Annotated in this window: 53 protein-coding genes, 1 pseudogene and 1 riboswitch (1 of these 55 only partly in view); of the genes and pseudogenes, 31 read left to right on the forward strand and 23 right to left on the reverse strand. The window is 64.4% G+C overall.

The annotated features are described in order from the left end of the window. Positions 1–33 precede the first annotated feature (33 nt). Genes RBB42_RS17850 through RBB42_RS17870 form a run of 5 tightly spaced genes read left to right on the forward strand, consistent with a single transcriptional unit; the run spans position 34 to position 7,143 of the window. Positions 34–2,478, forward strand: a complete 2,445-nt coding sequence (locus tag RBB42_RS17850; RefSeq protein ID WP_306043396.1) for a PEP/pyruvate-binding domain-containing protein — start codon at positions 34–36, stop codon at positions 2,476–2,478. Then, complete coding sequence (locus tag RBB42_RS17855; protein WP_305970816.1) at positions 2,471–3,562, forward strand: BtaA family protein; 1,092 nt, start codon at positions 2,471–2,473, stop codon at positions 3,560–3,562. Before RBB42_RS17850 ends, RBB42_RS17855 begins: the two co-directional genes overlap by 8 nt. After that, positions 3,559–4,887 (forward strand): hypothetical protein, encoded by a 1,329-nt coding sequence (locus RBB42_RS17860; protein WP_305970817.1) that lies wholly within the window; start codon positions 3,559–3,561, stop codon positions 4,885–4,887. The genes RBB42_RS17855 and RBB42_RS17860 overlap by 4 nt, the downstream gene beginning before the upstream one ends. Further along, entirely contained in the window at positions 4,884–5,732 is an 849-nt protein-coding gene (locus tag RBB42_RS17865; RefSeq protein WP_305970818.1) for a hypothetical protein, read from the forward strand. The genes RBB42_RS17860 and RBB42_RS17865 overlap by 4 nt, the downstream gene beginning before the upstream one ends. Further along, positions 5,725–7,143, forward strand: coding sequence for an AMP-binding protein (locus RBB42_RS17870; protein ID WP_306043738.1), 1,419 nt, complete (start codon positions 5,725–5,727; stop codon positions 7,141–7,143). The genes RBB42_RS17865 and RBB42_RS17870 overlap by 8 nt, the downstream gene beginning before the upstream one ends. Here the strand turns inward: RBB42_RS17870 and RBB42_RS17875 are convergent. Genes RBB42_RS17875 through RBB42_RS17885 form a run of 3 tightly spaced genes read right to left on the reverse strand, consistent with a single transcriptional unit; the run spans position 7,140 to position 9,437 of the window. Next, positions 7,140–8,006, reverse strand: a complete 867-nt coding sequence (locus RBB42_RS17875) for a polysaccharide deacetylase family protein (protein WP_305970820.1) — start codon at positions 8,004–8,006, stop codon at positions 7,140–7,142. The genes RBB42_RS17870 and RBB42_RS17875 overlap by 4 nt on opposite strands. A 46-nt stretch (positions 8,007–8,052) precedes the next feature. Beyond that, positions 8,053–8,694 (reverse strand): phosphoribosyltransferase family protein, encoded by a 642-nt coding sequence (locus tag RBB42_RS17880; protein WP_305970821.1) that lies wholly within the window; start codon positions 8,692–8,694, stop codon positions 8,053–8,055. After that, the gene (locus RBB42_RS17885; protein ID WP_305970822.1) at positions 8,691–9,437 is read right to left on the reverse strand and encodes a BtpA/SgcQ family protein; all 747 of its coding nucleotides are present in this window, start codon (positions 9,435–9,437) and stop codon (positions 8,691–8,693) included. Before RBB42_RS17885 ends, RBB42_RS17880 begins: the two co-directional genes overlap by 4 nt. A gap of 97 nt (positions 9,438–9,534) precedes the next feature. On the opposite strand from RBB42_RS17885, the gene RBB42_RS17890 reads away from it, so the two are divergent. The 7 genes and pseudogenes from RBB42_RS17890 to RBB42_RS17915 all read left to right on the forward strand — a co-directional run bounded on the left by RBB42_RS17890 (position 9,535) and on the right by RBB42_RS17915 (position 15,626). Continuing rightward, positions 9,535–10,413 (forward strand): LysR family transcriptional regulator, encoded by an 879-nt coding sequence (locus RBB42_RS17890; protein ID WP_306043395.1) that lies wholly within the window; start codon positions 9,535–9,537, stop codon positions 10,411–10,413. Positions 10,414–10,549: 136 nt separating this feature from the next. Beyond that, a complete protein-coding gene (locus RBB42_RS17895) occupies positions 10,550–11,677 on the forward strand; it encodes a polyamine ABC transporter substrate-binding protein (protein ID WP_305970823.1) in 1,128 nt (375 codons plus the stop codon). A 58-nt stretch (positions 11,678–11,735) separates the two neighbouring features. Further along, positions 11,736–12,578 carry an ABC transporter permease gene (locus RBB42_RS17900; protein ID WP_305970824.1) on the forward strand — a complete coding sequence of 281 codons (843 nt, stop codon included), beginning with the start codon at positions 11,736–11,738 and terminating at the stop codon, positions 12,576–12,578. After that, entirely contained in the window at positions 12,578–13,357 is a 780-nt protein-coding gene (locus RBB42_RS17905) for an ABC transporter permease (protein WP_306043394.1), read from the forward strand. Before RBB42_RS17900 ends, RBB42_RS17905 begins: the two co-directional genes overlap by 1 nt. After that, positions 13,354–13,836, forward strand: a pseudogene (locus RBB42_RS28140) (ABC transporter ATP-binding protein); the annotation flags it as partial. The gene RBB42_RS17905 and the pseudogene RBB42_RS28140, both read left to right, overlap by 4 nt. A gap of 294 nt (positions 13,837–14,130) precedes the next feature. Next, positions 14,131–14,355 (forward strand): TOBE domain-containing protein, encoded by a 225-nt coding sequence (locus RBB42_RS28145; protein ID WP_371932203.1) that lies wholly within the window; start codon positions 14,131–14,133, stop codon positions 14,353–14,355. Between the two features lie 29 nt (positions 14,356–14,384). Further along, the gene (locus tag RBB42_RS17915) at positions 14,385–15,626 is read left to right on the forward strand and encodes a cytosine deaminase (RefSeq protein ID WP_305970827.1); all 1,242 of its coding nucleotides are present in this window, start codon (positions 14,385–14,387) and stop codon (positions 15,624–15,626) included. 169 nt (positions 15,627–15,795) lie between these two features. On the opposite strand, the gene RBB42_RS17920 is transcribed toward RBB42_RS17915, so the two are convergent. Next, on the reverse strand, positions 15,796–17,415 hold the full coding sequence (locus RBB42_RS17920) for a GMC family oxidoreductase (RefSeq protein ID WP_305970828.1): 1,620 nt from the start codon (positions 17,413–17,415) through the stop codon (positions 15,796–15,798). Between the two features lie 133 nt (positions 17,416–17,548). Here RBB42_RS17920 and RBB42_RS17925 point away from each other — a divergent pair, with 133 nt between their 5' ends. Continuing rightward, a complete protein-coding gene (locus RBB42_RS17925) occupies positions 17,549–18,460 on the forward strand; it encodes a LysR family transcriptional regulator (protein ID WP_305970829.1) in 912 nt (303 codons plus the stop codon). On the opposite strand, the gene RBB42_RS17930 is transcribed toward RBB42_RS17925, so the two are convergent. The 3 genes from RBB42_RS17930 to RBB42_RS17940 all read right to left on the reverse strand — a co-directional run bounded on the left by RBB42_RS17930 (position 18,445) and on the right by RBB42_RS17940 (position 19,965). Further along, positions 18,445–18,651, reverse strand: a complete 207-nt coding sequence (locus RBB42_RS17930; protein WP_305970830.1) for a hypothetical protein — start codon at positions 18,649–18,651, stop codon at positions 18,445–18,447. The genes RBB42_RS17925 and RBB42_RS17930 overlap by 16 nt on opposite strands. 74 nt (positions 18,652–18,725) lie before the next feature. Further along, positions 18,726–18,878, reverse strand: coding sequence for a hypothetical protein (locus RBB42_RS17935; RefSeq protein WP_305970831.1), 153 nt, complete (start codon positions 18,876–18,878; stop codon positions 18,726–18,728). Positions 18,879–18,885: 7 nt separating this feature from the next. Next, positions 18,886–19,965, reverse strand: coding sequence for an isopenicillin N synthase family dioxygenase (locus RBB42_RS17940; RefSeq protein ID WP_305970832.1), 1,080 nt, complete (start codon positions 19,963–19,965; stop codon positions 18,886–18,888). A gap of 249 nt (positions 19,966–20,214) precedes the next feature. Here RBB42_RS17940 and RBB42_RS17945 point away from each other — a divergent pair, with 249 nt between their 5' ends. Genes RBB42_RS17945 through RBB42_RS17970 form a run of 6 tightly spaced genes read left to right on the forward strand, consistent with a single transcriptional unit; the run spans position 20,215 to position 25,505 of the window. Next, the gene (locus tag RBB42_RS17945) at positions 20,215–21,288 is read left to right on the forward strand and encodes an ABC transporter substrate-binding protein (RefSeq protein WP_305970833.1); all 1,074 of its coding nucleotides are present in this window, start codon (positions 20,215–20,217) and stop codon (positions 21,286–21,288) included. A 6-nt stretch (positions 21,289–21,294) separates the two neighbouring features. Further along, entirely contained in the window at positions 21,295–22,359 is a 1,065-nt protein-coding gene (locus RBB42_RS17950; protein WP_305970834.1) for an ABC transporter ATP-binding protein, read from the forward strand. Next, on the forward strand, positions 22,356–23,333 hold the full coding sequence (locus RBB42_RS17955) for an ABC transporter permease (RefSeq protein ID WP_305970835.1): 978 nt from the start codon (positions 22,356–22,358) through the stop codon (positions 23,331–23,333). Before RBB42_RS17950 ends, RBB42_RS17955 begins: the two co-directional genes overlap by 4 nt. Then, positions 23,333–24,130 carry an ABC transporter permease gene (locus RBB42_RS17960; protein ID WP_305970836.1) on the forward strand — a complete coding sequence of 266 codons (798 nt, stop codon included), beginning with the start codon at positions 23,333–23,335 and terminating at the stop codon, positions 24,128–24,130. The genes RBB42_RS17955 and RBB42_RS17960 overlap by 1 nt, the downstream gene beginning before the upstream one ends. Before the next feature lie 11 nt (positions 24,131–24,141). Beyond that, the gene (locus tag RBB42_RS17965; RefSeq protein ID WP_305970837.1) at positions 24,142–24,756 is read left to right on the forward strand and encodes a cysteine hydrolase family protein; all 615 of its coding nucleotides are present in this window, start codon (positions 24,142–24,144) and stop codon (positions 24,754–24,756) included. Then, positions 24,753–25,505 carry a hypothetical protein gene (locus tag RBB42_RS17970; protein WP_306043740.1) on the forward strand — a complete coding sequence of 251 codons (753 nt, stop codon included), beginning with the start codon at positions 24,753–24,755 and terminating at the stop codon, positions 25,503–25,505. Before RBB42_RS17965 ends, RBB42_RS17970 begins: the two co-directional genes overlap by 4 nt. 9 nt (positions 25,506–25,514) lie before the next feature. Here the strand turns inward: RBB42_RS17970 and RBB42_RS17975 are convergent, their stop codons facing one another. Further along, positions 25,515–26,297, reverse strand: coding sequence for an MBL fold metallo-hydrolase (locus RBB42_RS17975; RefSeq protein WP_305970839.1), 783 nt, complete (start codon positions 26,295–26,297; stop codon positions 25,515–25,517). 159 nt (positions 26,298–26,456) lie between these two features. Continuing rightward, positions 26,457–26,569, forward strand: a riboswitch (guanidine-I (ykkC/yxkD leader). A 93-nt stretch (positions 26,570–26,662) separates the two neighbouring features. On the opposite strand from RBB42_RS17975, the gene RBB42_RS17980 reads away from it, so the two are divergent. The 6 genes from RBB42_RS17980 (at position 26,663) to RBB42_RS18005 (ending at position 31,796) form a co-directional block, all read left to right on the forward strand. Continuing rightward, a complete protein-coding gene (locus tag RBB42_RS17980; RefSeq protein WP_305970840.1) occupies positions 26,663–27,718 on the forward strand; it encodes a putative urea ABC transporter substrate-binding protein in 1,056 nt (351 codons plus the stop codon). A gap of 96 nt (positions 27,719–27,814) precedes the next feature. Then, positions 27,815–28,627: an ABC transporter permease gene (locus RBB42_RS17985; protein WP_305970841.1), complete on the forward strand. Its 813-nt coding sequence runs from the start codon at positions 27,815–27,817 to the stop codon at positions 28,625–28,627. Further along, a complete protein-coding gene (locus RBB42_RS17990) occupies positions 28,624–29,394 on the forward strand; it encodes an ATP-binding cassette domain-containing protein (protein WP_305970842.1) in 771 nt (256 codons plus the stop codon). Before RBB42_RS17985 ends, RBB42_RS17990 begins: the two co-directional genes overlap by 4 nt. 439 nt (positions 29,395–29,833) lie before the next feature. Beyond that, positions 29,834–29,974, forward strand: a complete 141-nt coding sequence (locus tag RBB42_RS17995; RefSeq protein WP_305970843.1) for a hypothetical protein — start codon at positions 29,834–29,836, stop codon at positions 29,972–29,974. Between the two features lie 109 nt (positions 29,975–30,083). Then, on the forward strand, positions 30,084–31,328 hold the full coding sequence (locus tag RBB42_RS18000; RefSeq protein WP_305970844.1) for an agmatinase family protein: 1,245 nt from the start codon (positions 30,084–30,086) through the stop codon (positions 31,326–31,328). A gap of 18 nt (positions 31,329–31,346) precedes the next feature. After that, positions 31,347–31,796: a hypothetical protein gene (locus RBB42_RS18005; RefSeq protein ID WP_305970845.1), complete on the forward strand. Its 450-nt coding sequence runs from the start codon at positions 31,347–31,349 to the stop codon at positions 31,794–31,796. A gap of 90 nt (positions 31,797–31,886) precedes the next feature. On the opposite strand, the gene RBB42_RS18010 is transcribed toward RBB42_RS18005, so the two are convergent. The 4 genes from RBB42_RS18010 to RBB42_RS18025 form a co-directional block, all read right to left on the reverse strand. Beyond that, a complete protein-coding gene (locus RBB42_RS18010; RefSeq protein ID WP_305970846.1) occupies positions 31,887–32,072 on the reverse strand; it encodes a hypothetical protein in 186 nt (61 codons plus the stop codon). Next, complete coding sequence (locus tag RBB42_RS18015) at positions 32,069–32,842, reverse strand: DUF4214 domain-containing protein (protein WP_305970880.1); 774 nt, start codon at positions 32,840–32,842, stop codon at positions 32,069–32,071. The genes RBB42_RS18010 and RBB42_RS18015 overlap by 4 nt, the downstream gene beginning before the upstream one ends. Next, on the reverse strand, positions 32,839–33,015 hold the full coding sequence (locus tag RBB42_RS18020) for a hypothetical protein (protein ID WP_305970882.1): 177 nt from the start codon (positions 33,013–33,015) through the stop codon (positions 32,839–32,841). Before RBB42_RS18020 ends, RBB42_RS18015 begins: the two co-directional genes overlap by 4 nt. Positions 33,016–33,091: 76 nt before the next feature. Continuing rightward, positions 33,092–33,418, reverse strand: a complete 327-nt coding sequence (locus tag RBB42_RS18025; protein WP_305970847.1) for a hypothetical protein — start codon at positions 33,416–33,418, stop codon at positions 33,092–33,094. Positions 33,419–34,658: 1,240 nt separating this feature from the next. Between RBB42_RS18025 and RBB42_RS18030 the strand changes: the two genes are divergently transcribed. After that, positions 34,659–37,340 carry a Hint domain-containing protein gene (locus tag RBB42_RS18030; RefSeq protein ID WP_305970848.1) on the forward strand — a complete coding sequence of 894 codons (2,682 nt, stop codon included), beginning with the start codon at positions 34,659–34,661 and terminating at the stop codon, positions 37,338–37,340. 190 nt (positions 37,341–37,530) lie between these two features. Here the strand turns inward: RBB42_RS18030 and RBB42_RS18035 are convergent, their stop codons facing one another. Together RBB42_RS18035 and RBB42_RS18040 are read right to left on the reverse strand one after the other, a co-directional pair. Then, the gene (locus RBB42_RS18035; RefSeq protein WP_305970849.1) at positions 37,531–38,148 is read right to left on the reverse strand and encodes a nucleotidyltransferase family protein; all 618 of its coding nucleotides are present in this window, start codon (positions 38,146–38,148) and stop codon (positions 37,531–37,533) included. Positions 38,149–38,269: 121 nt separating this feature from the next. Further along, positions 38,270–40,675, reverse strand: a complete 2,406-nt coding sequence (locus tag RBB42_RS18040; RefSeq protein ID WP_305970850.1) for a GcvT family protein — start codon at positions 40,673–40,675, stop codon at positions 38,270–38,272. A 166-nt stretch (positions 40,676–40,841) separates the two neighbouring features. Here RBB42_RS18040 and RBB42_RS18045 point away from each other — a divergent pair, with 166 nt between their 5' ends. After that, positions 40,842–43,262, forward strand: coding sequence for a GcvT family protein (locus RBB42_RS18045; RefSeq protein WP_306043741.1), 2,421 nt, complete (start codon positions 40,842–40,844; stop codon positions 43,260–43,262). 2 nt (positions 43,263–43,264) lie between these two features. On the opposite strand, the gene RBB42_RS18050 is transcribed toward RBB42_RS18045, so the two are convergent. From RBB42_RS18050 to RBB42_RS18075, 6 genes are all read right to left on the reverse strand, one after another. Beyond that, positions 43,265–44,650 (reverse strand): hypothetical protein, encoded by a 1,386-nt coding sequence (locus RBB42_RS18050; RefSeq protein WP_305970852.1) that lies wholly within the window; start codon positions 44,648–44,650, stop codon positions 43,265–43,267. A 13-nt stretch (positions 44,651–44,663) separates the two neighbouring features. Then, positions 44,664–45,320 (reverse strand): hypothetical protein, encoded by a 657-nt coding sequence (locus tag RBB42_RS18055; RefSeq protein WP_305970853.1) that lies wholly within the window; start codon positions 45,318–45,320, stop codon positions 44,664–44,666. A gap of 118 nt (positions 45,321–45,438) precedes the next feature. Then, on the reverse strand, positions 45,439–46,761 hold the full coding sequence (locus RBB42_RS18060; protein ID WP_305970854.1) for an HlyC/CorC family transporter: 1,323 nt from the start codon (positions 46,759–46,761) through the stop codon (positions 45,439–45,441). Positions 46,762–46,882: 121 nt separating this feature from the next. Continuing rightward, entirely contained in the window at positions 46,883–47,812 is a 930-nt protein-coding gene (locus RBB42_RS18065) for a site-specific tyrosine recombinase XerD (protein ID WP_305970855.1), read from the reverse strand. After that, positions 47,809–49,281 (reverse strand): hypothetical protein, encoded by a 1,473-nt coding sequence (locus tag RBB42_RS18070; protein WP_305970856.1) that lies wholly within the window; start codon positions 49,279–49,281, stop codon positions 47,809–47,811. Before RBB42_RS18070 ends, RBB42_RS18065 begins: the two co-directional genes overlap by 4 nt. Beyond that, positions 49,271–49,420 carry a hypothetical protein gene (locus tag RBB42_RS18075; RefSeq protein ID WP_162846261.1) on the reverse strand — a complete coding sequence of 50 codons (150 nt, stop codon included), beginning with the start codon at positions 49,418–49,420 and terminating at the stop codon, positions 49,271–49,273. Before RBB42_RS18075 ends, RBB42_RS18070 begins: the two co-directional genes overlap by 11 nt. 96 nt (positions 49,421–49,516) lie before the next feature. On the opposite strand from RBB42_RS18075, the gene RBB42_RS18080 reads away from it, so the two are divergent. Both RBB42_RS18080 and aroB read left to right on the forward strand, forming a co-directional pair. Further along, positions 49,517–50,089, forward strand: coding sequence for a shikimate kinase (locus RBB42_RS18080; RefSeq protein WP_305970857.1), 573 nt, complete (start codon positions 49,517–49,519; stop codon positions 50,087–50,089). After that, positions 50,086–51,198, forward strand: a complete 1,113-nt coding sequence (gene aroB, locus RBB42_RS18085; RefSeq protein ID WP_305970858.1) for a 3-dehydroquinate synthase — start codon at positions 50,086–50,088, stop codon at positions 51,196–51,198. Before RBB42_RS18080 ends, aroB begins: the two co-directional genes overlap by 4 nt. 540 nt (positions 51,199–51,738) lie before the next feature. Here the strand turns inward: aroB and RBB42_RS18090 are convergent. Both RBB42_RS18090 and ssb read right to left on the reverse strand, forming a co-directional pair. After that, positions 51,739–52,800 carry a site-2 protease family protein gene (locus tag RBB42_RS18090; protein ID WP_306043742.1) on the reverse strand — a complete coding sequence of 354 codons (1,062 nt, stop codon included), beginning with the start codon at positions 52,798–52,800 and terminating at the stop codon, positions 51,739–51,741. Positions 52,801–52,960: 160 nt separating this feature from the next. Beyond that, a complete protein-coding gene (gene ssb, locus RBB42_RS18095) occupies positions 52,961–53,491 on the reverse strand; it encodes a single-stranded DNA-binding protein (protein WP_305970860.1) in 531 nt (176 codons plus the stop codon). Between the two features lie 150 nt (positions 53,492–53,641). On the opposite strand from ssb, the gene RBB42_RS18100 reads away from it, so the two are divergent. Both RBB42_RS18100 and RBB42_RS18105 read left to right on the forward strand, forming a co-directional pair. Next, on the forward strand, positions 53,642–54,253 hold the full coding sequence (locus tag RBB42_RS18100) for a lytic transglycosylase domain-containing protein (RefSeq protein ID WP_305970861.1): 612 nt from the start codon (positions 53,642–53,644) through the stop codon (positions 54,251–54,253). A gap of 200 nt (positions 54,254–54,453) precedes the next feature. Then, positions 54,454–55,320 (forward strand): hypothetical protein, encoded by an 867-nt coding sequence (locus RBB42_RS18105; protein ID WP_305970862.1) that lies wholly within the window; start codon positions 54,454–54,456, stop codon positions 55,318–55,320. Positions 55,321–55,395: 75 nt separating this feature from the next. Here the strand turns inward: RBB42_RS18105 and RBB42_RS18110 are convergent, their stop codons facing one another. Further along, positions 55,396–55,917 carry the final stretch of a dipeptide ABC transporter ATP-binding protein gene (locus RBB42_RS18110; protein ID WP_306043744.1) on the reverse strand. 1,566 nt of this gene lie beyond the right edge of the window, so only the last 522 of its 2,088 coding nucleotides appear in the window; its start codon lies off the right edge, out of view — the gene reads right to left on this strand; its stop codon occupies positions 55,396–55,398.

Consider the following 55,917-nt stretch of genomic DNA (forward strand, 5'->3'; position numbering starts at 1 on the left):
TGCGGGGCTGCCGCTGGCGCTGGGGGGCGGGACATGAAGGGGGTGATCCCGGCGGACAGGGCGCTGGACCCGCAAGAGGTGGGCGGCAAGGCCGCCGCCTTGTCCCGTCTGAAAGCGGCGGGTTTTGACGTCCCCGGGTTCCTTGTCCTGGCCGACGATGCCTTCACCGATCATGGCACAGACTTGGCTGAGACCGTCACCGGCGCGTTGCCAGACGCGTTGGCCGCGCTTGGGCCGGGGCCTTTTGCGGTGCGGTCCTCGGCGCGAGCCGAGGACGGGGCCGAGGCCAGCCATGCCGGACAGTTCGACACCGTTCTGAATGTTCCCGCCTGCGGGATCGCGGCGGCGGCGGCGCAGGTGCGCGCCTCGGGCGAGGCAGAGCATGTCGCGCGCTACCAGGCCGACCGTGGCGTGGACGATAGCGGCCTTCCGGCGGTCCTGGTGCAGTGCATGATCGCGGCGCGGACAGCCGGGGTTGCCTTTTCCGCCGACCCGGTCAGCGGGCGGCGGGATCTTTGCGTTGTGTCCGCGGTAGAAGGACTGGCCGACGCGCTGGTCGGCGGAGAGGTGAACGGCGAAAGCTGGACGGTCTCACCCGATGGCGTCATCGATGCGCCGGAGCCGCCCGAGGTCCTGACGCCGCAAGAGGCCACCGAGGTCGCCGAGCTTGCCCGCCGGGCCGAGGCGGCGTTTGGTGCCCCGCAGGACATCGAATGGGCCTACGATGGCGCGCGGCTGCACCTGCTGCAATCCCGTCCGATCACCACCGATCTGCGCCTCGCGCCCAGGCCGGACGCGGCGCTGGTGGTTCTGGACAATTCCAACATCGTCGAGAGCTATCCCGGCCTCGTCAGCCCGCTGACCTACAGTTTTGCCGCCTATTGCTACAACCGCGTCTACCGCGCCTTTGTCCGCCTGCTGGGCCTGTCCGAGGCGCAGATCGCCGAAAATGCCGCCGTCTTCGACAACCTGCTGACCCGCATCGACGGGCGGGTCTACTACAACTTGGGAAACTGGTATCGCGCGCTGGCGCTCTTGCCCGCATTCTCGCTCAACCGGGGTTACATGGAAACCATGATGGGCGTCGAGGAATCGCTGCCCGCAGAACTCACGGACAGGCTGGCCCCGGACCCGGCGCGCGGTTGGCAAAAGGTGTCGGCGTTCTTGGCGCTGGGGCGCGTTGCGGGTGGTCTGGCATTCGAAGCCATGCGGCTGGGCCGGACCCGGCGGCATTTCCTGGCGCGGCTGCAATCCGCGCTGGACGAGGGGGCCGACACCGATGGCGCCAACCTGACCCAGCTCGCCGCGCTCTACCGCCGGATCGAAGGCCGGTTGCTGGATCGCTGGGACGCGCCTCTGGTCAACGATTTTCTCTGCATGATGGGGTTCGGCGCCTCGCGTGCGCTGTTGAAACGATGGGCCGGGGAGGCGGGCGAGAGTTTCCACAACGACGTCATGATCGGACAGGGCGGGATTGTCTCGGCTGAACCCGCCCGGCGCATCGCCGCGATGGGCCGCATGGCGCGCGAAACGCCGGGCGCCCAAGAGGCGCTGGGGCAGGGGCGGCCTGCGCTGAGGGATTTTCCCGACCTCGATGCCGCCGTTGCTGCCTACCTTGACGAATTCGGGGATCGCTGCACCGAGGAGTTGAAGCTCGAAAGCCTGCCGCTGTCGGAAGCCCCCGCGCCGCTGCTGGCCGCAATTGCCAGTGCCGCCCGCCGGTCCGATGAACCGCAGGCCCGCCGCAGCGCCCCTGACTGGCACAGGCTTTTCCCGGGCCAGCCGCTGCGCCGTGCCGTGGCGCGCGCCCTGACAGGCTGGGCTGCCGCCCGCGTGCGCGACCGCGAGAACCTGCGGTTTGAACGGACGCGCATCTTTGCCCTGGCGCGGCGCTGTTTCCTGGCGATGGGGCGCGAGTTCCACGCCCGAGGTCTGCTGGACGCACCGCGCGACGTGCTGTTCCTGACCGTGCCCGAGGTCATGGGCACCATCGAGGGCAATGCGCCGGGCGACGACCTGCGTGCCCTCGCCGCCATGCGCAAGGGTGAGGCAGAGGCCAGCGAAAACCGGCCCGCACCCCCCGAACGGATCGAACTGCGCGGACCCGTGGGCGCCTATCGTCCTGCACCGGCGGCGTTCCCGGAAACCGAGGGTGGCGATGGCCGCACCGGGACGGGCTGTTCCAAGGGCAAGATCACCGGGCGGGCCCGTGTCGTGCGCGATCCGCGCCGCGAAATGCTGGAACCGGGAGAGATCCTCGTGGCGTCGAACACGGACCCGGGATGGATCGCGCTGTTCGCTGGCGCGGCGGCGATCGTCGTGGAACGTGGTTCGCTCTTGTCGCATTCGGCCATCGTCTCGCGCGAGATGGGCATTCCCTGCGTCGTGGGCATCCGTGACGCAACCCGATGGTTGCGGACCGGTGACCTGATCGAGGTGGATGGCGGCACCGGAGAGGTCAGGAAACGCGATGGATGACAGGGGGATCGACCAGCGCGCCTCGTTCGAGGGCATCCGCTATGCCCAGGCCTGGGAGGACGCCGATGTCCTGACACAGGCGATGGGCGAGGTGTCGGGGGGCGATCTGGTGGCGGTCTGTTCCTCGGGTGACAATGCGCTGGCGCTGCTTCTGAACGATCCGGCGCGGGTCTTTGCCGTCGATATTTCGCCGGCCCAGATCGAATGCCTGAACCTGCGCCTGGGCGCCTACAAGGCCCTGACCCACGCAGAGTTCCTGGAACTGATGGGCGCACGCCACAGCACCCGGCGGGCCATGTTGCTGGCCCGGGCCTTGTCCGATGCGCCGGGCCATACGCGCACCTTCTGGACCGCGCTGACACCGCAGGTCGAGGCGCATGGCGCGGGCGGTTTGGGCAAGTTCGAGGGCTATTTCCGCATGTTTTCGCGCTACCTGCTGCCTTTGGTGCACAGTCGCGCGACCATCGACGCGATTTTCCAGCCCCGTGACCGTGCCGCGCGCGAGGTCTTTTTCGACAGGCGGTTCAACACCTGGCGCTGGCGGCTGTTGGTGCGCGTGTTCTTTTCGCGCGCGGCCATGGGGATGCTGGGCCGCGATCCGGCCTTTTTCGAACATGTCCGGGGCAGCGTGGCCGACCATGTCTTTTCCCGCCTGCGTCACGCAGGCGTGGACACGGACCCGGCGCAGAATCCCTATCTGCACTGGATCATGAAACGCTGCCACGGCACCGCGCTGCCCTTGCCCTGGCGGGCAGAAGCCTATGAGGTCATCCGGTCACGACTGGACCGGATCCAGCCGGTGCAGGGCACGGCAGAAGAGTTGAACCTTGACGGCGTTGCGGGGTTCTACCTGTCCGACATCTTTGAATACATGTCGCCCGAGCTGGCCGCGCAAGTCTATGGCACCTTTCTGGACATGGCGCGGCCCGGGGCGCGCCTGGTTTACTGGAACATGATGGCACCGCGCCGCGTGCCGCCCGCGCTTGCCAATCGCGTCACGCCGCTGAGCGGTCTTGAATCCCGGCTGAAGGCGCAGGACATGGCCTTTTTCTATTCCGATTTCGTGGTCGAAGAGGTCGGATGAGTATCCTTTGGCAATTGGCACTGGCGCTGGGGCTGATCATGGGTCTTCTGGGCATCATGTCGGTCCTGTCGCGCGTGGCGCGCCGGGGCGACTGGCACCCGGAGCTGGCGCGCAAGATCGTGCATGTCCTTGCCTCGGGGCTGGCCATTCCATTGCCCTGGCTGTTCGTGGACGATTGGCCGGTCTGGCTGGTTCTGGGGCTGGCCCTGGTGGCGATGGTGGCCATGCGCACCCCGCTGCTGGCGGGGCCGGGCCGGGCGCTGCACTCGGTCGCGCGCAAGTCCTGGGGCGACGTGCTGCTGGTGGTCTCGGTGGGTCTGTTGTTCCTGCTACAAGGCGCGCACCCGGTGCTTTATGTCCTGCCGCTCTCCGTGGTTGCGCTTGGCGATGCCGCCGCCGCGCTGGCGGGCAGCGCCTATGGCCGCACCTTCTACCTGACGCCCGACGGCCGCAAGAGCGTCGAGGGCAGCACCATGTTCCTGCTGGTCACGCTGATCCTTGCCATGATCTGCCTGCTGCTTCTGACCGACATGGGGCGCGGTGAACTGATCCTTGCCGCTTTCTGCATCGCGGTCTTCGCCACGGTGATCGAGGCGGACAGTTGGGCCGGACTGGACAACCTGTTCCTGCCGATGGGCGTCTACCTGTTTCTTGTCAATTTCTACGGCTGGCCGGACACGGGCGGGATGCCGCGGCTGGTGGCGGCGGCCTTGGCCATGCCGCTGGCCTACGGGATCAGCCTTGCCTCCGGAGCCTCGGGGCAGATCGCCCGGATCCACGCGGTGGCATTGTTCATGATCCTTTGCGCCGTGCACGTCTGGAACGCGGTCCTGCCGGGGCTGGTGTTGTTGGGGCACGCGCTGCTTTCTGCCCGGCAAAAAGAGGACGCGACCGATCGGGGCGCGCTGAACGTGGTGACAGGGCTTGCGGCGGTCAGCTTTGCCTTTCTTGCCATCGACGTGCCCTGCGGCGCCAGTGGGATCAGCTTTTACGGCATCGGTTGCGCCGCGATTGCCGCCGGGCTGGTGTCACAGGGCCTTCCGGAAATGACGCGTCCAATTCGTCTGGGCGCGGCATTGGCGGCCTGCGTCACGCTCTGGCTGCTCTGGGTCCTGCTTGGGGACCTGAACGCCGCCAGCATGGCCTGGCACGCGGGGCAGGAGGTGCAGGCGGCGGCACTGATCCTGCTGGCGGGTCTCTTGCCGCAGGTCTGGCCCGGGCTGTTCCAACGTGGCGCGGAATTCCGGATCACCGTGCTTGGGGCGCTGCCTGCGCTGTGTCTTTATGGCGGCAACTGCCTGCTGAACGGGGGAGCGGGGGCATGACGAAACAACTGTGCGAGGGCGCCGGTGCGCGCGCCAACCTGTATCCTGAAGGGCCGGAGTGGGAGGGCGCGCCAACCGCCACCATCGGCGAGTTCAGGTGCGACAGTGCCGAGGCTGGCGCCGCGCTGCTGCGGTCGATCTGCGACGAGGTCAGGGCCAAGGGCAAAAACCGCGTCCTGGGACCGATGAGCGGGGACACCTGGCACAGCTACCGCCTTGTGACCGAAAGCGATGGCACCCCACCTTTCCTGATGGAACCGCAGAGCGGTCCGCATGACCTCGCCGCCTTCGAGGCCGCCGGTTTCAGCCCGGTCTCGCGCTATGTCTCGGCCCGCGTGGCGCCGGAGGCGGGCATCGGCCCGGACCCCGTTCCCATTCCCGGCATCAAGATTGCGAATTGGGACGGCAGCGCGGCCGAGGCACATTTCGCCGAGGTTCATGGGCTGTCGACCCGCGCCTTTGCCGGCAACGCCTTTTATCAACCGATCGGACTGGAGGCCTTCCTGGCGCTCTATACGCCCTTTGTGCCGCTGCTGAAGCCCGAGCTGATCTTTACCGCCCGTGACGAGGATACCGGGGCGCTAGTAGGCTATCTGTTCGGGATTCCGAACTATGGACATGGGGCCAATCCCGACACGGTGATCCTGAAGACCTATGCCAGCCTGCGACCCGGGCTGGGCCATCACCTTGCGCATGCCTTTCACGTCCGGGCGCGCGAACTGGGCTATGCGCAGGTGATCCATGCGCTGATACACGAGGACAACGCCTCGGCCGATCGCAGCCGCCGTCACGGCGGAGAGGTCTTTCGCCGCTACGCGCTGATGGGCCGTATTCTGGATGACTGACCTCGCGCGGCGCTTTTCCCGGGTCGCGGCGGAACAGGGCGACCGCACCGCGCTGATCACTCCGACAGAGCGCGTCAGCTTTGCCAAACTGGAGCGCCGCGCCAGCGGTTTCGCCGCCACCTGCGCCGCGCGCGGTCTTGGCAAGGGCGACCGGGTGCTGATCGCCATGCCCGTCGGCGTCGATTTATATGTCGCTTTGGCCGGGTGCTGGCGGCTAGGGGCGGTGGCCGTCTTTCCGGAACCGGCGATGGGCCTTCGGGGGCTGCGCCATGCCGTGGCGGTGACAGGGCCGAAAGTCCTTCTGGCCAGCGGTCTCTATCGGCTGATCGGCCTGCTGCCTGCGCTTTGGGGTTGTCCGCGGCTGGCGCCCGCGCGCTCGGACCGGGGGCAGATGCCGGCGGTGGACCTCACCCCGGAAGACCCAGCCCTGATATCCTTTACCTCCGGGTCTACCGGCGCGCCCAAGGCGATCCCGCGCAGTCACGGCTTCCTGACTGCGCAGTTTCAGGCGGTGCGTCAGGTGCTGGCCACCGATCACGCGGAAACCGATCTTGTCGCCTTTCCCGTCTTTGCGCTGGTCAACCTGGCCGAGGGGCGCCCAACTGTGCTGCCCGACTGGAAACTGACCCGTCCCGAAAAGGTCACCCCCAAGGCACTGTCGGGCTGGATCCGGCAGACGGGAGCCACCCGGGCCCTGCTGCCGCCCGCGCTGTGCGAGACATTGGCGGGGGCGGAGTTCCCCCAGGCGCTGCACAGCGTCTTTACCGGCGGCGGTCCGGTCAAACCTGCGCTTGTGGACCGTTTGCAGAACTCTGCTCCGGGGCTGCGGGTGGTTTCTGTCTACGGCTCGACAGAGGCAGAGCCGATTGCCGAACTGGACTGGACCGATGTCGGCGCAGAGGATCGCGCCGCGATGGCCGAGGGCGCCGGGCTGCTGACCGGGGCGCCGGTCCCGGGGACGCAGGTGCGCATCGTGGCGGATGAGATCCAGGTGGCCGGCGCGCATGTCAACGGGCACTACCTAGATCCGTCGCAGGAAACCGGCACCAAGATCCGCGAGGGCGCGACGGTCTGGCACCGGACCGGCGATGCCGGGCGGCTGGACGGGCAGGGGCGGCTCTGGCTTCTGGGGCGGAGCGATGCGGTTGCACAGGGGCGCGACGGGCCGCTCTATCCCTTTGCGGTCGAACTGGCCGCCGAAAGCTGGCCGGGCGTTTCCCGCGCCGCCCTGCTTTCCGGCGATGGCGGGCCGCTGCTGGTCTACGAGGGTACGGCGGACCCCGTGGATTGCGCCGCCAAGGCCCGCGCGCTGGGTCTGGCCGATGCGCGTCGGGTTGCGGCCATCCCGCTGGACCGGCGGCACCGGTCCAAGGTCGACTACACGGAACTGCGCAGGCTGGTGAGCCGCTAGTCACCAGCCGGGCCGGGCACCTCGTCAACCCGGAGGTCGGACCGGTGAAGGGCGGCGTGACGCGCGATCTCTTCAAGCGGGGCGAACCAGGCCTCGCTCTGTGTCAGCACCTCTTCCAGCCAGCGTTCCAGGACCTGCCAGCGGGCCAGCCGTCCGGTCAGGAACGGGTGCAGAACCGGCATCCAGAACCCGCCAACCTCGCGCGCGGCCTCGTATTCCTCGACAAAGGCGCGGATGCCGTCCGTGGGCGCACGCACCGGCATCAGGTATCCGATCTCCTCGAAATGGGCAAAGGGCGGCCAGTCATCGTTGCCCCAGTGCGGCGGCAATTCGATCAACTCACCCGCAGGCGCGCGCAGCAGGTAGGGCATCTCGTCCGCCATGAGCGAACTGTCGTAGAGAAACCCCTCGGCGATCAGCCGGGCGATCACACCGGGCGTCGCGTTGTAGACCGGGGCGCGATAGCCGCGCGGTTTCATCCCCGTCAGACGCTGGTGGACCTCCATCGCGCGCCCGAACAATTCGGCCTCGCGCGCGTCGGAATGCCCCATCGGGTCTTCGTGCCGCCAGGAGTGATGCCCGATCTCGTGGCCGTCCTTCAGGATCATTTCGACCGTAGCGGGGTATGTTTCCATCACCCATGCCGGGATGAAGAAGGTCTGCCGCAGACCCAGTCGCCGGTAGGTGTCCAGGATGCGGGGCACGGCAACGGTCGGCCCGTAGCGACCCATGCTGACCGGCGCCAGCCGCAGGTGCCCGTCGTCGGGGCGGGCGTTGCGGATCAGGCTGTCTGCGTCGATGTCAAAGGTGATCGCTGCGGCAAGGCGCTTGCCATCGGGCCAGGGCAGGGGGTGCAACAACATGTCGGGTCCTTTTTGCGTGCAGCCTGCGTGCGGCCCGGGCGGCGGATCAAGGGGCAGGGCTGCGCCCGGCGGTGGGAAAGGTGCGTGGCGGGGCGTAGCGGGCGAAACTGCCCAGCGATTGCGCATTGCAGTCCGCCTGCCAAGAGGTGCCGGGCAGCACCGCGCTGGTCACGCTGTAGATCTCGCGGAAGCCGGCGGTCCTGTCGTTTTCTTCGACGGCAATGGCGACAAGGCCGGCGATCACGCCCTGTTGCCGTTCGACCAGGCGGATCGCGCCGTCCATCGTGCCTCCGGTTTCGATCCACTGATCGACCAGCAGGACCCGCGTACCGCGTGCGAAGGCGGGGGTGCGCATCTCCATGTTCTGGGTGCGGCCCGAATAGTTGACGTAGCTGACGCTGTCGGTTTCGACGCAGAGCTTGCCCGCCTTTCGGATCGGAAGAAAGCCGCGCCCCAGCCGCGCCGCCAGCGCCGCGCCCAGCACAAAGCCCATCGCGTCCAGCCCTGCCACCACGTCGATCTGCCCCGGATCCAGGTCGGCGCAGAGATCGTCCAGAAGATCCCCGAAGGCCGTGGAGTTGATGTAGATCGAGGTCGGGTCAAGCCAGGCAAACTGTGGCCCCTTGGTGTTGGGGGACATCAGCGAGAGATACCATCGGTCGTCGCGGGGGCCTTCGGAATGGGTCATGAGCTTGCTCCGTGGATGCGGGTTACAGAGAGCAGCGCCGCGAGGCGCGCCGGGTCGATGTTGTAGAAATCGCCCGGCAGGTTGATGCCGGTGGCGACAAGGAAGCAGTTCACCGCAGCGCGGTAGCGAGGGGCGTTGTCCGGCGTGATGCCGGAGGCCAGCGCCAAGGGGGCAGTTCCCAGCGCGCTGCGGAAGGTCTGGATCTTGGACAGGTCGGCCTCTTGCCCGGTGGCGATGCCGGAGGTGGTCACCACGTCCATGTAGCGGGCGGCGATCCGGGCGGCGGTGGCATGCATCTCCGGTGGCACCGGGCGCTGTTTCTTGAAGGCGACGCCGCCGAAATACAGCCCTTGCCAGCCACTGTTGGCGCGGATGCGGGCGATGCGCGCGGCCTCTGCCTGATCCTGCGCGGTTTCGTCGATCCGCGCATCGTCTGCCCAGTAGGCCTGAAACTCGACACCCTCGCGCGCGAGTTCCGCCAGCACTGGAAATGCCAGGTCGCCGGGTTGGTCCAGGAAGTTGACGCCCAGCCAGGCCCGGGGGCGCGCGGCCCTGATCTGCCTGAGGATTGGCAGGAAGGGCGCCATCGGGAAATCATGGTTGATCAGAAAGACCCCGGGACAGCCCGCGTTCAGTGCAATGTCGATGTTCGCCAGCGCCTGGTCACGGTCTAGGACGTGGATGACGGGGGTCACGATGGGGCCCGGTCCGGTTAGCAACTGTCCAAAATCTGGGCAGGTCATGCCATCATCTCCCGTATTTCAGACAGAAGCTATGAAACCGCCCGGCATATGAAAAATTTATAGTCCTAATGTCTGCATAAGGTTGGCCTATGTGCGCATGGCCACCAACATCCCGACCGACCTTCTTCGCAGTTTCGTCACCGTCGTCGACCTTGGCGGCTTTACCCGGGCTGCGCAGGCGCTGGGGCGAACTCAACCCGCCATCAGCCTGCAGATCCGGCGGCTGGAGGAGCTTTTGCAGACCAAGTTGATCCGTACCGCCGGACGGCAGTTTGCGCTGACGGATGCGGGCGTGGCGCTGGGACCCTATGCGCGCCAGATGCTGCGGCTGAACGACGATATCGTGGCGCATTTCGGCGATCGGGCGCTGTCGGGGCGCATCCGTGTCGGCGTGCCGACGGACTTCGCTCATAGCTTTCTGTTGGAGGCGATTGCGGATTTTGCGGTGACACATTCCGAGGTCAACATCGAGATCGAAAGCCTGTTGTCCAGCGGACTGCGCACGGCACTTGCCGCCGATACGTTGGATATCACCGTGGCCGTGGTGCCCGAGGGCGATGTGCGCTACCTCGTCGAAAGCGCGCTGGTCGAACCCTTTTGGGCGGTCAAGGACAGTTTCCACCTGGACCCCAGGGCGCCCTTGCCGATCCTCTGTCACCCGGAGCCTTGTGAATATGCCAGCCGGATGCGCAACGCATTGCGTCTTGCCGGGCGCAGCTGGCGGACCGTGCTGCTGTCCCGGGACGTGGCCGGTTTGCAGACGGCGGTGCGCGCCGGGCTGGGGGCCACGGCACTGACCCCCGCGACATTGCTGCCGGGGATGCGGGTCGGCCGCCCGGACGAGGGTTTTCCCCAGTTGGCGCCCCTGCGCATCGGTCTGTTCTACAAGCATGCGACGCTGAGCGGGGCCGGCCACGGGCTGGCGCAGCACCTGCTGGAACATATCCAGGGATCGCGGTCAGCGGCCAAAACATAAGCCATCCTAATGCGACCATACCAACTGGAAATTTCCCAGTTGGTCCAATCTGCTCATAGGCTGTGCACCAGATCGCTTTGGCCGCAACTCCGCGGATCGGGCGGCGGACAACAGACCAGACCGACACGGAGGTTCCATGACCAGATCGACCTTTACCCTTTCGCGGCGGCGCCTCCTTGCCGGGGCAGCGGGTGCCGCGCTGACGACGCCGATGATCAACCGCGCCTGGGCCGCGGACCCGGTGCAGATCAACATGCTGGCCTGGTACGGCCATGCCGAGCCGGACATCGTGGCCGAGTTCGAGGCCGCCAACAACGTCAAGTTCGTGCCGAAATACTATGCAGGAGGCGACAACATGCTGGGCCTGATCGCCCAGTCTCCTCCGGGTACATATGACCTGATCCTGTCGGATGCCGAGTTCGTGCAACAGTTGAACATGGCCGGCTACATCGAGGAAATGGACCCCAGCCTATACCCTTTCGACGACTTCTGGCCAGAATACCAGAAGTTCCCCGGCCACTGGACCGACGACCAGCTTTGGTCGGTGATGGTGCGGTTCGGCCTGCTGGGAGTGTCCTACAACTCGGACGTGATGACCCGCGAAGAGGCGATGAGCTACAACGCCTTCTGGAATCCCAAGATCACCGGCAAGCTGGGCCATTTCGACTGGCACTTGCCGTCGCTCGGCCAGATCTCGCTGTTGAACGGCAACCGCGACCCGTCGCCCTTCGACATTTCCGAGGACGCCTGGGAGGCGGTCATGGAAAAGACGCTGAGCCTGAAACCGCAGGTCGGCGGCTACTTCGATTACGGCGGCACCTTTGCCAGCCTCAAGAACGGCGAGATGCTGGCGATGGCGGGCATCGGCGACTGGATCACCGGTGTTCTGCAAAAGGACGGTGCTCCAGTGGCGAGCGTGATCCCCGAAGAGGGCGGCATCCAGTGGACCGAGAGCTATTCCATCGGCAAGGGCACGACCAAGCATGAGATCATCAACAAGTTCATCAACTACATGCTGAGCCCCGAGGGACAGGTGAAGTCGATCAAGATGGCCGCTTACCCGGGTCTTTCGCCGCTGAAATCCGGCTGGAAGGCCATCCAGGAGGCAGATCCGGCCGAGGCCAAACGCTCGGGCCTGATCGAAGGGGACGACCAGTCGCCGATCAAGCTGCTGTCCGAGGGCCGGCTCTTCTTCCGCGACATCCCGCGGCAGCAGGACCTCGAGGACTGGAACGATTTCTGGTCCGAGTACAAGACCGCCTGAGCGCAGGCAACGCGCCCCGGCCCTGTGCCGGGGCCTCTTTCCCTCCGGTTCCCCGATCATGTCCAAACGCTTTGAAGCCTATCCCTATGTCTGGCGCCTGCCGCTGCTGATCTGGCAGGGGCTGTTCTTTGTCGGGCCGCTGATCCTGATGGTTGCCATGTCCTTCTGGCTGGTGCGCAACTACCGGATGGAGCCGGACTTCGTTCTCAAGAACTGGGACCGAATGCTGGGGCGCGACTATTTCTGGAACGCCTATTGGGTCACGCTCTGGCGCGCGACGCTGGCCGGTGTGCTGGCCAGCCTGATCGCCTTCCCGGCCTCCTATGCGCTGGCCTTTCGCGTGTCGGAAACCACCCGCCGCTGGGCGATCTTCTTCCTCATCGTGCCTTTCTTTACCTCCTACCTTGTGCGGGTCTACGCTTGGCAGGTGCTGCTGGCCGAAAGCGGGCCGATCAACGCCGTTCTGGGCTTTGGCGGGCTGGGGCCCTTCACCATGCTGAACTCCGGCTTTGGCGCGATGGTGGGCTACATGACCCTTGTCCTGCCGCTGGTCGTCATCCTGCAGACCTTCAGCCTCGCCGCCATCGACCGCAACCTGATCGAAGCCGCCTGGAACCTGGGCGCCTCGCCGCGAGAAACCTTGTTCCAGGTGATCCTGCCCGCGGCGCGGATTGGCCTGATCCTGGGCGCCACCTTTGCCTTCATCCTGTCCTTTGGCGATTTCGTCAGTCCGTTTTACCTTGGGGGGTCAAAGCCACCGACACTCTCGATCCTGATCATCGACACCACCAAGTCCGGCCAGCAGTGGCCACGCGCCGCCGTCGTTGCCATCATGATGATCGCGACGCTGTTCGTTGCGGCCTTTGCTGCCGTCGGCGCGGCCTACGGTCGGAGGAAATGATGCGGCCCTCGGACATCGCCTTTCGCCTTTACCTCGTGGCACTTTTTACCTTCGTCTTCCTGCCGATCCTGACCAGCATGGTCTTTTCGCTTAACTCCGATCGCTTTCCCACTGTTCCGTTGGGCGAGGTCACGACCCATTGGTACGAAACCGCCTTTTCCCGGCCCGAGGTCTGGACCGCCTTCGGCAACTCGCTGATCGTGGCCGTCTGCGCCGCCGCGCTGTCCACCACGCTGGGCTTTGTCACCGCCTACACGGATTTCCGCTACGGGTTCCGGTTCAAACCCGCCTACCTGGCACTGGCCCTGCTGCCGCCGACCATCCCGCTGGTCATCATGGGACTGGCGATGCTGGCCTGGCTGGGACGGTTGGGGATCTCCGGCACGTTGCCCGGCATCATCGTGGCCCATACGGTCATGGGCGCGCCCTTTGCGATGGCGATTTGCCGGCTCAGGCTCAGCCAGATGGACCCCGCGCTGGAGGCGGCCGCCTGGAACCTTGGGGCCTCGCAGTGGCGGGCCATGCGGGCCGTGGTCATTCCCTTCTGCTTGCCGGCGCTGATCTCGGCCTATTGTCTGACCGCCGCCGTCAGCTTTGACGAATTCATCGTGGCCTGGTTCGTCTCGGGCCTGAACAAGACGGTGCCGGTGATGATCCTCGAAATCCTTCAGGGCAACGTCGATCCCCAGATCAACGCCATCGGCACGGTCGTCTTCCTGACCTCGATGGCGCTGGTGATCATCGCCCAGCTCCTGATCCTGCGAAAGACCAATGCATGACTGACTCGGATCCGCTTGTCCGCTTCTCGGGCGTCCGCAAGACCTATGGCACCTTCGAGGCGGTCAAGCACCTCGACCTCGACATCGGGCGGGGTGAATTCGTCGCCATCATGGGGCCCTCGGGCTGCGGCAAGACGACGACGCTGCGGATGCTGGCCGGGCTGGAAGAGCCGACAGCGGGTGAGATCACCATCGACGGCCGGGTCATGAACGAGGTCTCTGCCCATGATCGCGATACCCCGCTGGTCTGGCAGTCTCTCGCGCTGTTTCCCTTTCTGAACGTCAAGGAAAACGTCGAATTCGGGCTAAGGATGCGCGGCGTGCCCAAGGCCGACAGGCACGGGCGGGCGATGCTCTGGCTCGAACGTCTCGGGCTCAAGGGGTTCGAGACGCGCCGCATCGACCAGCTTTCCGGCGGCCAGCGCCAGCGCGTGGCCCTGGCGCGGTCGCTGGTGACGGAACCCCGGATGCTGCTGCTGGATGAGCCGCTCTCGGCGCTCGACGCGCATTTGGTGATCCGCATGCAGGGCGTTCTGACCCGGTTGCAAAAGGAACTGGGCATCACCTTCGTATATGTGACGCATTCCCAGTCCGAGGCATTCGCAATGGCGGATCGCGTGGTCATCATGGGGCACGGAGAGATTGCCCAGATCGGAAGACCGCAAGAGATCTTCCGCGCACCAAGAAACCGCTTTGTCGCGGAATTCGTCGGTCGCAACAACATTCTCCCCGGCGACAAGCCGGGTCATGAACTGGTCGTGGCCGCAGACCGGATGCAGGTCAGCGCCAGCGATCCGGGAGAGGGCGCGCTGGCGGCGGAATTCCTGTCGGAAGAATTCGCAGGCACCGGGATCATCTGCTATTTCGAAGGTCCGGAGGGCGTGGAACTCAAGGCGCAGGTCACCGAGGACCAGCTTGACGACCTTTCCCCGGAACCGGGCCAGCGGTTCTGGTTGAACTGGGCGCCCGGCGCGGCGCATGTGATGGCCGGGATATGAACCCGGTACATGAACAGGGGACAGGGCACATGAACATCGACATCCTGGTGAAGGGCGGGCTGCTCGCCGATGGGACCCAGGCCGATATCGCCATTTCGGACGGCCTCATCACGGCGGTGGAGCCGGGCATCACCGCAGAGGCGGGCGAGGTCATCGACGCCGGCGGCAAGCTGGTCTCGCAACCTTTCATCGACTGTCACTTTCACATGGACGCGACGCTCAGCTACGGGCGACCGCGGGTCAATGCCTCGGGTACCCTGCTCGAAGGCATCGCGCTCTGGGGAGAGTTGAAACAGCAGCAAAGGCGCGAGGATATCATCGCACGCGCGCTAAACTATTGCCGCCAAGCGGTGGGCAAGGGCGTTTTGGCGATCCGCAGCCATGTCGACGTGACCGATCCGAATTTCCGCACGGTCGAGGCGCTGCTGGAAGTGCGCGAGGCGGTCCGGGAGGTGCTTGACCTCCAGCTTGTCGCCTTCCCGCAGGACGGCTGGTACAGGGCGCAGGGCGCCGAACAGCAGGTGATCCGCGCGCTGGATGCAGGTGTCGACGTGGTCGGCGGCATCCCGCATTTCGAACGAACGATGGCGGATGGCGCGGCAGCGGTCCGGGCGGCCTGTGAACTGGCGGCGGAGCGGGGCCTGCGCGTGGACCTGCACTGCGACGAAAGCGACGATCCCCTCAGCCGTCACATCGAGACCCTGGCCGCCGAGACGATCCGCTGCGGTCTGCAGGGCCGCGTGGCGGGCTCTCACCTGACCTCGATGCATTCGATGGACAATTACTACGTCGCGAAACTCCTGCCACTGATCGCCGAGGCGCAGGTGGCGGCCATCCCCAATCCCCTGATCAACATCACCCTGCAGGGACGAATGGATACCTACCCGAAACGGCGAGGATTGACCCGTGTGCCGGAACTGCGCGCTGCGGGTGTCACGGTGGCCTTTGGCCAGGACTGCGTGCGCGACCCCTGGTATCCGCTGGGCTCGGGCGACATGCTGGACGTAGCCCACATGGGGCTTCACATAGCCCTGATGACGGCACCCGAACAGATGCGCACCGCTTTCCAAATGGTGACGGAAGACCCGGCGACGATCATGGGTCTGGACCTCGGCCTCACGCCCGGAAAACGCGCCAGCCTCGTGGTTCTGGACGCGCCTGACCCGATCGAGGCATTGCGCCTGCGCCCCGCGCGCCTCGCTGTCATCTCGAACGGCCGCGTCGTGGCCCGCACGGAACCGGCCCAAACCGCGCTTTCGGTGGGATTCTAACCTCTCCTTTTCCCCTGGAGAAACCTGCCGCCGCCATTTGTGCGCAACCTTATGCGGACTTGGCACAGGCCCTTTATCTTTGGGCCGAAAATACCTCTGGGCGGGCGGGGGGCAAAGCCCCCCGGCGGGCGCCGCGCGCCAGCGCGGCGAAACACCTATTGAAAGAGGCTCAGGCCATCAGATGTTTCCGCGCCGCCGCCCGGATCATGTCGGCCGCCTTCTCGGCAATCATGATCGTGGGGGAGTTGGTGTTGCCTGAGGTAATGCGGGGCATGACTGAGGCATCGACCACCCGTAGCCCGCCGATGCCGTTCACCTTGAGGTCGGGTCCCACCACTGCTGCAGGGTCGGTGCCCATGCGCGCCGTGCCCACGGGGTGAAAGATGGTCGAGGCGATCTGCCCGGCGCCTGCGGCCAGGTCTGCATCGCTCTGATAGCCGGGCCCCGGCTTGAATTCCTCGGGACGGTATTTTGCCAGCGCATCCTGTTCCATGATCCGCCGCGTCAGCCGGATCGCCCGCGCCGCCACGATCCGGTCGCCCTCGGTCGAGAGGTAATTCGGCTGGATCTCGGGATGCGCCATCGGATCCGGTGAGGTGATGCGTACATGGCCCCGGCTTTCGGGCCGAAGGTGGCATACGCTGGCAGTGATCGCGTCGAACTCATGCGGAGGCTGTCCAAAAGCCTCCAGAGTCACCGGTTGGACGTGGTATTCCAGGTCGGGGGTCGCCACCTCGTCCGAGGAATAGGCAAAGGCCCCAAGCTGGCTGGGCGCCATCGACATTGGCCCAGTGCGTCGCGCCAGGTATTCCAACCCGATTTTCGCCTTTCCCCAGAGCGACGAGGTCATGCTGTTCAATGTCTTTGCGCCAGAGACCTTGTAGGCACAGCGGATCTGCAAGTGGTCCTGCAGGTTGGTGCCGACTGCGGGCTGATCCAGGACGGTCTCGATCCCCTGTTCCTGCAACAGGGCACCGGCCCCGATCCCCGAGAGCTGCAGGATCTGCACCGACCCGATCGACCCCGCCGACAGGATGACCTCGCGCCGTGCGTGTACCTGCATCGGGGCGCTCTGGCGCCGGAACCGCAGGCCGGTCGCCCGACGCCCGTCAAAGAGCAGCCGCTCTGCCTGGGCATGGGTCATGACATCCAAGTTGGCCCGTTGCCGTGCCGGTTTCAGGAACCCCTTGGCCGTGCTCCACCGCCATCCCTTGCGCTGGTTGACCTTGAAGTAGCCGACGCCGAAATTGTCGCCCCGGTTGAAATCATCACTCTCGGGCAAGCCCGCCTGGACCGCCGCCGCCTTCCAGGCGTCGAGGATCTCCCAGCGCAGGCGCGCCTCTTCGACCCGCCATTCGCCGCCGGTACCGTGCATCTCGTCGGCGCCGCCGTAATAGTCCTCTGACTTGAGAAAGTAGGGCAGAACGTCGTCCCAGCCCCAGCCGGTCAGCCCCATCTGCCGCCAGCCGTCGTAATCCGCCGCCTGTCCGCGCAGGTAGAGCATCCCGTTGATCGAGGAACAGCCGCCCAGCACCTTGCCGCGCGGATAGAGCAACGCGCGCCCGTGCAGGCCTTCGCAGGCGGCGGTCTTGTAGCCCCAGTCGGTGCGCGGATTGCCGATGCAGTACAGGTAGCCGACCGGGATGTGGATCCAGTGGTAATTGTCGCTGCCGCCCGCTTCCAGCAGCAGAACGCGGGTGTCTGGGTCCTCGGAAAGGCGGTTTGCCAGCACGCAGCCTGCGCTGCCCGCGCCGACGATGACATAGTCATAGGTTCCAAGTTCCTGCAAAGTCGCCTCCCTCCGGTCCGGGGGCAGTATGGGTTGTGGCGGTGCGGTGGCGCAATCTGCAAAAACGAACGGTCAATGCCTGTTTCCGTTCAATGTCTCGCTCGGTATCTTGCTCCGAAAGGAGGGCCCCGGCATGAGCGCATCCCTCGACTGGGCCGATGTTCGCTATTTCCTGGAAACCGCCCGGGCCGGACGCTTCAACGGCGCCGCACGCCGGCTGGGTGTCAGTCATACCACGGTCGCCCGCCGGGTCGCGCGGCTGGAAGAGGCCCTGCGCAACCGCCTGCTGGAGCCGGCTGCGGGCGGTCTGGTTCCGACAGAGGCGGGCGCTGCCCTGATCCCGCTGGCGGAACGGATGGAGTCACAAGCGGCGCAGATCCTCGACCGCCTGCAGCGGCCCGGCACGTTGACTGGGCGGGTTCGGATCGGGGCGCCCGACGGGTTCGGCAACGCGGTGCTGTCGCGGATGCTGCCCGGTCTCTTGCGGCTGGAACCGGAACTGGAAATCGAGCTGGTCCCGGTGCCCGCCGCGCACAAGCAGTGGAACCGCGAGGTCGACATTGCCATCAGCCTTGATCGTCCGCAAACCGGGCGGCTTGTGATACAGAAACTGACCGACTACGAGCTGCGGCTCTATGCGTCGCGTGCTTTCCTGAAGGCGCATGGCTGCCCGCAAGACCGCCATGCCCTCGGACGATTGCCGCTGGTCGGGTACATCGACGAGCTGCTCTATACCGAGGCGCTGGATTTCAATCGTCTGGTGCATCCGGGCGCGCGGACGGTTTACAAGGCCGCCACCGTCCAGGCCCAACTTGAAGCAGTGCAAAGCGGGGTCGGGCTGGGCGTGCTGCCTTGTTTCATGGCGCGCGATACGGCGTTGGTCCCGGTCCTGCCGGACCAGATCCGATTTACCCGCGCGTACTGGTTGCTTCATGCCGAAGACGATCGCGAAATCTCGCGCATTCGCAGGGTGATCGATTTCCTGCGCGAAGAGACACACGCGCTGGCAGATGTGTTCCGGTACGACACTCAGTCCGGGGGGTGATGCCAGATGATTGCAACCGGATGCGGCAAGAGACCGGCAAAGCAGGCGTCCAGTTCCATGCGCAATTGACCCATCAACGCGGCCCGGTCGGGGCGATCGATGATCCAGACGAAGCCGTGGGCCGCGCCCCGGCGGCCCATCTCGGAGAAGGGGCAGGCACATCCGGTGTAAACGTGGCAAGCATCGCGCACGATCCATGCAAAGGAGAGCCCCTCGGAAAAATCCCGGTCATGCGAGGCGCGGTCGTGCAGGTTCTCCTGTAGGGTCAGTCGCCGAACACGCCTTTCAACACATGCGCCGATCCGGTGACGGCGGCGAAATCCTCCTCGGCCTCCGCCGAGGTCAGCGGTGTCAGGACAAAGTTCGGAAACGGTGCGCTGCGGGGCAGGAGGCCTCCGTCGAAATCCGGGTGTCTCATCCCGGGCTCATGTGCCGGGCTCTTTCGCCTCTCGCATGAAAGGGTTTTCGTCCGGAACCTCGAAATCCAGTACCAGCTCGCCCTTTTCGCGTGCGTCCGCCATGTAACGAAACGCGTTCACGGACATGCGCATCAGATGATCGCCGGCTTTCATCGGCGGATATTTCTCCATGACCTCGGGGGTGCGGAACTTTTCCAGCGGTTCGACCACCGCATGGTAGTCCAGACCAAAGAACAGCGGGAAGGAATACCTTTCTTCGCCAAGGTTGGCGACGCGGTGCTGGGTGGACTTGAACTGTCCGCCGGACCATGTCTCGAAGATGTCGCCGATGTTGACCACGAAACACTCCGGGATCGGCGGCGCTTCGATCCAGACATCCTCGGCGTTCATCACCTGCAGGCCCGGGGCGCCGGTCATCAGGATGGTGAAACACTCGAAATCCGAATGGGCCGCGATGCCGACCAGGTCCTTGGTTGCGGGCATCTCGTTCGGCACATAGCGCAGGAGACGCAACTGCGAGGTGGGATAGGTGATGTGCCGGGTCAGTTCCTCGGTCTCGACCCCCAGTTCCATCGCCAGCGCGTCCAGCAGGCGCAGGCCAAGGCCGAAGGCCTGATCGTAATAGGTTGAAATCGTGTGTTTCCAACCGGGAATGTCAGGCCAGACGTTCGGGCCGGTCATGCGCCAACCGGCAAGATGATCGGGGTGATCCGCGGGCGCCTCGTAGGACATGTCCCAGGCTTCGTTGAAGTTGATCGACTTGGGGAAGTCGGCGCCGTTTTCCTCGAAGGGGACGTAGCCGCGGTGGTGGGTGGTAAAGCCCGACCAGTACTTCATCTTGAAATTTCGCGGCTTCTCGTGAAATTCCTTCGATGCGGCAAAGACCGCGTCGATCAGGTCCTGCGAGATCCCGTGCCCGGTGATGTAGAAAAAGCCCGAGGTGCGTGCCGCATTCCCCAGTTCGGCGGCGACCTTTGCCTTGTCCGCCGCGTCCCCCGTGAACAACCCCGAAAGATCGACGACCGGCAGCGCCGCATCCTCAACGGTCAGGGCCTTCTGGTCGTCCGATATCGTGCTGCGCGCCATGCGTCGTCTCCCGAGTCGTTTGCCTGTTCTCAGGCTGGCTCGAAAGGACGAAGCAGGGTCCCTGCGGCGATTAAGAATGCCGCCGGGTTGGCGCCCTTTGCCTTCAATTTGATCAATTGCCGGGGCCGCTGGTCCTTTCGCGGTCGCTTTCTTTGACCGTTCACCGGTCTGCGCGCGCTCATGGGATCATGATGGGGCCGCCAGCGTCGACGCGGCGAAATGCGCGGCCGGGGAATGAGGAAGTTCACCATGACCAAGCTCAACAGACGTACCTTGCTCAAGACCGGGGTTGCCGGTTTCGCCGCCTCCAGCGTGCTGGGCACGCCGCTGATCGCGCAGACTCGCAGCCTGAAGATCGGCAGCTATGGCGGCTACTTCGAGGACAGCTTCAAGGAATTCGTCTATCCCGCCTTTACCGATGCCACCGGCATCGCGGTGGAAAGCGTGACCCAGCCCAACTCGACCGACTGGCTGGTGACGATGCAGCAGGCAACCGCCGCCGGCAGCGTGCCCGCCGACCTTTCGCTTTATGCCCGCGACACGCTGATCAAGGCCAGCCGCATCGGCGGGCTTCTGAAACCGCTGAACCTGTCGGCCATGCCGGCGGCGGGCAACCTCGATCCCTATTTCGTCTTCGAGTCCCCCGAGGGCGCGCTGGGGGTCGGGGCAATGTCCTGGTTCACGGCAATGGTCATCAATCCGGGCGAGGTCGAGGCGCCTGCCAGCTGGGCCGAGTTCTGGGACAGCTCGATCTACGAGGCATCGCTGGGCCTGTCGCGCAACTACAATTCGCAGTTCCTGGACATCGTCGCGGCGACCTTCTTCGACGGCGAAGCGACCTTCAAGACCGATGAGGGCATTCTCGCGCTGATCGAGAAGGCGGCCGAGATCAAGCCGAATGTCGCGCTGTGGTGGTCGGCGGAAAGCCAGATGGAACAGTCGATGAAGAACGGCGACGTGATCGGCGGGCAGTATTACCTGGATGTGGCCAACCTGATGGCCGCCGACGGTTTCCCGATCAAGCCGGTCTTTCCCAAGGAAGGCAACCCGCAGGACTATGGGTCGTGGTGCCTGTCGTCGCTGTCGGACAAGGCGGACGAGGCGGCGGAGTTCATCAATTTCTCGTCCGATCCGGCGACACAGGCCTTGATGAGCCGCAAGATCGGCACTGCGCCCCTGCTGGACCAGTCCAAGACCGACCTGACCGACGAGGAGTTCGCCTTTGTCTCTGGCACGCCGTCGATCCGGCCCGCCTACGAGGCCTACCTGGACAAGGAGACCTTCATCAAGGAGAGCTGGGACAAGATGCTGGCAGGGGCATAGGCGCCCATGTCCGGCCTTGTTCTAAAGGGCATTTCGAAGAGCTTCGGCGGCACCCGTGCCGTCGAGCAGGTCAATCTCATCTTCGCCGAAGGGCAGCTGACGGCGCTGTTGGGGCCGTCCGGCTGCGGCAAGACCACGCTTTTGCGGATGATCGCGGGGCTCGAGGCGCCGTCATCTGGCGCCTTGCTCTTGGGGGCGCGGAATATCACCGATCTGCCGGCGCACAGGCGCAAGTTCGGCATGGTTTTCCAGAACTTTGCCCTGTTTCCGCACCTCAGTGTGCGCGAGAACGTCGCCTACTCGCTCAGCATTTCCGGGGTGGGCAGGTCGGAGGCGGCTGAGCGGGCGAACCGTTTGCTGGATCTCGTGCAGCTCTCGGCCTTTGGCGACCGGCGCATCGGGGCGCTTTCGGGTGGCCAGCGGCAACGCGTGGCCATCGCGCGGGCGCTGGCGCAGGAACCGGAGGTCTTTCTTCTGGACGAGCCGATGTCTGCGCTCGACGCCAAGCTGCGCGAGGAAATGCAGGTTGAACTGCGACTGCTGCAACAGCGCCTTGGCATCACCACCGTCGTCGTCACCCATGACCAGCGCGAAGCGATGACGATGGCCGACAGCATCGTCGTCATGTCGAATGGACGTGTCGAACAGGTCGGCAGCCCGCAGGACATCTATCACCGGCCCGAAAACGCCTTTGTCGCGGATTTCATCGGCAAGGCGAACTTCTTCGATGGCGTGACCGAGGCCGGGGGGATCCGTATCGGGGCCACGCATCTCTCCGCCAAACCGAATTTCGTCAATGGTTCTCCGGTGCGGGTGGCGATCCGACCGGAACGCGCCTGCCTGGACGATGATCCGGGCGAGAACCGGATGCCTGCGAAGGTGACATTCGTGCGCGATCTCGGTCCGGTGCGAGAATACCATCTTGAGACGGCGCTCGGCCCCATGGTGGTCGAATACGCCCTGGGCGAAGGCGGCAAGACCCTTGTCATCGGGGACCAGACCGAGGTGCGCCTGCCGCCCGAGGCGCTGCATGTCTTCCCCGATCCGCAGGCCGCGGTGGCCGCCGAATGACAGCGGTAGAGCGGATCGCGGCCGATACGGCAGACCGCCCTGCGCGCGAGCGTCTGACGCCGCGCCGCATCCTGCCCTGGCTTCTAAGCGCGGTGATCGGGGTGCTTTGCGTCGTGCCCTTCCTGCTGGTCATCGCGATTAGTTTCGGCCGCAAGATCGAGGGGGCCGCCTGGGTCTGGGACTTCACGCTCGAGAACTACGAGCGGTTTTTCGTCGGCGCGCTCTGGCCGGACGAGGTGACGTTTCTCTACCTCCAACAACTTGGGTTCAGCTTTTGGTACGCGGTGGTCGCCTCTCTGCTGGCGGTGATGACGGCACTGCCCTTTACGCTGCTTCTGACAGGGCTGTCGCGCAGGGCACAGGCGGCCTGGCTGGCCTTCATCCTGTCGTCGCTCTCGCTCTCCGAGGTCTTCATCGTCATGGGCTGGGACATCCTGCTGTCCAACAACTCGGGCCTGCCGGCGCTGTTCAAGTCCACTGGGCTGACCCAGTGGTTGAAGGACGTTGGCTGGTTCCAGACCTTGCGCGACTGGGGCCTGGCCAGCCCGCGCAACGTCAAATTCAAGACCTCGCAGTTCGCGACCATTCTGACCATGAGCTACCTCGTCTGGCCCTACGCGGTCATCCTTCTCTTCCCGGCGCTGTCGCGCCTCGACCGGTCGCAGAGTGAAGCGGCGCGAACGATGGGGGCAGGGGGATGGACCGTCGCGCGCACGGTGATCCTGCCGGCGATCCGGCTGCCGCTCTTCGGCTCGACCTTGCTGCTGTTTGTCTTCCTGCTGGGCACCTATGTTGCCGTGACGGTGTTCGCCGCGCCGGCACAGCACACGACGGCTGTGGCAATCTATACCAACATCCGCGGTGCCAATCTCAACGCGCCCTTCGGGGCGACGCAGGCGGTGATCCTGTTGATCTCGGCCGGGGTCTGCCTGGGCCTTGGCCACCGGTTGAACCGATGGGCGGAGGCGCGGTGATGCGGATTCTTGGGCCTCTCTACATGGCATTCTGCGCGGTCCTGCTGGCGCTGCCGATCGCCGTGGTCTGCGGCGCCGCGTTGAACGGTGGCCGCAGCATGTTCTTTCCTCCGCGCGACCCCACGCTGGCGCGGTTCGGCGAGTTCTTTGTCTCCGAGCCAGTCTGGACGCAGGCCCTTTTGAACTCTGTCGTCGTCGCGGTCGGGGCGGCCACCTTGGCGGTGCTGCTGGCCTGGCCGGTGGCTTACCTGCTGTGGTCGACAGGTTCGAAACTGTCGCGCACGCTGGCGGCGCTTGGGTCCATGCCCTTTGCAGTGCCGCCCATCGTCTTTGGCGTGGGGCTGGGGTTCTTCTGGGGCTTCCTGGGCGGGCTGGGCACGATCTGGGCCGGTGTCGTCAGCCACGCGGTCCTGCTGATGGCGCTGCCGCTCGTCACGATCTCGATCGGGTTGCAAAGCATCGACCGGTCGCACCTCGACGCCGCCGCAACGATGGGGGCCACGGAATCCGTGACCTTCCGAACCGTGATCCTGCCGCAGACGATCCCCTATACGATCTCCGGTTTCTTCTTCGTGCTCGTGCTTTCGTTCAACGAGTTCATCGTCATGTTCTTCGTCTCGGCCTCGGGGTTTGCCACCGTGACGTTGCAGATCTTCAACTCGCTGAGGAACGGCTACACGCCGACCATGGCCGTCGCGGCGATCACCTTCATCGGTGTGTCCGTCCTTGTCTTTTCCGCTGTCGCCCGATGGGGCGACCTTCCGCGCCTGATGGGCGCGGATCAATCCCGCAACTGAAGGAGAGCGTCATGGCCCGTCAGCCCACCATCGTCGGAAACCCGGTTCTTCTGGTGATCGACATCCAGAAGAGCGCCTTCATGGAGGTCAAGGCCGGCATCCCCGTGATGCCCGGATACCGAGAGAACATGCAGCGCGCCCGCAGCGTCGTGGATGCCGCCCATGATGCGGGCATCCCCGTGGTCTTCGTTCAGGAAATCCATCGCCGCGACATGGTGGATTACGGTCGTGAACTGGACGGATCAGAGGACATCCATTGCATGGAGGGGGAACCGGGTACGCCGGTCGCCTTCGAGGAAATGGGACGTCTGCCGGGCGACTACTACGTCCCCAAGCGGCGCTATTCCTGTTTCTACGGGACCGAGATGGAGATCCTGCTGAAGGGCCTTAAGGCGCAGACGCTGATCCTGGTCGGCGGCATGACGGATGTCTGTGTCCACTACAGTTTCGTCGACGGGCACCAGGGCGATTACCATTGCCGCGTGGTGGCGGATTGCGTGGGCGGCACCTCGCCCGAGGCGCACCGGGCCGCTTTGAACGCGATGGAGTACCTGCAGGAAGGCGCGGTCATGAGCGCCGAGGACATCATCACGGCGATGAGTGAGCAGAGGATGGCCGCGGAATGATCACGACACAGACACTCCAGGGCCATTGGCACCGGGCATGGCTCAAGTCTCAGGCCTTTTGCGACACGGAAACGACCGTGCACTGGATGCAGTGCGGCCCGCTTTACGTCGATGTCCGCATTCCGCCGAACCGGCCCGATACGCGCGGCGCCACGGCGCTGGCGGACCTTCCGGATGCGGCTCTGCTGTCGCTGCTGCGGGCCGAAGGCTTTGCGGGCGTTGTCGAACTGAACGCGGATGTCTGCACCTGGCAGCGGCTGATCAACTGGCATGGCCGCCCCGAGCAGGAGGACAGCGGTCATCTCGAATTCCGCAGCTCGGATCAACTGATGGAGACCGGCGTTCTGGGCGACTATGCCGAACTCTGGAACCGCCGCAGCGGCCACCCTGCCAGCGCGGTGCACCTGAAGGCGGGCAGGGCCGACGCCTATCTTGTCACCATCGGAACGCGGTTCGTCTTTGGAATCGGCCTGCAAGAGGCGGAAAACTCGCGCAACACGATCGCCGCGCTGGAGGCGGGTCAGCGGACCTGGGCCATGCAACAGCAATTCGGACATGTCTTTGCCTTTGGCTGCTGGGACGGGGCGCACGGGATCGCGGAACTGTCCACGAATCCCCTGATCGAGGGGCAACGCTTGCTAAGCTGCACCGGAGACGGCGAATTGATCTGGCACGCGGTGGATTTCCTTGGCCAGTCTCGGGACGTGCCGCTGACGCGCCCGGTGGAGATGCTCAACCACGTTGCCTGAGTGGGCGTGTCAGGCGCCCCAAAGTCCGAGGTAATGATCGACGATCCGATGGCAGCGGTCGCGCCCGAAGGCCGGATCGTGGCCGCCCATGACCCGGTTGACCGGCAGCGCCCGGATGCGGCGCAGAGTGTCGGCATAGGCGGCGATGTCCATGCCCGGCCCCTCGTAGATCAGTGGCCCGTCGTAGATCGCGTCGGCCCCGAAAAGCGTTCCGCTGTTGCCGTGCCAAAGGCCGATCTGGCCGGGTGAATGCCCGGGCAGATGCAGCACCTCGGCTTTCCAGTCGCCAAGATCCACCACTGCGCCGTCTTCTACCGTCCCGGTCGCGGGCGCCGGTTTTAGAGTATAGGCTTCCAGGTCGAACCCCGCGTGCGGGAGCGCATCCACCAGGTGTGGCCAGAGCGGCGGATAGCCCGCGTCGGCAAAGAGCTTGCGGATCCGGTCCGGGATCCCGGAGGTGTCGAGGCTGTAGGCTTCCGGCGCTGCCAGTTCGTCGGCCTCCAGCGGGTGCACCAGCCGCGTTTCGAATTCATGCGCGGCACCGATGTGATCGACATGTGTGTGGGTGGTGAACAGGATCAGCGGCCTTGCAGGATCGGGCCTCAGCGCGTCGACCGCAGGCCGCAGCGGCGCCACGCCCATGCCGCTGTCGACAACCAAATCGGCCTCTGACCCCAGAACCAGAAAGATGTTGGCGGAAAAGATCGGATGCACATGCGGTTCGCTCAGAACCCAGGTGCGTTCGTCGATCTGATGTGTGCCGTACCACGGCGAGGCAACGGGATAGCGCATGTCCGCAGCCTGGCCCGGCGGAACGAGTTGCGCAACAAGCCTGCCCGTTTTTCAGACATAGCGCCGTGAGGCCGCCCGTATTTTCAGCGAATGCGTTTTGATCCGCCCTGAATTGAAGCACCTCAGGTGACAGAATTTCCATGCGCAAGATGCTGATCGGTGCAGGGCGTCTAGGGTTCCGCCTCACTCTCTCCCTTGAGGGTCTGGTCCGAGAGACGCCACCGGTCGGGCAAATTCCCGGCGGGACACGGCGGGGCAAAATCCCGGGAGAAGACTGCGCGTTGGGGGCTACCGTTCTCTCGAGTTCCGCCTCGGTCCCCCGATTTGCGAACCTATTGGCGGAACGCTGCACGAGGGGACTACCCATGTTTGCAAGACGCCATTTCATGGCCGCCACCGCGGCGCTGGCCATGCTGACCGGCGCACCCGCGCTGGCGCAGGAGAAGACCGATTTCCGTGTGGCCTGGTCGATCTACGTCGGCTGGATGCCCTGGGGCTACCTAGACGACTCCGGGATCATGGACAAATGGGCCGAGAAATACGGCATCACCGTCGAGATCGTGCAGATCAACGACTATGTGGAATCCATCAACCAGTACACCGCCGGTGCCTTTGACGGTGTTTCGGCGACCAACATGGACACGCTGTCGATCCCGGCCGGCGGCGGGGTGGATACCACCGCGCTGATCGTCGGCGATTTCTCGAACGGCAACGATGCGGTGATCGTCAAGGAAGGCGGCCTGGCCGAGCTTGCGGGAAAGCCGGTCAACCTGGTGGAATTGTCGGTCTCGCATTACCTGCTGGCCCGCGCACTGGACAGCGTCGACCTGGCAGAGCGTGATCTGGACGGGGTGATCAACACCTCGGACGCGGACATGATCGCCGCCTTTACCACGGCGGACGTGCAGGCGGTGGTCACATGGAACCCGCTGGTCTCGACCATCCTTGAGGAGCCGAACGCGACCAAGGTCTTTGATAGTTCCGACATCCCCGGCGAGATCATCGACCTGATGGTGGTCAACACCGACACACTGGCGGCCAACCCCGATTTCGGCAAGGCGCTGGTTGGCGCCTGGTACGAGGTGATGGGGCTGATGGCATCGGGTGACGAAGAGGTGCTGACCGCGATGGCAGAGGCTTCGGGCACCGATTTTGCGGGCTACAAGGCGCAACTGGATTCGACCGAGATGTTCTATGACCCGGCCGCCGCCGTGGCCTTTGCCAAGGGCGCAGAACTGCCGACCACCATGGTCAACGTGGCCGAGTTCCTCTTTGACAAGGGGATTCTTGGCGAAGGCGCGCCCAGCCCGGATTTCGTCGGTGTGGAATATCCCGATGGCACGACCACCGGTGACCCGAACAACGTCAAGTTCCGGTTCGACACCACCTACATGCAGATGGCGGCGGACGGGGCCCTGTAAGCCAACCGCGGCCCGGCCGATCGCGCCGGGCCGCGCACCCCTGACCACCTTGTCCCGGGCCCCCGTCCCGGGGCCGCTGCCGCCTAGAGGAGTCCCATGCGCTGGATCAATCGAAGACCGGGCCCGGTTCTGGCCACGGTGCTGGCCGCCTTGCCGTTTCTCGCCGTGCTGGGCATCTACATGATCGGATCGGAAATGCGGCTCGCGGTGAACCCGTCGGACAAGCTCTTGCCCGCGCCCACCACGATCCTGTCGACGGCCGAACGGCTGCTGACCGAACCGGACCGCCGGTCCGGTGAGATCCTGTTCTGGCTGGACACCTGGGCCAGCCTCCGGCGGCTGTTCATCGGCGTGATCATCGCGTCCTCTTTGGCGCTGATCATGGGCATCCTGATCGGGATGCTGCCCTACATGCGGGCGCCTTTCGCGCCCTTCGTGGCGGTGTTCTCGATGGTGCCGCCGCTGGCGGTCCTGCCGATCCTTTTCATCATGCTGGGGCTGGGCGAGGTGTCCAAGGTCGCTCTGATCGTCATCGGCATCGCGCCTTTCCTGATCCGAGACATGAGCCAGCGGGTGATCGACCTGCCACGCGAACAGTTCATCAAGGCGCAGACGTTGGGGGCGTCCTCGATGGCGATCGGGTTGCACGTGATCCTGCCGCAGGTCCTGCCGCGCCTGATCGGAGCGGTGCGCCTGTCGCTTGGTCCGGCCTGGCTGTTCCTGATCGCCGCCGAGGCCATCGCCGCCGACCAGGGATTGGGCTACCGCATCTTCCTTGTCCGGCGCTACCTCGCGATGGACGTGATCCTGACCTACGTCGTCTGGATCACGCTTCTGGCCTACCTGCTGGATTTCGCGCTGCGCCAGCTCTCGAAACGGGCCTTCCCCTGGGATGGAGAGTCGCTATGAGCTATGTCGAAGTCAAAGGCGTGGCCAAGGCCTATGGCAAGCGCACCATCATCGAGAACATCAACGTCTCGGTCGCCAAGGGACAGTTCATTTCCATCGTCGGTGCCTCTGGCTGTGGCAAGTCCACTTTCCTCCGGCTGCTCTTGGCGCAGGAAATGCCGACGCATGGCGAGATCCACATCGACGGCGCGCCGATGGCGCAGGAGCCGGGGCGCGATCACGGCATCGTCTTTCAGCGCTATTCGGTCTTTCCGCACATGACGGTGATCGACAACCTCGTGGCCGCCATCGCCTTCGACTCGAATTTCTGGGGCCGGCTGTCGCGTGCACGCAGGAACGAGGAACGCGCCAGGGCGCGCAAGACGCTGGATCGGATCGGGCTTGGCCATGTGGCGGGGCAGTACCCGGCAGACCTGTCGGGCGGGATGTTGCAGCGGCTGGCCATCGCCCAGGCGCTTGCCAGCGACCCCAAGATCCTGCTGCTGGACGAACCCTTTGGCGCGCTGGACCCTGGGACCAAGATCGTCATGCACGATTTCCTGCAGGAACTGCGGGATGAGACCGGCATGACCGTCTTCATGATCACCCACGACCTCGAAGAGGCTTTCAAGTTGGGAGATCGCGTCTGGGCCTTCGACAAACCCGTGTGGGACGAGGAGGACCCGGAGAAGAACGCCGCCACGATCACCTATGATTTCGACGCCCGCGACGACGGTATCCCATTCCAGACGCTGAAGGAGCGTACCAATGTGTTGCAGGCACGCTAGGGACGGGGCGGAGCGGGTACCCCCCACTGGGCCGGAGGTGCGAAGGCGCCCATGATGGCCGCAAGGGATATTCGCCATGTAATGGACAGCCACACAGGGACCAACGCGTTGCCGCCCTCCGCGGTGGACAACGGTTCGATGTGGGCAGCGGCACGGGGGCTGTGCCTTCTTGCCCGGGCAGGACATGGACAAATGGATAGTTGGAAATACCCGCGAACGCGGCATCTTGAAGGCGCGCGCCTTCAGGTATGCGATCTGGCGGGTGACAAACCCGGGAAGGATCGGGCGGGCGAGACGCTTGTAGGCGAGGCAAAGCTGGACGGTGTGCGTTACGTCCTCTCGTTCGACCATGGCGGCAACTTGCTGCTGCAAAGCCGAGGGCATTGTCTGACCGGCGGGGCGCGACTTCTTCTGGAACGCCACCAACATCAGCGGGCAGGTGCGGGCCAAGACCCTGTCATTGGCGCGGGCCTCCAGCGCGAGGGGCGAGATCGTCTACCTAGAGGTGCCGCCCACCCGCCTGTCTCGCCAGAACCGCGACCGCGAGGACGAGGTGCCCCTGTCGGTCCTGGACGGGTAGATCCGAAAACTGGAACCGCCCGACCCCTGCGAAGCCCAGCGCATTCACTACATCCTGCCGGAGACCGCTTGGGCGGCCCCGGCCTGATACCTCGGAAAGGAGATCGAGCATGATGTTTTCCACCCGTGACCGGAGCCGGTCGCACCATCCCAGCGACATGCGCGGGGATGAGCGACGCGCCCACCATCCGGATCTGACCAAACTGCAGGGCTGGAAGTCGATGAAGGCCGAGGCCGACATTCCCGAAAACCGCTGGGACGAGGAGCGCCGCTGGGCGCTGCGCATGGGGCTTACCGGGGCGGATACGATCGAGGACAAGTCGATCCCGACCTTCGCGCGCGGGGAACTGCCGCACTACGCGGGCATCAATACCTTCCTCAAGGCGCCCTACGCCGAGGACGTGACCGAGGTGCAGCACTACGACGCCACCGTGCTGGGAATCCCCTTTGACGGTGGCACAACCTATCGCCCCGGTACACGGTTCGGGCCGCAGGGTGTGCGCAAGATCTCTGCGCTCTACACGCCTTACAACTACGAAATGGGGGTGGATCTGCGCGAACAGATGACACTCTGCGATGCGGGAGACGTGTTCACGATTCCGGCGAACCTGGAGAAATCGTTCGACCAGATCAGTCGTGCGGTGAGCCATGTGTTCTCGTCCGGGAGTTTCCCGGTGATGATCGGCGGTGACCATTCCATCGGCTTTCCCTGCGTGCGCGGGATCGCGGAATGCACCTCGAAGAAGATCGGCATCGTGCATTTCGACCGCCATGCCGACATCCAGGAAAAGGACCTGGACGAACGGATGCACACGACGCCCTGGTTCCATTCGACGCTGCTGCCGAACGTGCCGGCCAAGAACCTTGTGCAGGTGGGCATCGGCGGCTGGCAGGTTCCGCGCGAGGCGGTGAAGGTCGCGCGCGAGCGCGAGACGAACATCATCACCATGTCCGACATGGAAAAGATGGGGGTCGACAAGACCGCCGAGATGGCGCTGGAAATGGCCTGGGACGGGGTCGACATGGTCTACATGTCCTTCGACATCGACAGCATCGACTGCGGGTTCGTCCCCGGCACGGGATGGCCCGAGCCGGGCGGGTTCCTACCGCGCGAGGCGCTGGCGCTGGCCTCCAAGGTCGCGGCCGAAGGACTTTGCGGGATGGAACTGGTCGAGGTTTCGCCGCCCTACGACACCTCGGACATCACGGCGTTGATGGGGACGCGGGTGATCGTGGACGTTCTGGGCAGCATGGTCGCAGCGGGCAAGATGGGGGCCCACAAGCAGCACATCGACAAGCCGGTGACGATCCCGCATGGCGAATACGAGGGCAACCGCTGGAGCAACAAGCCCTGATCGGGGCGGGAGGAACCCATGCCGCATGATATCGTGAACGGCCATATCGGCCACCATCATCACCCGCACGATCACAACCACCCGCACGACCACGACCACCTGCACAGCCACTTACCGCCCGAGGACGAGGCGGCGGAGTTGCAGGTTCTGGCGACGCAATTCATCGACGGTTTCGTGCAGGCCGCCGACAAGACCGCCTATCTGCGGCTGGCCGGCGTGCCCTTCGAGCGGCCCGGCGCCGGGGGCGGCACCGCACTGAAGCTTGTGGACGTGGAGCTGAAGACCGAATGGCAGGTCGGCACGGCCTCACCGTCCTTCGGGTCGCGCGAATTGAGTTACCTGCCGTTCCCGGGCGAAATGGTGCGCGAGCGGACCAACATGGCGCTCGTTTATGTGTCGATGACCGAAAAGTCCCTTTGGGACATTCGCCAGTTCCTGCGAGAACGCCTGGCCGGGCAAGGGGACTGACCTGGCCAGGGTGCCGGCCCGGTTTGTCCCGGGCTGACCGGGCCGGTACCATATCACTGTTGAGCGTATCGGCGGCCAGCATGTCTGCGGTCACAGAAGCAGCGTGTCGGGTCCAAGGTCCTCAACCGAGGTGTCTTGCAAGACCACGGTGACGCCCGCGTTCTGGAGCACCAAATGGTCACCTTTCTGTCGGATGTCGTCCAGCGCGTCCTCCGTGTCGGTATTGCCGAAGCCGCGCAGGTCCAGCGTGTCCCAGCCTTCGAAATCGGTGATCACATGGGGACCGACCGAGGCAGGCGCAAAGACGAAGGTATCGGACAGATCGCCCCCGGACAGGGTGGAGTCCCCGGCACCCAGACCGCCTTGCCGCCTGTATCGGAAGCTCGGTTCAGGACATTCTGGTAAAGCATCTCGACAAAGGCCTCGTCGGTGAGATTGCCGTAGGTGGCCTGAAACTCGGGGCTGCGGACAAAGCCCGCGACGGCATCGAAATAGGTGGCCGCATCGGCCAGTTGCTGTGTCCAGTAGCCATGGCCGTTGGCATCCGTAGCGCGCGCCAGTGTCGCCTGGTACAGGCGAAAGGCCATGCCGGCATAGGTGGTTGAGGTGCCGGTCACCTGGTCGCCATACAGCACGTCGTCTCCGGCCTGTCCCAGCAGCGTATCGGCCCCGGATTTGCCCATGAGCGTATCCGCGCCAACGCCACCCTCCAGCAGATCGCGGCTGCGCGCGCCGTCGAGGCAATTGGCGGCGCCACTGCCAACGATGTGGTTGTCGTGGCCATCGCCGATGCCGTCAATGGCGCCGGAACCGGTCAGGACCAGGTCCTCGACATCGGGCGCGTCGGCCCACAGGCGGAAGGAGACGGGGGCATTGATCAGATCGTGGCCCTCAGCAGCTAGTTCGATCACCACGTCGTCCGGGCTGTCGATGTGATAGACGTCATCGCCGGTGCCGCCGACAAGCGTATCATCGCCTTTGGTGTCCTGCAGCGTGTCGTCACCCGCCATACCGAAAATCCGGTCATTGCCCCGGGCGCCGTTCAGCGCACATCGCCGGAGTTGCCGTCCCGCGCGCTGGCCAGCGGTGCGCTCGAAGAATACGCCCGAACCAGGACGTAGGTCCCGGCCCCGTATGTTTCGTTCAGCGCGTCGATGATCCCGTCCGCGATGCGGCCTGCATTGCTTTGGCCCGCCAATACGACAATCGGTGTTCCCACACGTCACCTCCGGTCGCCCCACACGCGAAACTGGCAATTGGCAATTAACGCAGCCTTTGAAACTTGGCTCTTAATCTCAGGGATTTGAGGCGGTTTCGACGGATGTTCCGAGGCGCTGGCGCAGTTCTTTCCAGAGCATGGCGCCAAGCGTCGCGTTGCCGTGGAGGATGTCGTCGCGTTCTTGCCGCCCGCCTTCGGCAAGTCGGGGGCCTGCCCGCATCAGGTCGCACCGTGTCGGGCAGCCGTGGCTGAGCGTGTCAATGGGTTGTAGAAGACAGGTGGTGCCATCTATCTTACTGACAACGCGTTTGTATGCGGCGTGCAGATCCTCGGAGAGGGCAGTGCCGTCGCTGCTCCTGACGAAGCGGCGAAAAACCGGGTACTTGCCGTCGATTTGCAACAAGGCGTCTGAGGGCAATGGTTGTGGCACGACCACCGTTGTGGAGGGCGTGGGGCGCCGGGGCCGTCGGCCATCGCCCGGGCCAAGGCCCGCGCGCCCGAAGGCCAGCCGGACACCGCATGACCCTGCTGCAACCGCACGGCGGCAAATGCCTCTTCGTGCAGTCCTGCGTCCTCGAGCAGCTGGCGCGGTTGCCGGGCGTGTAGATTTTGCCGTAGCGGGCTGAGGCCAAGCCATAACCGTGTCGTCGGGCGACCTCTGGCGGCATAAGGGCCGGGGCAGGTTCCGCCTCGACCAGTTTCAGCGTCGAGGCGCGGATATAGGTGGCGATGCCCTGTGCGAAACAACTGCCTGCCGTGGCGATGCGCATCCCGGGCCGCAGCGCAAACTTGGGCGCGTATAGCGCGGCCAGGTGAAGACCCCCGCGGCACGGCTGGGTTTCCAGAACGCCTGAGGGGGCAGGGCGGAACTAGGCATCATCGCAGGTTGGGCCGCTTACGGTGCCAAACCAAGGCAATTTCGAAGAAATGCTGTGGCGCAGCGCGTTTGGCGGCGCCCTGCGAGCAAATTTGCGATTTGTTTCGAATGATTCGGGTTTCCATCACCATTGCCTGTCGAGGCCATTGCTCAATCCCGTAGCGGTTGCAGGATTGATGCACGGTCCGCGACAGTCCAGTCGGAACTGTGGCGAAAACCGGGGGCGCGGCCGACCGGAATGGGAGCTTCCTTAACAGTTCTCCAATTGATGACAGTGGCTGCTCAAAAATTGACCGTCTGCACCATATGTAGTAATTACTATTGCGGCTGGCACCTTCAATAGGGTGCCATTGTTTCATTTTTCGCCAAAGTTTTCGTCTCAATCCGTGGCGAATTCACTTAAAATCCCCAGCAAATTGTCCATTTCGCGGCAGGACTGGGCCCTCATATGCCATTTTCTGCTTCTCGGAACTGGGTGGGCAACGTATTAGTTTCGCAAGCCCAACTGGGGGAGGGTGAAGTCTGCTGGCCACGGGGGCGGCCGCTGAAACGCTTGCATCCAGGATGCGAGGTGAAGCGAGGATGGAGAACCATCCGTGCCGTAAAGGTGCCTTTGTCTGCGTCACGACGCGGGCCAAGGGCGCGACCACTTCGCATAGACACTGGATTGGCGAGCACTCGGATTTGAGGGCAGTGCCGGGGGGCATCGCCTTTTCAACGACGCGGGACGATGTCCTCCGTCTGTTACGGAAGAAGGTCGGAAGACATGGCTGATTTGGTATTGGAATGGGGGGCTCTTGGTCCGTTTGGCACCAACGTGCCGGATGCGGACGGGGGCGTGTCCGCCACGGTGGACGCAGGCGGCGTGGCAGTCGACATTTCGTTCGACGCGATCGAGGCAGGAGCATCGGCCTATACCTACAACTCTCCCGGTTACGTCGCTCCGGACGAGTCCTTTTCGAACCAGTCGTTCCTCAAGCTCTTTGGTGAAGGCGAGGTCGGGGGAACCGAGACGTCGACCACGGTGCTGGACTTTCGCGCCACCAACACCGATCTCTACTCCGATGCGGCACAGAATGTCTCGTTCCGTATCAACGACATCGACACCGGAGCGGGCGGCGACTTCTTTGAAATCGGGGCGGGCTTCGAGGACGTTCTAAGCGTCACGGCTATTGCGCCCGATGGCACCGAAGTGCCCGTGACCCTGACCCTTGGTTCCGCCGTGACCAACACCGGCGGTCTGCTCGGCGGCCTTGCAGAGACAGGATTCGAGGATCCGACCTCGTCGGTCCTTGTCGAGATAGACGGCCCCGTGGCCAGCATCCGGATCGAATACGCCAACGGTGCGGCCAGCCAGCAGGGCATCACCGTCTCGGATATCGAATTTTCGACCGTGGACGCGGTTGACGCAAACCAGGACCCAGACGCAGTCGACGACAGCGCGACCACGATAGGCGGTACGCCGGTCGACGTGGCGCTGCTGGCCAATGATACGGATCCCGACGGTGATATACTGACCGTCACCGGCATCACCCCGGCGGCCAATGGGTCCGCCGTTCTGAACGGCGACGGTACCGTGACGTACACGCCGGACGCCGGCTTTGTGGGCGACGACACGATTTCCTACACCATTTCCGATGGCAACGGCGGGTCCGATACCGGCGTTGTCACGTTCACCGTGGCGGATGATGGCGTGCCGCGTATCGACACCGACGTCTTCCCGGTCGCTCCCGGTGACCAGCCATTGGATCCGCTGGACGGCCTCGACCAAGACCCTGATCCGTCGGACGACCTCGACAACATCGCGGGCGATGGCTCTGCCGAACTGATCGAGACGGGAGACGACGCCGACACGATCTCTGCCGGCGGTGGCGACGATACGGTGAACTCGGGCATCGACGACGACCTTGTCGATCTTGGAAGCGGCAATGACTCGCTCTTCGACGTGCAGGGGGCGGATACGATCTATGGCCGGGCCGGTGACGACACGATCATCGCGGGCACGGATACCTTCTCGGACTACGAAGGCGACGATCCCGCGTTTTTCCCGGGGACGCCGCTCAACGATCTCGGCTTTACCTCGGACCCGAACCAGGAAGACGGACGCGACTACGTCGAAGGCAACCGCGGCAACGACTACATCGTCACCGGTGACGACAGCGACACCATCGATGGCGGCGGCGAGAACGATACGCTGGATGGCGGCATCGACGATGACCTCATCATGGGCGGCCAAGGCGACGACTCTCTGATCGGTGGCCACGGATCGGACACGCTGGACGGCGGCCAGGGCAACGATACGCTGGACGGGTCAAACCTTGCGGCGCTGGAACTGACCGACGACATCGACCCCAACACAGAAAACGACCGTGACCTGCTGCAGGGTTTTATTGGCAACGACTCGCTGATCGGCGGGGATGATGACGATACGTTGATGGGCGGCTCCGGGATGGACACGTTGGACGGCGGCATCGACGACGACATCCTGATGGGTGGCAACGACAATGACACGCTGATCGGCGGTCAGGGCAACGACACGCTGAACGGTGGATCTGGTGACGACAGCATCATGGGCGGCAGCGATCGGGACGTGATCGTGGTCGACAGTGCGGCGGACGGCATCGGCGATACGGTCGATGGCGGCTCGGGCGGTTTCGTCGACCAGGTCAATCCCGAGGATCCGCCGAACCAGGACTACGACGTCCTGGACCTGTCGGGCACGGGTGCGCGGGACGTCGATTGGCGCATTGTCAACACCGTGGCGGACAGCAACGGCAATGGCCTGGACGGAACAATCGAGTTTCTGAACGCCGCCGGTGACGTGACCGGCACGATGGACTTCTTCGAGATCGAGGAAATCGTGCCCTGCTTTACGCCCGGTACGCTGATTGCCACGCCACAGGGCGAACGCCTGGTCGAAGAGCTGAAGGTCGGTGATCGGGTCATCACCCGCGACAACGGCATCCAGGAAATCAAGTGGGTCGGCCGCAAGGACCTGACCGGCTTTGATCTGGCGCGCAAGCCGCACTTCAAGCCGATCCTGATCCAGCAAGGGGCCTTGGGCAACAACCTGCCAGAGCACGACATGCTGGTCTCGCCGAACCATCGGGTCCTGGTGGCCAATGACAAGGCCGCGCTTTACTTCGAAGAGCGCGAGGTTCTGGTCGCGGCCAAGCATCTGACGGGTCTGGACGGCGTGGACGAGGTCGAGGCGAACGGTGTCTCCTACATCCACGTGATGTTCGACAGCCATGAGGTCATCCTGTCGAATGGTGCCTGGACCGAGAGCTTTCAACCCGGCGATTACAGCCTCAAGGGCATCGGCAACGCGCAGCGCCAAGAAATTCTCGAACTTTTCCCCGAACTGGAAAGGGCCGAGGGTCTCAAGGCCTATGTCTCGGCGCGTCGCTCGTTGAAAAAGCACGAGGCGGCACTGCTGACCCAGTAAGGGTTTCGCCGACACGGAGTTTGCAGCCTGTTCCGGCGCGTGACAATCCTCTCGCCCGGAACGGATAACACGGGAACGGGGCGGCCCTGGCCGCCCCGTTTTCTGTTCCTGTCATGGATCCGTCGAACCCGTCTGACAACGTCTGAGGCGGTTGAGGAACGCCTTCTAGAGGTCTGAAATTACAAGCGGCTCAACCTGTCAGGCAGGCGTCGTCCTGAGAGGCTCTCCAAGCGCGCCAGGCCTCTGGCGTGTCCAGATCCGTCAATGCCCGACGATCCGGCAGCGGGATCTGGCGGAGCCTGTGTTCGTTCGCATTCAGGACGTCCCGTGCACCCTGGTCACCGGTCAGTGTTTGCAAGGCCATGAAGCAATCCTGCGGGAACAGGACCGGGTGGCCTGGCGTACCGTCCGCGGCCGTGGCCTGTTGCAGCATCGGGAAGGGAACGGATTGAAAGCTATTGATAAGCTTTTGAATATCCTCGGTTTCGATCTCCGGCATATCGGCGGGCAAAATGACCATCGCCTTGATGCCGCGTGGGATGTGCCCGACGCCCCTGCGGATTGAGGCGGACATGCCAAGTTCCGAGTCTGGAACCACGATCACCTGAACGGGCAGGCCCTGCAGAGCCGCGGCGCGCGGGTGGTCAGGATCAGGAAGGGTCACGGCCACGTGGGCGCCCGTGTCGATCGCCCGCAACGCCTGACGGCGCAGCAGCGGAAGACCATCTACTGTTTCGGTCAACTTGTCGCGGCCACGCATCCGTGAAGATGCGCCCGCGGCGGGGATGAGAATCGAAATATCCAGCATGGTCGAGACACTAACACAGGTTGAGCAAGAATGTGGCGCGTCTTGTGCCAAGTGCGCAACTTTTTGTGTCGTTCGAGCAGGTCTCCGCTATATGCTGCGGTGCAGCAGCGCATGTGCGGCATCAACCGCGCATGCGCTGCCCCTGCGGATCAAAGAGTGGTTCTGTGAGGATCCGCGCCGGGCGCATCTGGCCAAGGATCTCGATTTCCGCGATCAGATTGGCGTCGGCTTTATTTCTGGGAATCAACGCCATGGCGACAGACTTTCCCGCGAAATGTGAATAGCCGCCAGAGGTGCAGAACCCCTGAACCTTGCCATCGATCCAGACCGGTTCATAGGCGTTCACATCCGTATCCAGCGCATCGACTTCGAACATCGCGAGGGTCCGATGCGGCGGTGCGGCGCGCTCGGCCTCGGCGGCGTCGTGACCGATGAAATCGCCCTTGGACCACTGGATGAATCGATCCAGGCCAGTTTCCGCGCAGGTGTAATCAGGTGAGAACTCGCGCCCCCAGGAGCCAAAGAACTTGTCCAGTCGCAGGCTCATCATCGCGCGCATGCCAAACGGTTTCATGCCCTTGGGCGCGCCGGCGTTCCAGAGCGTCTGCCATAGTTGCCGCTGCGCCATCGGATCGCAGTAGATCTCGTAGCCCAGATCGCCGGTATAGGAGACACGTTGCACGAGACAGTCGTTCATGCCCACCACAAGGTGACGCACATCCATGAAGCCCATGTCGCTGATATCGGCGCGCGTGCAGGCTTGCAGGAACTCGCGCGCGAGCGGCCCTGCGACCTGGAAGCCTGTGGATTTGTCGCTGATATTTTCGATGCTTACGCCGTCTTCCTTATGTTTCAGGAACCAGCGCATGTGATAAGCCTGTGCGGAGTAAGAGGCGGTCAGGCGGTATTCCGTCTCCGACAGGCAGGCGACGGTAAAATCGCCGATGATCCGTCCGGCGGGCGACAGCATGGGCGTCAGGGACATGCGGCCCGGTCCGGGAATGCGGCCCGCCATGATCCGGTCCAGCCAGGCGCGGGCATTGGGCCCGGTGACGCGGTACTTGCCGAAGTTCTGGACCTCGTTGATGCCCGCCGCCTGGCGCACTGCGTGGACCTCGCGCGCCGTGGCGTCCCAGGCGTTGGAGCGGCGGAAGGAGGGTGTTTCGTAGCGCGGCTCACCTTCGGCGGCGAAGTAGTTCACCACCTCCAAACCGTATTGCGCGCCCCAGACCGCGCCCATGCCGTCAAAAATGTCGTACATGGGCGTCGTGCGGTTGGGGCGGGCAGCGGGCAGTTCCTCATTGGGATAGCTGACGGAAAAGCGTTTTTGGTAGTTTTCAATGACTTTCGGCAGGGTGTAGCCCGGCGTGATCCAGTCGCCAAAGCGCGCCACGTCCATCGCGCCGGTGTCGCGTTCGCATTCCCCCTCGACCATCCACTGTGCCAGCATGAGGCCCACGCCCCCGCCCTGACTGAAGCCAGCCATGACACCGCAGGCCGACCAGTAGCCGCGCAAACCTGGGATCGGCCCCACCAGCGGGTTGCCGTCAGGCGCAAAGGTGAAAGGTCCGTGAATCACGGATTTTACGCCGGCACGCTCTAGAACTGGAAAGCGTTTGTACGCGAATTCAATGCTTTGCTCGATCTTTTCAAAGTCGTCTGGCAAGAGTTCATGCCCGAACGCCCAAGGCGTGCCATCCACAGCCCAAGGGCGGCAAGGTTGTTCATAGAAACCGATACACAGTCCGCGCCCTTCCTGACGCAAGTAGCTTTCCCCGGCCGGGTCCATGACATGGGGGTGTTCGGCGTCACGTTCATAGATTTCCGGTGTTTCCTCGGTCACGAGGTACTGGTGTTCCATCGGGTGCAACGGCAGGTAGACATCGGCCAATGCGCCCACTTCGCGCGCCCAGAGACCGGCGGCATTGACGACATGTTCGGTGTGAACGGTGCCTTTGTCCGTGACAACGTCCCATGTGCCATCGGAACGAGGATTGGTTTCCAACACCTTGGTATGCAGATGGATTTCTGCGCCAGCCATGCGCGCGGCCTTGGCATAGGCATGGGTGGTGCCGGACGGATCGAGGTGTCCGTCCAGCGGATCGTAGAGCGCCCCGATCACGCCGTCGAGGTTCACGATGGGGGCGAGTTTGGCGATTTCTTCCGGTCCGACGATCTCTGTTTCCAGACCCATGTAGCGATGCTTGGCGCGTTCCGCGAGCAGCATGTCGAAGCGGTCGTGGTTGTCAGCCAGGGTGATGCCGCCGACGTGGTGCAATCCGCAGGACATGCCTGTCAGCTCTTCGAGTTCTTTGTAAAGGCGGATGGTGTACCCCTGCAGCGCGGCCATGTTTGTGTCGCCGTTCAGCGTGTGAAAGCCGCCTGCCGCATGCCATGTGCTGCCGCTCGTCAGCTCGGATCGTTCCAGCAGCATCACGTCCGACCAGCCCAATTTAGTCAGGTGGTAGAGCACGGAACAGCCGACGACTCCGCCTCCGATCACGACGACTCGGGTAGTGGTTTTCATGATGTGCCTCCATTCGATACGGGCCGCCAGAGCAGCTGCCTGTCCCGCGTATTTGACGAAAGTCGAAGCGCAAGGCGTTGTGAAGGGGCGACGAAATCTGTCGCAAACGGGCATTTTTTGTACGTGTTTGCCGGGCAGGGTGACGTGCAGATTTGCGGAGTGACCCATGCGCAGCCAAGCCCAAGCCGTCGTCATCGGAGGCGGCGTGATCGGATGTTCGATCCTTTACCACCTGACAAAACTCGGATGGAACGATGTTGTCCTGCTCGAACGTGACGAGTTGACGTCGGGCTCTACCTGGCACGCTGCGGCAAATATCCACGGCCTGCATGACAGCACCAACATCAGTCGCCTGCAGCACTATACGATGAGCCTTTACAAGGACCTGGAAGCGGAAACAGGCCAAAGTTGCGGTGTCTTCCAGCCCGGCAGCCTGTACCTGGCCCAGACGGTCGAGCGGGAGCACCAGCTGCGCCTGCAGGCCGCCAAGGCCAAGCTGTATGGCATGAATTTCCACGAGATCACCCGGGACGAGGCAGAGCGCCTGCATCCTCTGGTCGATTTCACCGGCATTCGCTGCATCATGTTCGAGCCCGACGGCGGCAACGTCGATCCTTCGGGTGTGACGGCGGCCTACGCGGCCGGCGCACGGCAACGGGGGGCCGAGATCCATCGCTTTACCCCGGTGACCGCGACGGAGCCACAGGCGGACGGGACATGGATCGTGCGCACGACCAAGGGCGATATCGCGACGCCCTGGGTGGTGAACGCCGCCGGACTCTGGGGGCGTGAGGTGGCGGCCCTGGCGGGGCTGAAACTGCCTCTGCAGCCGACCGAGCACCAATATTTCGTGACCGAAACCATTGCCGAGATCGACACGATGGACCGGCGGTTGCCGTCGGTCGCGGACCGGGACGGCGAATATTACCTGCGCCAGGAAGGCAAGGGCCTGCTGATCGGTGCCTATGAACGTGACGTGCGGCTCTGGGCCGAAGACGGCACGCCGCTGGATTTCGCGCATGATCTTTTCCCCGATGACCTGGAACGCATCGAGGACAACATGATGCGCGCCATCGACCGCGTCCCGGCAGTGGGCGCGGCGGGGATCAAGCGGGTCATCAACGGACCGATGATCTGGTCGCCCGATGCCAACGTGCTGATGGGGCCGGTGCCGGAACTGAAAGGCTATTTCTGCTGCAACGGCATCATACCGGGGTTCTCGCAGTCCGGCGGCATGGGCTTGATGGCGGCGCAATGGATCGTCGAAGGCGAGAAGCAATACGACATGTTCGCCTGGGACATGGCGCGGTTCGGTGACTGGGCGGACGAAAAATTCACCAAGGCGCGTGTCATGAACCAATATGCGCACCGCTTTGCCATCCACTTCCCCGGCGAGGAACGCGATGCCGGCCGTCCTGTGCGTGTGCGCCCGGTCTACGAGATGCAAAAGAGCATGGGCGCCAAGTTCGGCCTCAACTATGGCTGGGAACACCCGGCCTATTTCGACGCCGACCAGCCCGATACGCCCGGCTTCACCCGGCAGGGTTGGTGGCAGAGCGTGGGCCGCGAAGCGCGTATGCTGCGCGAGACGGGCGGCATCATCGACATCTCGAACTTTGCCAAGTACCGGGTCAGCGGCGCAGGTGCCGAGGATTGGCTGAACGCGCTGTTCGCCAACCGGATGCCGCGCAAGGTGGGGCGGTCCTGTCTGACTCCGTTGATCGGCAAGCGCGGCGGGATCGCCGGGGATTTCACCGTCACCCGACTGGGCGACGAGGAATTCTGGGTGATCGGATCCGGCATGGCCGAGCGTTATCATCAGCGGTTCTTCGCGGATGTGCCCTTGCCCGAGGGGACGGCCTGCACCTCCATGACCAATGCCATGTGCGGGTTCAACGTGGCTGGGCCGCGCTCGCGCGAGATGCTGGGGCGGTTGACCAACGCCTCGCTGGCCACCGCCGACTGGCCTTTCATGGCCTCGCAGTGGATCGAACTGGCTGGCGTTCGGGTGCTGGCGCTGCGGGTGTCCTTTACCGGGGACCTTGGGTGGGAACTGCATTGCGCCGAGGACGATCAGGCGCAGCTGTACGAGGCTCTTCTGAAGGAAGGCGACGCCTTGGGGATTGGCCCGGTCGGCAGCCGTGCCTTGATGAGCCTCAGGATCGAAAAAGGCTATGGCTCGTGGAGCCGAGAGTATTCGCCAGAGTACTGGCCGCAGGAAGTCGGGCTGGCGCGGCTGTGCAAGCTGGACAAGGAGTTCCTGAACAAACAGGCGCTGCTGGAGGTGATCGAGAAACCGGCGCGCGAGGAACTGGTGATCCTGGCGCTGGACGAAGATGCGGTGACGGCGTCCAATGCCGATGCCACGGGCGGAGAGCCGATCTTTCGCGATGGACGGGGCGTCGGACGTGTCACTTCGGGCGGCTATGGCTACTCCGTCGGTCGGAGCCTCGCGCTTGGCTATGTCAAGGCGGGTTCGGCGGCGCCGGGTGACCGGGTCGAGGTCATGGTGCTGGGCCGTCCGCACGGCGCGGAAATTCTGGCGCAGCCACCATTTGACCCGACCGGAGAGCGTCTGCGCGCCTGAGCCTATCGCATCGCCGGCCAGCCGATGCTGGTTCGCAGGTCGGCGCATTTGTCGGTGCAATCCGCACTGCACCGGCGCGCACGACCGTCATGGGTGAAGAAATCGCATTTGCCCAGCGTCCCGTCCGCTTTGCAAAAGACCACCATCTCGCTGCCATCGTGCCCCCGCAGGCGGTACTTGGCGATGGCACTGGCGGAATGATAGCGGCAGTCCGCGCCGCTTGTTCGCGGGCCGTGGATGTTGTGGATCTGGTCGAGGTGATGCCCACCGTCCTGCGTGAAATAGGCCGAGACCCCGGTTTCCTTGCCTGCCGCGTAGCGGACCTGTGACCTGATCCGGCCGCCCGCCTGGCCGTCGGCGGGGGCGGCGAAATAGCTGCACGAGAGATGGTTCTGGTCGTCCCCGGGCGGGATGCGATGGGTCAGGACCTGTCCGGTCAGGTCCGGGTTGCGGGTGGGGCAATTGGGCCCGTCCGGCGATGCGGTGGCACCACCCCCCGAGGCAGTCAGACGGCGGTCCAGCGCGGCGAGTTGGGTGTCAAGGAAGTCGATCCGCTCCTTGATCCGGGTCCGCATCGTCTGTGATCCCTGCAAGAGCCCGCGCACAAGCGTCTCGACTTCGGCCCGGAATTCGGGGCTGTCTATGTCACTGGTGGTGCCGACCTCGAAGAGAGTCAGCGTGACTTCCAGCACAAGGTCTTCCTTGGTCAACACGCGGGGCGGTCCGCCGGGCGTCAGCGAAGGCAGGATAAAATGGTCCGGATCCTTCAGCATCGGGGCAAGGCGGTCCCGTTCCGCCGTCAACTTGGCCTTTTCCACCGCCAGCAGCTTGTCACGCGCTGCCTTGTTGGCGGCCAGTCGGGCTTTTTGCGCCTCGATCTGATCGTCCAGCCGCCGGGACGCCCGGTTCAGGTCCGCCAGTTCGGCGACCAGCTCATTTTCGCGTCGCACCCGGGCGTGATATTGTCGGATCAACTGGTGTATGTCGGCGCAGGGCGGCGCGCAGTCATCGACCGTGCCGTCTCTCAATCGCTCCAGCGCGGCGCGTTCGGCCAGCAGCGCTCGCATCTGGTTGTTCAGGTCGCGTGAGTTCTGGTTGAAGGCGCGCATGCCCTTGAGCGCCTCGATCTCTGCCGTCAGAGCCCGGATCGCGGTCTCATTGGCTTGCCAGGGCTGGATCCAGGCCTTCCAGACACGCCATTTGTAGGCGCGGATCGCGGTCAGTTCGTTGTCAGCCTTGTCGGTCCTGGTGATCGTTTGTCCGACCTGCTGGCGCAACTGCGCGATGGTTGCCTCGATCTCGGTGTCGGTGTCTGCCCGCGCTGCGCTGGCCAGGAAAAGAAAGACGAGGAAAAGGCACGGCAAACACATCTTGGAGTGGCGTTTCATCCGCGATGCTCCTTCATTGATCCGCTTGGGCGAAGATGCAGGGCGTCAACGGTGCGACGAAGCGCAGGACCAGCCCGCCTGTTGCCGGTTCGCGGCCGACCAGAAAGATCGCGGGGTTGTCGTCAAGCATGTCGGCCACCTGGCCAGAGGCATCGGTGCGGGTGATCCGGGCGGCATATTGCCGGGCATAGGCGAGGTAGGCGGCAGGCTGGCCGGGCAGCGCCTTGCCAGCACGTTCGCTTGTGGCCCGTGCCGTTACGCGGGTGGTGAAGGCGGAGCCATCGACCGGATCAGTCCAGATCCCCTTTCCGTCAAAGCCGTCGTCTCTGGCCGTGAACGTCAAGGAAAGTCCGTTGCATCCAATCCCTCGACCCGTCCACTTGCCCGCTAGGGCGGAGGCCGGAAAGGCGCTGACAGGGCGTGCAGCTGGAAGGGGCGAGGGCACCTCCACCGCCTCTGGGGCAGTGGCAGGGGAGCCGCGCAACAGGTCGGTCTGAATGGCAGGGCGGTTGGTCTCTGGCGTGGGTGAGGCGGGGCCGTCCTTGAGCAGGCTGTTGATTTCCAGCCCCTGTGAAAGGCGAAGGGCCCCGGGAACATCCGGCTCTGCCACACCGACTGTCGCGGCAAGGGCAAGCGACGTTGCCAAGTACCGAAGGCCAAGTGTCTGCATCGCGGCGGTCCTCCCGGCCCGGCACGAGCGGGACGGCCCGTGCACGATGGCCACGAGAACAGCCTATCAGGCAGGACAGGGCGGGCCTTGAGCCATGTCAAGCCCGGCCCTGCGGTGCTCAGGCCGTGCCGGAGATCAGCGGGCGGACCTTGAGCTTGGTGATCCGGTTGTTTTCCCGCGCCATGACCTCGAAGCGGAATCCGTGGAAGCTGAAGACCTGACCCACGGTGGGGATCATCTGCGCCTCGTGGATCACGAGACCCGCGACGGTATTGGCCTCGTCGTCGGGCAGCGACCAGTCGGTGGCACGGTTGAAATCGCGGATGGTCATGGCCCCGTCGATCCAGTAGTGGCCGTCCTCGGCGCGGCGGATCGGGTGCTCTGCATCCGGGTCGAATTCGTCGGTGATCTCACCGACGATCTCCTCGAGGATGTCCTCGAGCGTGATCAGGCCCTGCAGGCTGCCGTATTCGTCCACGACCAATGCGAAATGCGTGCGACGGCGCAGGAACTGGCGCATCTGGTCGTCCAGTGACGTGGTGTCGGGAACGAAATAGGGCTTCATCGCGATGTCGGTGATGTTGAAGTCGGCGATGGCCCCGGCCATCGTCTGGTCCTCGTCCACCAGCCTGTACATGGCGCGCAGCAGGTCCTTGGCGTGGATTACGCCGATGATGTTCTCGGGGTCATCGCGGAAGACGGGCAGACGGGTGTGGCTGCTTTCCAGGCATTGTTCCAGGATTTCCTGCGGCCGCGCGTTGGCATCGATCATCTCGATCTTGGAGCGGTGCAGCATGATTTCCTCGACCGTGCGTTCGCTGAGATCGAGTGCACCCAGAATTCGGTCGCGGTCTTCCTTTTCGACGACGCCTTCGGAATGGCCGAGTTGCAGCGCTCCGGCGATTTCCTCGCGCACGGCCAGGATGTGGCTGTCGGGATCGGTGCGCACACCGACGACGCGCAGAAGGGCACGCACCAGCACGCGCACGGCCGACACAACGGGCGCGAAAAGCCGCACAACCAGCGCAATGGGGGCAGACACGCGCGACGCGGCAGTTTCGGGATTGGTGATGGCATAGGTCTTGGGCAGAACCTCGGCAAAGATCAGCACCAGAAGGGTCATGACCAGTGTCGCGTAGACGACGCCGCCCTCGCCGAAGGCCTGGGTAAAGATGCTAGTGGCCAGCGCCGTGGCGAGGATGTTGACCAGGTTGTTGCCCAAGAGGACCGAGCCGATCAGCCTTTCGTTGTCCTCTGTGATCCCGAGCGCACGCAAGGCGCCGGAATTGCCCTTGTCAGCGGCCGCGCGCAGCTTGCCCCGAGAGGCGGCCGTGAGGGCGGTTTCGGAGCCGGAAAAGAAGGCCGACAGCATGATGAGGGCCAAAATCGCGGCAGAGGAGATCCAGAAAGCGGCGTCGAAAGAGCCGGTCGATGCGTCCATGAAAGCGGTCCTTTGGGTTTGAACCGGTTATGGGGGCGCGGCAGGACGGGATCAAGGGGGCGGCGGTCCGCCATGTGCAGCGAACTATCCGGACAAAGCCCAGTTGTCGCTGGGCGCGGGGTCAGTCGTCCTTTGCAAGCGGGTGGTGGTCCAGCACCAGGTCGCGCAGCCGCTCTTCGAGCACATGGGTGTAGATCTCTGTCGTGGCCACGTCTGCGTGGCCCAGCAGGGTCTGGATGGCGCGCAGGTCGGCGCCGTTGGCCAGAAGGTGCGTGGCGAAGGCGTGGCGCAGGGTGTGCGGCGTCACCTTTTCCGGTGAGACACCGGCCTCGACCGCAAATTCCTTGATCAGCATGTAAAAGGCGTGCCGCGTGAGGTGCCCCGCCTTGCCGCGCGAAGGAAAGAGGAAGGTCGAGGCGGGTTTGCCGCGGCTCCTCGCGCTGTCCTCTTGCACTTCGCGCGCGGCAAGCCAGTCTGCCAGAGCCTCCCGAGCGGGGGGAGAGAGCGGGACCATGCGTTCCTTGCCGCCCTTTCCCCGGATCAACAGCATGCGGGGATCGCCCCGGGCCGCGGCCAGCGGCAGGGAGACAAGCTCGCTGACCCGCATGCCCGTGGCATAAAGAACCTGCATCAGGCAGGCGTTCCGGCTGCGGTCCGCGGCATTGCGCCCATGCGCCTGCGCCGCCTCCAGCAGGCGGTCGACCTCGTCGACCGAAAGGGTCTTGGGCAGGCGTTTGTCACGGCCGGGCCCTGCGATCTGCAGCGCCGGGTTGTCCTGGCGCAGGCCCTCTTCAAAGGCGAAACGGTAAAGCTGCTTCATGGCAGACAAGCGGCGCGCGCGGGTGGCCCTGGAGAGCCCCTGCGCGTCGCAATGCACGAGGTATGCCGTGATGTCATCCTCTGACGCGCTGGCGAAATCCTTGCCGGAATCGGTCAGCCAGTCCTGAACATGGGCCAAGTCGCGGTCATAGGCTGCCAAGGTATTGGCCGCCGCGCCGCGTTCGGCGGCCATCGCCTCCAGGAACAGCGGGACCCAGCGCGCGGGTGTCATCGGCGTGCCCTCTCGGCATCAAGGATCATCAGTTCCAGTGCCGAGCGCCGGGCGAGATCCTCCAGCCCCAGGCTGCGGAAGGCGGCAATGGCATCGGTCAGGTCCTGCCCGTTGCCGTCCGCGCCGGAGGAGAAGAGCACCATCGCGCGCAGGATGACCTCACCCAGGCGACCCTCGGCCAGTTGCGCCCGGAGCGCGCGAGGCATGGCCGCGCCGGAAAAGCCGGCGGCCACGGCCTTGGCATGGGGTAGGTCGGCCATTTCGGCCGGGGCAAGGCCCCGGGCGATGGCGGTCAGAAAGCGGGTTTCGCGACTGCCGTCGGTCAGTTCCAGCGCCAGTGCCTCGTAGGCAGGGGACAGGAAACCGGCGCGACGCACGATGCCGGCGGCGCGTCCGTCCAGCGCGACATCCGACAGACGCTCGCCGTAGAGTTCCGAAAAAGGCACCAGAAGGCGGCCCGAGGCCATCTGTGGCCAGACCCGTTCCAGTTCCTGCGCGATTGCGCCGGGGGTGCCCCGGTTCAAGGCCCGTTCGAAATCCTGCAGCGCATCGACCCGGTCCCAGACCCCGCCAGAGGCGGCGGGATGGCGCAGGGTGTAGATTCCCAGCAGGCGGTTGGCGGGCAGGCTCCCGGCCCGTGCCAGCCTTTCGGCGGCCTGAATCTGAGCGCGCCAGCCATTGTCGCCGCCCAGGTCAAGCACGGCGAAGGGCAGGGGCAGGGGCGCGGTGGGCAGCGGCTCTCCCAGTGCCTCGAACAGGCGGAATTCCAGCGGTGACGGACGCACGGGGGGCAAGAGCGGGGCATCGCTGGCCAGTTCCGGGTCCAGGAAGCGTGTCAGCAGTTCGGCCCGCCGCCCGCCGATGTCGCCCAGGCTCTGGGCGCTTTGCAGGATCAGCGCGGCGCGGCGCCAGTCGCCGTCGCGCGCGGTGCAGAAGATCCGCAGGGACAGGTCGTCACTCAGTCGCGGCTGTGCCGCGAGCGCCCGGCAGACCGGGGCGGATTGCCCCAACAGCAGGGCAAGGTCGGACCAGATCGCGAAGAGGTGCGGGTCCTGCACCCCGGTGATGTCCAGAAGCGCCAGCGCCTCTTCCACAAGGCCCTGGTCCTCGAGCCAGGTGAGGCGCGCGGTCAGATGGGCCAGGTCCCTGTCGTCCGCCGGAGGATCGGCCTCGGCCAGCATCATCACCCGCATGTGGGCGCGCAGCGCGGGCACCGGCAGATCCAGCGCGCGGATCAACGCTTCGAGCGTCGTGGGATCCGACCCGCGCCACATATCCGTGGTCAGGCCGGTCAGGCGCGGGGACAACAGCCCCGCCGCCCCGGGATTGGGCGCCGACAGCGGCGCCTCGTCGACCCGGGGCGGGGTGGCGCTTTGTGCGACGGGGGCATTCTGGGCCGAGACGGTTCCGGCCAGAAACAGCGCCGTGCACAGCGCCAGCGTCAGGCGGTGGCCCGGCTCAACCGTCATCGAGTTGCACCGGCAACCTACGCTCGGACTGTGGTGGGCTGAAATCCGCCCCGAAGAAAGGCCCGACATAGGCATAGGCGACAAGCGCCAGTGCCCCCAGGACCAGCAGATAGAATAGCCATTTGATCAACCGCCCCATTAGGTCGCGCCCCCTGCCTCGTCTTTTTTCAACTTATACCTAGCCTTTTTGTCGCGATCACGTCATTCACGCAACAGGTTAAGCGATGGGCGAGGGATGGCCGAAGGCACGGTTCACAAGGGATTGATCCTGCACAAGACAATTGTCTTCGTGGGCATGATGGGGGCAGGCAAGACGGCGGTGGGGCGGACGCTGGCGTCGCAGCTTGGCGTCATGTTCCGCGATTCGGATCACGAGATCGAAGAAGCCGCCAACATGACCATCGCAGAGATATTCGCCCGCGATGGCGAACCCTTCTTTCGACGCAAGGAAAGCCAGGTGATCGAGCGCCTTCTGGAAGGCAAGCCCGGCGTTCTGTCGACCGGGGGAGGGGCCTTTCTGTCGGCGGACAATCGGCAGATGATCTCGCGCATGGGGGTCTCTGTCTGGTTGGACGCGGACCTGGACCTGTTGTGGGAAAGGGTGCGCCACAAGGATACCCGGCCGCTGCTGCGCACGCCCGACCCCAAGGGCACGTTGCGGGAACTGTACGAGGCAAGGGTGCCGGTCTATGCGCAGGCGGACGTTGCGGTGCCCTCTGCGCCGGGCCTGTCGCTGGACCAGATGGCGCGACGGGTGTCCGCCGCGCTGCTGGAAGGCAGGCCAGACGTGCTGGAGAAGGTGGAATGATCGAGACGGTGAATGTCCCGCTGCCGGGACGCGAATATGAGGTGCGCATCGGGGCCGGGCTGCTGTCGCGGGCCGGGGCAGAGATCGCGCCCCTGCTGAAACGCCCGCGCGTGGCGATTGTCAGCGACGAGAACGTCGCCGCGGCGCATCTGGCCGCCCTTGAGGCTGCGATGGCTGCCGAGGGTATCGAGAGCGTGGCCCTGACCTTGCCGCCGGGCGAGTCGACGAAAGGCTGGCCGCAATTCACGCGTACCGTGGAATGGCTTTTGGAACAGAAGGTCGAGCGGCGCGACATCGTCGTGGCCCTGGGCGGTGGCGTGATCGGCGATCTCGTGGGCTTTGCCGCCGCCGTGTTGCGCCGAGGGGTGCGATTCGTGCAGATCCCGACCAGCTTGTTGGCGCAGGTCGACAGTTCCGTGGGGGGCAAGACCGGGATCAACGCGCCACAGGGCAAGAACCTGATCGGTGCCTTTCACCAGCCCGCGCTGGTACTGGCCGACATCGGCGTATTGGAAACTCTGACTCCGCGCGATTTTCTCGCCGGATACGGCGAGGTGGTGAAATACGGGCTGTTGGGCGATGCGGCGTTCTTTGACTGGCTGGAAACGAACGGCGCCAAGGTCGCCGGGGGGGATCGGGAGGCGCGGGCTTATGCGGTGAAACGCTCGGTCGAGATGAAGGCCGAGATCGTCCTGCGCGACGAGACGGAACAGGGCGACCGGGCGCTGTTGAACCTCGGCCATACCTTCTGTCACGCGCTGGAGGCCGCGACCGGTTATTCCGACCGCTTGCTGCACGGCGAGGGCGTGGCAATTGGCTGTGCGCTGGCCTTCGAACTGTCCGCGCGCTTGGGGCTTTGCTCGCAGGAAGATCCCAGCCGGGTCCGCGCGCTGTTGAAGGACAGCGGGATGCGCTGTGACCTGGCCGATATCCCGGGCGATCTGCCGGATGCCGAGGCCCTGCTGGAGCTGATGGGACAGGACAAGAAGGTGGTGGACGGCCAGCTGCGGTTCATCCTCGCGCGCGGCATCGGACAGGCCTTTGTGACCTCGGACGTCCCGCGCGACACGGTTCGGACGATGCTGGCAGAGCAGCTCTCTAACCGCTGATCGGACCCGGAAATTCATGTGCGACGGAGACGGAAACGGCCTTTTCTGTCTCCTGAGTGATATGCGCATCGTGGAGCTTCCGTGCTTTGCGAGCAACGTTCGTCAAAGCGTTACATGCCCCAATTCCGGTACGCTGATACAGAGCTTGCCGTCGAATATGAGAGCCATTCGTGCCTTCGGCAGGCCACGCACATATCCGATTGAATGGACCCGGCCCTCGAAGCCACTTCCTTGGGTGGCCTGAGGAAGCCGGAACCCGATATGGTATGACCGTTACCATCGGTACGGAGGTGAAGCGTGAAGGATCGCAAGGCATCGCCGAACCGGTGCCCGTTTGCACTGCTGGGCGAACACTGGCCCGCGGCGGTGAATGCGGTCACTGTAGAGAGGAAGGTTCGGCGGGGAAAAAGGGGTTGGTCCTGATTGCGCATCCGATGAGTCGAACAATCCTCGTTTCGGGAAGACAACAAGCGGGTATGCCGCCCGTGGCGTCGCTATGACGGAGGCTTCGTTCTCTTCAAACCTTGAAAGGTGCGGCAGTCACCGCCGGCTGCGCAGCATGATCAGTTCGCCCAGGTTTTCCGAGGTGACATAGCCCACGACGTGCCCGGCCGCGTCCGTTGCCGCGACGGCGGGGGACTGTTGCAGCGCGTCCATAGCCTTTGCCAGCGGTGCCGACAATGGCAGGGCGGGCACCTCTTCCATTTCTTCGCCGACCGGATGGGTGTTGTGACCTTCGGCCATCGCCCGGAACAGGGCTTGGCGGGTCAGGAAACCGGCCAGCCGCCCGTCCTCATGCAGCACGGGAAACTCATGCTGTGTCGTGCGGATCAGCGTTTGGGCGGCCACATGCATCGGGTCAGAGGGCGTGAGGCTTTCGAAACTGGTGATCACCGCATCGCGCAAGTGCAGGCCCTCGGCCAGGCCGCGGCTTTCGACGTCGCGTGCCTCGGCCTGGGCGGCGACAAAGATAAAGAGTGCGATCAACAGCAGGATCAGGTTGCCCGAGGTGAGGCCGAGAAAGCCGAAAAGAAAGGCCGCCACCTGGCCCGCGGTCGCGGCAAAGCGGGTGGCGCGGACCCGATCCATGCCAAACGACAGTGCCGCCCGCAGCACCCGCCCGCCATCCATCGGAAAGGCCGGAATAAGGTTGAAGACCGCGAGAAAGAGGTTCACCGCCGCCAACCGGCCCAGGAAGTCCTGCGGGTTCGTCGGATCGGCCAGCGCTTCCATTTCCGTCGAGGCGCCGAAGACGATCAGCACGCCCCAGATGACCACATTCACCGCCGGCCCGGCGAGGGCCACCGCGATTTCATGCATCGGGTTTTCGGGCATCCTTTCCATCCGGGCCATGCCACCGATGGGCAACAGAGTGATGTCCGGTGTCTTGATCCCGTAGCGCCGTGCCATCAACGCATGACCGTATTCATGCGCCACCACGCAGCCAAACAGCGCGACGACAAAGAGCGTGTTGTCCAGTGCGGCTGCGGGGCCGCTTTCCGCCCAGGCGGCTGCGGCCACCCAGGCCAGCAGCAGGAAAAAGGTCGCGTGAACGCGCAGTTCGGACCCGAGTAGATGGCCAAGGCGGAAAGTCCAGGTCATGTCGTCTCCTGTCGGACAGTCTGTGAACCCACAGATAAGACCTGTTCCGCCGGGGCGCTACCACGCGCGGCGTCCCCCTTTTCAAAGAAATGGCGCCTGCCATGGGGACAGGCGCCATTCCAAGGTCTGGCTGAACCGACCGAAAGGCCGGTTCCGTGCATCAAAACGGAATTTCGTCGTCGATGTCGCGCGCCGGTGCCCGGGACGGGCCGGAGCCGCCACCCGATCCGCCTCCGTATCCCGGATCGTCATAGCCGCCGCGGTCGTCATAACCACCGCCGCCACCACCGTAGCCGCCGCCGGACCCACCACCATAGCCGCCACCGCCGCCGCCTTCGCTGCGGCTGTCGAGAAGCGTCAGCTCGCTACGGTAGGGACGCAGCACGACCTCTGTCGAATAGCGGTCCTGGCCGTTCTGGTCCTGCCATTTGCGGGTTTCCAGCTGGCCTTCGATATAGACCTTGGAACCCTTGCGCAGGTATTGCTCTGCGATGCGTGCGAGGGGCTCGGAGAAAATGGCCACCGAGTGCCATTCGGTCCGCTCGCGGCGCTCGCCGGTGTTGCGATCCTTCCAGTTTTCCGAGGTGGCGATGCGCAGGTTGCAGACCTTGCCGCCGTTCTGGAAGGTGCGCGTTTCGGGATCCCTCCCGAGGTTGCCCACCAGGATCACCTTGTTCACGGAACCGGCCATGTATTTCCCCTTCGAATCTCGTCGGCACTGATCCGCCGAGCCTACACCCATCATGGAACCCCGCGAAAGGTGCGCTCCGGCGGCACTGGCGAAATCGCCGAAAATGCGTATAGTCGCAACCGTGAAGTTTTGATTTAGGGGGATAGTGGCATGCTGCGCGCGGGTTTTCGCACGGCCGGATTGGGGCTGGCTCTGGGGGTCATTGCAGGGGGCGCATGGGCAGACGTCCTGTCGACCAAGAACCGATCTCACATCTTTTCCAGTCAGACCAAGGTGCTCGATAACCGCGCGGCGCAGCAGTACAAGAGCTCGGTCCGCCTGCAGCCGCCCAAGGTGGTCACTCCGACCAAGTGGGGGCCGGACACGGATGGCGACTTGCCCGTCTACCGCGGGCGCTACAACGGCGAGTTCGCCCAGATGGCCCGCGTGGCGGCACGCAAGCACGGAATCCCCGAGGACCTGTTCCTGCGTCTGGTGAACCAGGAATCCCGGTTCAATCCCAAGGCGAAGTCGCACAAGGGGGCGATCGGGCTGGCGCAACTGATGCCGGATACCGCACGGCGCCTCGGTGTCGATCCACATGATCCGGCGCAGAACCTCGAGGGCGGCGCACGTTACCTCAAGCAGCAGTTCCAGAAATTTGGCAGTTGGCGCCTGGCTTTGGCCGCCTATAACGCCGGTCCGGGCGCCGTGACCAAGTACAAGGGCGTGCCGCCTTATCGCGAAACGCGAAACTACGTGAAAATCATCCTCGGGGGCTGATCCGGGCACAAACCGGGCTGAACGCGGCGCGGCTTAAACCTTGGTTATGTCTTTGCTGCCAGACTGCATTCCGGCGTCGATACGATCGCGGGAACGGTGGAATGGGGTATCTTCACTTTTGGTGGATCTGGAAGGCAGGGCGCGGGGGCGCGGCGCTGATTTGTCTTGCCATGTCGATACTTGCCAGTTCCTCGGCGGTCATGGCACAGGGATGCCAAGTGCCCGGTGACCTTATGGGCGTGGCCCGAACGCTTGCGGTTCTGCCTGTGGACCGCGCCGATCTGCCGCCGGCCATGACGGCCCGGCTGGGAGCGCAACTGGACGACCTGTCAGAGGCGCGAATCCTTGATGCCCTGATCGACACTGGGTTGGATAGCCTGGCCCCCGTTGCCGTCAACCTTCTGGCCGAGGCCGAGAGGCTGGCCAACGGGGGCGATTACAACCCGGCGCGCCTGACGGCCCTGCTGCGTGACCTTGACCAGCAAAGCACATTGGCGTGCGAAACCTCCGGTACATCCATCTTTCAGCGCATGCAAAGCGGGCGCGACGGCGGCGTATTTTCCAAGGCCAGCGGCGTTTGGTCCGAGATCGAACGGCGCGCGCAGGAGGAAAAGCTGTTTGCCGCCGGGGCGGTCGTCGTTCTGATGGTCGGATTCATCTCTCTGCTGGTGCTGATCGACACCTGCTATCGCTGGATCATGGCGCTGATCTACAACCGCAAGGCCTGTCGCATCGCCGCGGACCTGAAGGTGGGCGGCAAATTGGTCGAAGGGCTGGTGATCACGCTGGGCAAAGGCGGTTGCCGCTTTCATCCCTTCGATACCAAGGCATTCGACAGGCTGTTGCCCCAGTTGCGGGCGACCGGCAGGCTAGAGCTTTGGATTGAGGGGGAAAACCTACCTGTTCAGTGCAGCAGCATCCACGAACTTTATACCGATTTCCTTTTCCCGTGCCCGATCACTCTAAAACAGCAGCGCGCATTGCTCGGACACTCGTCGATTTCGCCTTATCACATCCGCAAGTCGCGGGGCGGCGGCGAACGCGAGGCACAACGCCTGGTCGGTTAGAACGAAACAAGTGCCGTGGTCGGCTCAGGCCATAGACTGCCTTCCCCGGGCCACCGGGCCCGGGGAAGGTCAGTTTCACTCTGCCGCGATCTTGATGACCGGTTCCATTGCGTCGAATTCGGTGTCGGCGAGGTGGCATTTGATCTGGTGACCACCGGCCATCACGCGCACCGGAGGCACTTCCTTGTCGCAAAGACCGCCCGGAACCTTGTCCTTCCAACGGCAGCGCGTCTGGAACGGACAGCCCGAGGGCGGGTTCATGGCCGAGGGTATATCGCCTTCCAGCACGATATGGGTCTTTTCGACATGGGTGTCGGCGATTGGGACCGCTGAAAGCAGCGCCTCGGTGTAGGGGTGGTAGGGCGGCGCAAAGACCTGGTCGGTCGTGCCCAGTTCGACAACGTGGCCCAGGTACATCACCATCACCCGGTCGCTGAGGTAGCGCACGATCGACAGGTCGTGGCTGATGAACAGCAAGGTGGTCTTCTGCTCACGCTGGATTTCCATCAACAGATCCGTGACCGCCGCCTGGACCGACACGTCAAGCGCCGAGACGGGCTCATCCGCCACCACGATCCGCGCACCGCCGGCAAAGGC

The sequence above is a fragment of the Mameliella sp. MMSF_3455 genome (genome assembly GCF_030733205.1).
In the GTDB taxonomy this organism is placed as follows: domain Bacteria; phylum Pseudomonadota; class Alphaproteobacteria; order Rhodobacterales; family Rhodobacteraceae; genus Antarctobacter.

What these genes read in the sequence shown, in the direction of transcription:
- RBB42_RS17850 (WP_306043396.1), top strand. Translation starts at nt 34, where the DNA reads ATGAAGGGGGTGATCCCGGCGGACAGGGCGCTGGACCCGCAAGAGGTG.
- RBB42_RS17855 (WP_305970816.1), top strand. Translation starts at nt 2,471, where the DNA reads ATGGATGACAGGGGGATCGACCAGCGCGCCTCGTTCGAGGGCATCCGC.
- RBB42_RS17860 (WP_305970817.1), top strand. Translation starts at nt 3,559, where the DNA reads ATGAGTATCCTTTGGCAATTGGCACTGGCGCTGGGGCTGATCATGGGT.
- RBB42_RS17865 (WP_305970818.1), top strand. Translation starts at nt 4,884, where the DNA reads ATGACGAAACAACTGTGCGAGGGCGCCGGTGCGCGCGCCAACCTGTAT.
- RBB42_RS17870 (WP_306043738.1), top strand. Translation starts at nt 5,725, where the DNA reads ATGACTGACCTCGCGCGGCGCTTTTCCCGGGTCGCGGCGGAACAGGGC.
- RBB42_RS17875 (WP_305970820.1), bottom strand. Translation starts at nt 8,006, where the DNA reads ATGTTGTTGCACCCCCTGCCCTGGCCCGATGGCAAGCGCCTTGCCGCA.
- RBB42_RS17880 (WP_305970821.1), bottom strand. Translation starts at nt 8,694, where the DNA reads ATGACCCATTCCGAAGGCCCCCGCGACGACCGATGGTATCTCTCGCTG.
- RBB42_RS17885 (WP_305970822.1), bottom strand. Translation starts at nt 9,437, where the DNA reads ATGACCTGCCCAGATTTTGGACAGTTGCTAACCGGACCGGGCCCCATC.
- RBB42_RS17890 (WP_306043395.1), top strand. Translation starts at nt 9,535, where the DNA reads ATGGCCACCAACATCCCGACCGACCTTCTTCGCAGTTTCGTCACCGTC.
- RBB42_RS17895 (WP_305970823.1), top strand. Translation starts at nt 10,550, where the DNA reads ATGACCAGATCGACCTTTACCCTTTCGCGGCGGCGCCTCCTTGCCGGG.
- RBB42_RS17900 (WP_305970824.1), top strand. Translation starts at nt 11,736, where the DNA reads ATGTCCAAACGCTTTGAAGCCTATCCCTATGTCTGGCGCCTGCCGCTG.
- RBB42_RS17905 (WP_306043394.1), top strand. Translation starts at nt 12,578, where the DNA reads ATGCGGCCCTCGGACATCGCCTTTCGCCTTTACCTCGTGGCACTTTTT.
- RBB42_RS28145 (WP_371932203.1), top strand. Translation starts at nt 14,131, where the DNA reads ATGCAGGTCAGCGCCAGCGATCCGGGAGAGGGCGCGCTGGCGGCGGAA.
- RBB42_RS17915 (WP_305970827.1), top strand. Translation starts at nt 14,385, where the DNA reads ATGAACATCGACATCCTGGTGAAGGGCGGGCTGCTCGCCGATGGGACC.
- RBB42_RS17925 (WP_305970829.1), top strand. Translation starts at nt 17,549, where the DNA reads ATGAGCGCATCCCTCGACTGGGCCGATGTTCGCTATTTCCTGGAAACC.
- RBB42_RS17935 (WP_305970831.1), bottom strand. Translation starts at nt 18,878, where the DNA reads ATGAGACACCCGGATTTCGACGGAGGCCTCCTGCCCCGCAGCGCACCG.
- RBB42_RS17940 (WP_305970832.1), bottom strand. Translation starts at nt 19,965, where the DNA reads ATGGCGCGCAGCACGATATCGGACGACCAGAAGGCCCTGACCGTTGAG.
- RBB42_RS17945 (WP_305970833.1), top strand. Translation starts at nt 20,215, where the DNA reads ATGACCAAGCTCAACAGACGTACCTTGCTCAAGACCGGGGTTGCCGGT.
- RBB42_RS17950 (WP_305970834.1), top strand. Translation starts at nt 21,295, where the DNA reads ATGTCCGGCCTTGTTCTAAAGGGCATTTCGAAGAGCTTCGGCGGCACC.
- RBB42_RS17955 (WP_305970835.1), top strand. Translation starts at nt 22,356, where the DNA reads ATGACAGCGGTAGAGCGGATCGCGGCCGATACGGCAGACCGCCCTGCG.
- RBB42_RS17960 (WP_305970836.1), top strand. Translation starts at nt 23,333, where the DNA reads ATGCGGATTCTTGGGCCTCTCTACATGGCATTCTGCGCGGTCCTGCTG.
- RBB42_RS17965 (WP_305970837.1), top strand. Translation starts at nt 24,142, where the DNA reads ATGGCCCGTCAGCCCACCATCGTCGGAAACCCGGTTCTTCTGGTGATC.
- RBB42_RS17970 (WP_306043740.1), top strand. Translation starts at nt 24,753, where the DNA reads ATGATCACGACACAGACACTCCAGGGCCATTGGCACCGGGCATGGCTC.
- RBB42_RS17975 (WP_305970839.1), bottom strand. Translation starts at nt 26,297, where the DNA reads ATGCGCTATCCCGTTGCCTCGCCGTGGTACGGCACACATCAGATCGAC.
- RBB42_RS17980 (WP_305970840.1), top strand. Translation starts at nt 26,663, where the DNA reads ATGTTTGCAAGACGCCATTTCATGGCCGCCACCGCGGCGCTGGCCATG.
- RBB42_RS17985 (WP_305970841.1), top strand. Translation starts at nt 27,815, where the DNA reads ATGCGCTGGATCAATCGAAGACCGGGCCCGGTTCTGGCCACGGTGCTG.
- RBB42_RS17990 (WP_305970842.1), top strand. Translation starts at nt 28,624, where the DNA reads ATGAGCTATGTCGAAGTCAAAGGCGTGGCCAAGGCCTATGGCAAGCGC.
- RBB42_RS18000 (WP_305970844.1), top strand. Translation starts at nt 30,084, where the DNA reads ATGATGTTTTCCACCCGTGACCGGAGCCGGTCGCACCATCCCAGCGAC.
- RBB42_RS18005 (WP_305970845.1), top strand. Translation starts at nt 31,347, where the DNA reads ATGCCGCATGATATCGTGAACGGCCATATCGGCCACCATCATCACCCG.
- RBB42_RS18030 (WP_305970848.1), top strand. Translation starts at nt 34,659, where the DNA reads ATGGCTGATTTGGTATTGGAATGGGGGGCTCTTGGTCCGTTTGGCACC.
- RBB42_RS18035 (WP_305970849.1), bottom strand. Translation starts at nt 38,148, where the DNA reads ATGCTGGATATTTCGATTCTCATCCCCGCCGCGGGCGCATCTTCACGG.
- RBB42_RS18040 (WP_305970850.1), bottom strand. Translation starts at nt 40,675, where the DNA reads ATGAAAACCACTACCCGAGTCGTCGTGATCGGAGGCGGAGTCGTCGGC.
- RBB42_RS18045 (WP_306043741.1), top strand. Translation starts at nt 40,842, where the DNA reads ATGCGCAGCCAAGCCCAAGCCGTCGTCATCGGAGGCGGCGTGATCGGA.
- RBB42_RS18050 (WP_305970852.1), bottom strand. Translation starts at nt 44,650, where the DNA reads ATGAAACGCCACTCCAAGATGTGTTTGCCGTGCCTTTTCCTCGTCTTT.
- RBB42_RS18055 (WP_305970853.1), bottom strand. Translation starts at nt 45,320, where the DNA reads ATGCAGACACTTGGCCTTCGGTACTTGGCAACGTCGCTTGCCCTTGCC.
- RBB42_RS18060 (WP_305970854.1), bottom strand. Translation starts at nt 46,761, where the DNA reads ATGGACGCATCGACCGGCTCTTTCGACGCCGCTTTCTGGATCTCCTCT.
- RBB42_RS18065 (WP_305970855.1), bottom strand. Translation starts at nt 47,812, where the DNA reads ATGACACCCGCGCGCTGGGTCCCGCTGTTCCTGGAGGCGATGGCCGCC.
- RBB42_RS18070 (WP_305970856.1), bottom strand. Translation starts at nt 49,281, where the DNA reads ATGACGGTTGAGCCGGGCCACCGCCTGACGCTGGCGCTGTGCACGGCG.
- RBB42_RS18075 (WP_162846261.1), bottom strand. Translation starts at nt 49,420, where the DNA reads ATGGGGCGGTTGATCAAATGGCTATTCTATCTGCTGGTCCTGGGGGCA.
- RBB42_RS18080 (WP_305970857.1), top strand. Translation starts at nt 49,517, where the DNA reads ATGGCCGAAGGCACGGTTCACAAGGGATTGATCCTGCACAAGACAATT.
- aroB (WP_305970858.1), top strand. Translation starts at nt 50,086, where the DNA reads ATGATCGAGACGGTGAATGTCCCGCTGCCGGGACGCGAATATGAGGTG.
- RBB42_RS18090 (WP_306043742.1), bottom strand. Translation starts at nt 52,800, where the DNA reads ATGACCTGGACTTTCCGCCTTGGCCATCTACTCGGGTCCGAACTGCGC.
- ssb (WP_305970860.1), bottom strand. Translation starts at nt 53,491, where the DNA reads ATGGCCGGTTCCGTGAACAAGGTGATCCTGGTGGGCAACCTCGGGAGG.
- RBB42_RS18100 (WP_305970861.1), top strand. Translation starts at nt 53,642, where the DNA reads ATGCTGCGCGCGGGTTTTCGCACGGCCGGATTGGGGCTGGCTCTGGGG.
- RBB42_RS18105 (WP_305970862.1), top strand. Translation starts at nt 54,454, where the DNA reads ATGGCACAGGGATGCCAAGTGCCCGGTGACCTTATGGGCGTGGCCCGA.